The organism is uncultured Sphingomonas sp. (genome assembly GCF_964244265.1).
Taxonomy (GTDB): Bacteria; Pseudomonadota; Alphaproteobacteria; order Sphingomonadales; family Sphingomonadaceae; genus Sphingomonas.
The window spans coordinates 1-52,719 of sequence record NZ_CAXTHV010000001.1; the positions used below are offsets into that span (position 1 = coordinate 1).

Here is a 52,719-nt window from a genome sequence, read left to right on the forward strand (position 1 = left end):
CATAGCCCCTTCCTCTCAGGAGTTAGGGCCTCCGACAAACCCGGGGCGGTTCACACGGGTAGCGAGGTTGTCAGGGCCATGCCTAAGCCACGGCCAACAATTCAATGTCAGGAGTGACAAGGGCACAAAGGCAGCGCAAAAGAGCGCAGCGCTCAAGAAGGCGTGACAGCGAGTGCCGCGCACGACGGCACGCACAGGAAGGAAGTTTCATGGCCAAAGCACCCGCCACCAAATCATCAGCTCCCCGAACCGGTGGCATCCATGCCCCCGTCACGCCGTCAGCCGAACTTGGCGCCGTCGTCGGCACCAAGGCATTGCCGCGCAGCGAGGTGATCAGCAAGGTGTGGGACTATATCAAGTCACACAAGCTCCAGAATCCTGAGAACAAACGCGAAATCCTGGCCGACGACAAGCTGAAGAAGGTGTTCGGCAAGGACAAGGTCACGATGTTCGAAATGAACAAGTACATCGCCGCCCACGTCAAGGCGTGAACCTCGGCCGCGGGCGCCCGGCCAGGGCCGGCGTCCGCACCCCGGATCGAACTTGAAGCAGCACGAGGCGCCGAAATGTTGGTGCCTCACGCTGGAATACATTTAATGTACATGTGTCGCGCTTTATACTATCCTGGCGTTGCTCAAGAGCGCCGGTCGCGCCTCTCATAACCGCCACCGCCTCGAGCACACTCCTTCATGCGCCACTTGCCGTCAGCGAGCGTTGGCTAACCATTAGCCGGGAGGGTCAAACTAACACAAAGCCCCCCCATCAAAGGCGACGCAAACAGCGCCAACTTGCCGCCGCTCAATACGGCTAGTTCCTCGGCGATGGACAGTCCAAACCCGTGCCCGTCGCCGCGTTCATCCAGCCGGCGGCCCGGTACAAGCGCTTCACTGATTGCCGCCTCGGCAAGCCCTGGCCCATCATCGTCGATGGTAAGGACAATGGTCGCATCGACCTGCCGCGCCTCGACGCCGATCGCCGCTCGCGCGTGCCGCCAGGCATTATCAAGCAGGTTGCCCACCATTTCGTCGAGGTCCTGGGGATCGACCGCCACCGCAAGACCGGGCCCGATCCGGGTCGAGACGCTGACCGCACGCTCCGCGTGAATGCGTTCCAACGCATGGTTAAGGTCGGCGATTGCGGGCGCCAGCAAGGTTCGGGCTCGCTGCGCCCCACCTGGAGCCGCAGCCCGTGCCCGTCCGAGATGGTGACGAACCCGGCTGTCGATCTGCGCCACCATCCTCGCCAGGCTGCCGTCCGGATCGCGACCACTTTCCGCCAGCTTGACGCCGAGCGCAGCCAACGGGGTCTTCAGGCCATGCGCCAGGTTGGAGACGTGTCGCCGGGCATGCTCAAGCCCCGCCTCATTCTGGTCGATCAGCGCATTCAACTCGCTCGCGAGCGGAACCAGCTCGTCGGGTTGGGTAAGCGGGACGTGCCGGGCGCGGCCGGCACGGACGTCGGCAAGCGCGACGCGCAAGGTCCGCAATGGGCGTAGCCCGACCCGGAGCTGCAACAAGGTCGCGAGTGCCAGCGCGACACCCAATAGAGCAAGCGAACCGAGCAGGGGGATCATCGCTTCGCGAAGCGGCCTGAGCGCCACCCGGCGTGGGCCGGCGGCGGTCACCAGCACCGTGCCGCCCAGGGTGTGCACCGCGAACTGGCGGAAGTGGACAGGCTCGCCCGATGGCCCGCGACGGTCGCCGGGAAGCGGCCCGCCGTCGAAAGGTCCGCGAGCCCGCCCCAGCTCCAGACGTTGCAGCCTGACAGGCGGTTCGGAGAGCGTAAGTGGGTCTATGGTCCCGCGCATCCAATGTCGTCCGTTCGGACCATCGACCCGCCAGTTCCACCCTGAACCTGGGTCGTCGAATGCGGGAAGGTTGACGACGCGCGACTGATCCAGCGTGCCGTCCGCGCGAACCGCTTTTGCCAGGATGCCGATCTGGGCGTCGAGTTGCTGGTCAAGGCCGTGAATGACGAACCGTTCGAGCACATGACCGATCGAGAAGGCGGCGAACGCCAGCGCCGCGATCGTGGTCAGCGTGGCGATACCGAGAAGGCGGCCGAACAACGATCGCGGCAAGAGCCTCACGACGTCCCAGTCGTCAGCCGGTAGCCGCGGCTACGCACGGTTTCGATCATCTCGGGCCCGATCTTCCGACGTAGCCGCCCGATGATAACCTCAATCGAATTTGAATCAGGATCGGCGTCGCCCTCATAGACGCGCTCGATCAGCTCCGCACGCTCGATCACGACCTCCCGACGCAGGATCAGGGCCGACAACACCCGCCATTCCAATCCGGTTAGCTTCACCGGCAAGCCGTCCAGCTCGAAGGTGCCGAGCTGCGCATCGAAGGTCAGCGCCCCGCAAGCAATGCGCGTTGCGGCATGGCCGGCCGCTCGCCGGACCAGGGCGCGAAGCCGCATCACGACCTCCTCCATGCGGAACGGCTTGGTGAGATAGTCGTCGGCGCCGGCCTTGAACCCCGCCACCTTCTCGGACCAGCCATCGCGCGCGGTCAGGATCAGCACGGGGAGATCGCGCCCCGTCTCGCGCCACTCCCGCAACACCGACACGCCGTCGCGAACCGGCAACCCTAGGTCGAGCACGGCCGCATCGTAGCGCTCGGTTGAGCCGAGGTGCCCTCCATCCTCGCCATTGTCGGCCACATCGACGACAAAGTTCTCCGCTCGCAAGGCTCGTGCGATCCCCTCCGACAGAATGGCATCGTCTTCGACAAGCAATATCCGCAAACGCCTCATCCTCTCGGGCGTAATTATCGCCGACCTTTAAACTGAAACTGAACCGCCCGGTTCAGGGGAGCGGTGGCCGCGCCGGCTATGAGGGAGAGATTACACCAAAAAGGAGCCTTTCGATGCCTAACTCTGACAATCAAGACACTGACGATCGCCGCCCTGCCCGTGCCCGTTTCGGTCGACATGGCAAGCTCGGCCTCGCGGCTGCCGGCCTGCTCGCATTCGGCGCCGCCGCTGGCGCTGTCGTGGTCGCCGAAAGCAGGCCTTCCGTGTCGATGGCGCCGGCCACCCCAGTCGCCATCCGCTCGCTCTCATCGACGGGTATCGTGACCATCCGGGGCCGCGTCACCGAAATCTACGGTAACAAGTTCATCATGGCCGATTCATCCGGCAAGGCGCTGGTGGATCTCGGCCGCGAAGGCGATGGGCGCCAATTGGTCACCGCCGGCGAGCCGGTCACGGTGCAGGGCCGGTTCGACCGCGGCTTCATCCACGCCGCTTTCCTGGTTGGCCCCGACAACAAGGTCCTGGCGCTCGACGCGTTGGCCCGGCCGCCGCACGGCCGGCCAGGGTGCCCCGGCCCGGACGGCGCCCCCGGCGGCCCTCCGCCACCGACCGGTGCCGATCGGGGGCCCGACGCCCGATCGCCCAGGGCGACCAGCGTCGTTGCGCCGGCAGCGCCGGCCCCGGCACCCGTGCCCAACTAGAAGCATGCGGCACATGGGGAATCTCGCGCTTCCCAGGCTGGCGTATTCCACGAGGCTCACGCGCGGATCGCGGCGATGATCGGCATATTTGGTGCCCCCGGAGAGACTCGAACTCCCGACCTGCGGTTTAGGAAACCGTCGCTCTGTCCTGCTGAGCTACGGGGGCGCGCGTGCTGACTATAAGCTGGCCGGCGCGGGGTCAACGCGGCGGCATGTGACGGTCAATTGCATGCCTCGGGCGGAACCACCGGACACAGCAGCGGGGCGACGGGCACCCCGTCCTCGGCCAGCGCCCTGGCTTCGCCGATCGTCGCTTGGCCGTGGATCGGGCGCGATTCGACATCGCCGTCATGCATTTCGCGCGCGCGCCGGGCAAAGGCGGTGCCGACCCATTGCGAGCCTTCAAGCGCGCGGGCCTGTGCCGCCGCATGCGCGGCCAGCGCCGCCTTCATTGCCGCCGGCGTCCCCCAAGCCTGCCGGTTGCCCTTGGCCACGACGTTCGGTGCCATCGCCGCCTTTTCGATCGCCCCGTCATTGCAGATCGGACAGCTGACCAGTCCGCGCTCGCGCTGGTCGCGGTAATCGTCGCCCGATCCGAACCATGCCTCGAACACATGCCCTGACCCGCACTTGAGGTCGAACACGATCACGTCCGCACGACCGCGGGTATCGCACGACGATGGCGCAGCGCGGGAACGCGGGCGCGGACATCCTCCTGCCGCGCGGGATCGATCTCGGCAAAGCCCAACCCCGGCGCCTCACCCAGGTCGAGCAGGATGTCGCCCCACGGATCGATCACCAGCGAATGGCCATAGGTGGCGCGGCCATCCGCATGGACGCCGGTCTGCGCGGCGGCGACGACGAACGCCGCGCCTTCGATCGCGCGGGCGCGCAGCATGACATGCCAGTGGGCCGCGCCGGTCGGTCGGGTGAACGCCGCCGGCACCGCCAGGATCGTCGCGCCGGCATCGGTCAGCGCGCGATAAAGATCGGGGAAGCGCAGGTCGTAGCAGATCGAGGCGCCAAGCGCGCCGACGGGCGTGTCGACGACGACCGCGCCGTCGCCCGCGCGATAGCTGGTCGATTCGCGCCAGCTCTCGCCCGTCGGCAAGTCGACATCAAACAAATGGAGCTTGTCGTAACGTGCGCGGATCGCGCCCGACCCGTCGATCACGAAGCCGCGATTGGCGAGCTTGCCGCCCGCCGTGCGGATCATCAGCGATCCGACATGGACCCAGATACCGGCCTGTGCCGCCGCGCCGCGCACCGCGGCCAGCACCGCGTCCCCTTCCTCTTCCCGGGCATGGGCCGCCGCCCGATCGCGGTCCCGGTCCACCAGCCCGGACATTTCCGGCGTGAACAGCATCGCCGCGCCATCCGCCGTGGCCTCGTCGACGGCCGCCACCAGCGTGTCGGCATTCGCCGCGGGATCGATCCCGCCCGTCATCTGGAGAATGGCGATCCTCATGCCGCGAGCAGCGAATCGAGCTCCCCGCTGGCGTCGAGCGCCGCCAGATCGTCCGACCCGCCGATATGCCGGCCGTCAATGAATATCTGAGGCATGGTCATCCGGCCGCCCGATCGTTCCACCATCTCGGTCTTTTTCTTGCCGCCCATGGTCACGTCATAGTCGATCGGATCAGCCCCCTTGGACGTGAGCAGCTTCATCGCTCGCGCACAATAGGGGCACCATGCCTTGGTATAGATTTCGACCTTTGCCATCAGCCAGAGGTGGAGAGCGTGCACGGCCTTGTCAATCGGGGGTCTCTCCGATCACGCGAGCCCAGCACACGATGGTGACCCGGGCCGCGCCGGCGGCGAGCAGGACGCGGGTGCAGGCCTGCGCGGTGGCGCCGCTGGTATGGATGTCGTCGACCAGGACGACGTGACGGCGAGCCACGGCGTCCCCGTGCCGGGAATGAACCGCGAAGGCGCCGCGCACCGCCTTGCGACGCTGGCCGGGATTCATGCCCCGCAGCGGCGGCGTGCGGCGCCGGCGGGTCAGGACCAGCGGATTGCTGGCGATGCCGGTCGCGCTAGACAGTGCGTCGGCAATCAGCGCGGCCTGATTGAAACCGCGACTCCACAGCCGCCAGCGATGCAGCGGCACCGGCACGAGCAGGTCGGCGCCGGGCGGCAGGTGTCGCGCCATCAGTCGCGCCATGGTCTGGGCGAAAGCCAACCGGCCGCCATATTTCAGGCGCAGCGCGACCGTGCGGGCGACGGGACCATAGGCGACTGCGGCGCGTATGCCGGCATGGACCGGCGGATCCCGGAGGCAGGCGGCGCAGCGGGCGCCGGGACCGCGATCGACCGCAAAAGGCAGCGCGCAGCCCGCGCACCACGGCTCGCCGAGAAACTCGAGCGACTGCCAGCAATCGCCGCAGAACCGGTGATCGCCGCGTACCACCGATCCGCAGCCGGGACAGCGCGGCGGCAGGGCGATCACCGCCAGCTCCCGCGTTACCGATGCGAATCCCCTCATCGCGTCTTGTCGCCTACGCCTGACGGCGGCACAAGCGAGCGCGGTGGACACGCCCGATATCTTTGACCGCCGCGCGCGACGCACGCGGCGCGACCGCGCGGCGCGCGACTATCACCGTTTCGACTTCCTGCGCGGAGCGATGCTCGACGGCATTGCCGAACGCCTCGGCGCGGTGACGCGCGACTTCGGGGATGTCGCGGAACTCGGCTGCTTCGACGGCATCCTGCCGGTGCCGGCGGGCGGGCGCGTGTTGCGGATCGATGCCGGCGGCCGGTTCGCGGCGATGGCGGGGGGCATCCAGGCCGACGAGGACCGCCTGCCCGTCGCTGATGCCAGCGTCGACCTGGTCCTGTCGGCGGGCGTGCTCGACAGCGTCAACGACGTGCCGGGCGCGCTGGCGCTGATCCGCCGCGCGCTACGGCCCGACGGGCTGTTCCTTGGCGCATTCGTCGGGGGAGGGTCGCTGGCGACATTGCGTACCGCGCTCGCCGCCGCCGAACCCGGCCGCGCCGTGGCACGGACCCACCCGATGATCGATGTCCGCGCGGCGGGCGACCTGCTGCTCCGCGCCGGCTTTGCATTGCCCGTGGCCGACAGCGAGCCGCTGACGGTCCGCTATGGCGACCTGTTCGGGCTGTTCCGCGACTTGCGCGGCATGGCCGCGGGCAACGTCTTGGCCGACCGCGTGCCGCTGACCCGTGCCGCGATTATGGCCGTGGCAGCGGCTTTTGCCGACCGTGCCGATCCCGACGGCCGTATCGCCGAACGATTCGACCTGATCTTCATGACCGGCTGGGCCCCCGCCCCCGGCCAGCCGCAGCCCGCGCGACGCGGCAGCGCGACCGCCTCACTCGCTTCGGCGCTGCTCGGCTAATCCCGGTTCATGATCGAAAACGACTTTAGCGCGGCGACCAGCGGCCGGTCGGCCGGCGGCATCGCCAGCGTCGCCAGGTCGTCGATGGCGGCCCAGCGCAACTCGCTGGCCTCCAGCGCCTTCGGCACGCCGGTCCAGCGGGCACAGCGATACAAGAGCAGCAGCAGGTGGCGTTGGCCAATTGCCTGGCTGGCGAATGCCACGGGGGTTGCGTGTTCGATGACGATGCCGAGTTCCTCGACGAGCTCGCGGGCAAGCGCCGCCTCGGGAGTCTCGCCCGATTCGACCTTGCCGCCTGGAAATTCCCACATCCCCGCCATCGCCTTGCCGGGCGGGCGCCGCTGGACCAGTACATGGCCGTTCAGCCCGATCAGGGCGGCTGCCGCAACCAGTACGATCGCCCCGCCGGGATCGTCTTTGCCATTGGTCATTCGTTAACAGTCCCTGTCTAACTTCGTTATCGAATGCATGGGGGCGGGCGCGGGCGGATGATGATCGAGATATTCCACAGACTTAGGCGCAGTCGCAAGGCCGCGACGGCGGTCGAGTATGGCCTGATCCTCGCAGTCATCGTGATCACGATGCTCGCCTCGTTTCAGCTTGTCGCCAACACCACGGTCGGCATGTGGTCCAACGTCAACGACAAGGTTGCCGCCGCGCGGTGAACGGGTTGGTAACTACTCGTCATAGAACTTTTCTTAACCCGGCTCCGATACGAATCGATCCTGCTGATCCGGAACGTCCCGGTACAGCCGGGTGACTGAAGCTTAACCACTGGAGACCGCAGATGCAGACGATCCGCAAGATTTTCACCAACAAGAAGGGTGCCACCGCCATCGAGTACGGCCTGATCGCCGCGCTCATCGCCGTCGCCGCGATTGCCGCGATGCAGGGCCTGGGCAACCAGCTGAAGACGACCTTCACCAACGTGTCGTCGAACATGAAGGCTTCGTAAGCTCCTCTGAGCTTACTGCTGTAGAAAGGGGCGGCGAGACAGCGGTTTCGCCGCCCCTTTTGCGACAGGATCGTCTGAAAACCCCTTCACCACGTATCGTCGATCATGAAAGCCGGCTGATCGGCCGAGGAAGGAAGCGGGTGCGCCCTAGAACCGGCCCATAGCCAGGAACTTGTCGCGACGGTCGCGGCGTGTTTCATCGGGGCTGAGGCCGTTCATGCTGGCCAAAGCCGCGTCGATGGCATCGCCCAAGGCGCCGATCGCCTGGGCAGGGTCGCGGTGGGCGCCGCCTAATGGTTCGGGAATGATCGTGTCGATCACGCCCAGCCCTTTCAGATCCTGTGCGGTGATCTTCATCGCGTCGGCCGCGTCGGGCGCCCTGTCCGCAGTGCGCCAGAGGATCGACGCGGACCCCTCGGGCGAGATTACCGAATAGACGGCGTGCTCGAACATCAGCACGCGGTTGCCCGCCGCAAGCGCGATCGCCCCGCCCGATCCGCCCTCGCCCACCACGGCGGCAACCATCGGCACGCCCAGCTTCAGGCACGCCTCGGTCGATCGCGCGATCGCCTCGGCCTGGCCGCGCTCCTCGGCCTGGACACCGGGGAACGCGCCCGACGTGTCGACCAGCGTCACCACCGGCAGCGCGAAGCGGTCGGCCAGGTCCATCAGGCGGATCGCCTTGCGATACCCTTCGGGTCTGCCCATGCCGAAATTGTGGCGGAGGCGGCTGGCGGTATCATCGCCCTTCTCGTGACCGATGATCATCACGCGGCGCCCGCGAAAGGTCGCAAGACCGCCCAGGATCGCCTGATCGTCGCCGAATGCACGATCGCCCGCCAGGGGCATGAACGCCTCGCACAGCCCGGCGACATAATGGTTGAAATGCGGTCGTTCGGGATGGCGGGCGACCTGGGTCTTCTGCCATGGGGTCAGCCTTGCATAAGCGCTGCGCAGCAAGGCGTCCGATTTGGCCTGAAGGCGGGTGACTTCGGCGGTGATGTCGATCGCGCCGTCAGCGGCGGTGGCGCGCAGTTCGTCGATCCGGCCCTGAAGATCGGCGATAGGCTTTTCGAAATCGAGAAAGGTGGGCATCGCCGGGCGGTTAGGCGTCGCGTCCGAGCACGTCAACGAGCGGGTGGCGCGTGTTGACCAGCTCGACCAGCCGTTTGCTGTCGACATGCGTGTAGATTTCGGTGGTCGCGATATCGGCATGGCCGAGCATCGATTGCAGGGCGCGCAGGTCGGCGCCCCCCTCCAGCAAATGGCTGGCAAAGGCGTGGCGCAGGACGTGCGGGCTGATGCGGTCGGGCGGGATGCCGGCTTCGGCCGCCAATACCCTGACCAGCTGGTACAGCCGCACGCGCGACAGATGCCGCTTGCCGGAGGGAAACAGCCAGGCGTTGCCCAGGGCGACATGCATCCGCCACGCCGCCACGGCGGCCCGCGCCCGGTCGGATAAAGGCGCCAGCCGTTCGCGGCCGCCCTTGCCCTTCAGGATCAGATACGGCCGGTCGGGCTGGATCGCGTTGCGTGGCAGCGACACGAGCTCGGTCGCGCGCAAACCCGAGCCGTAGAGCAGCTCCACCAGCGCCGACAGGCGCAGGTCGCGCGGATCGCCCGGCAGCCGCGCCAGACGCGCCTCGATCGCTGTGAACAGCCGGTCGACATCGTGATGGGTAAGCACCTTCGGCAGCGGCCGGCGCGCACCCGGCCGGGGCAAGGCGCCCCCGGGATCATCCGGACGGTGCCCCTCCTCGGCCAGGAAAGCATAGAATCGCCGTAGCGCCGCCGCCTTGCGGGCCACCGTGGCACGCGACAGATCGGCCCATTGATCGCCCAGTCGGCGCAGCGCGGCACCATCCGCCATGGCGAGGCGCCCGCCCAGCGCGCTCGCGGCGAGGCGCAGGTCACTGCGATAGGCGGCGACGGTATTGGCCGCCGCACCCGATTGCGCGCTCATCATCTCCAGGAATCGCTCGATCAGCGCCGGGTCGTCGAGCGGCGCGGCCGGGCTCACGCGCGGGTGACCGCCTCGGCGGCGATCATCCGCGCCATGCCACCCAGCCCGACGACCCGGAGAGCGCGAACGATGTGGAACAATGCCTCGGGCGGTACGCCGCTCCAGTCGGGCGTCTGCATGCCGACGGCCGCGAGCACCAGAACCTCGCCGGGCCGGCGTTCGCGCGCCGCGGCATCGATCGCGCGCGTCCAGCTGTTGACGCCAGCCAGGTCGACGCCATAGCTGCGCGCCGCTGCTTCGGCGCCGTCGAGCTTGCCCAGGCCGGCGAGCCCGGCGAGGAACATCCGCGCCTTGCGCCCACCGGGATCGTCAAGCGCGCCGATGTCGCTTGCCGCCCACGGCCGCGCATCGTCCGGATCGGCCAGCGCGAGCAGCGCCCAACCTATGCTGCCGCGCGCCGCCTTGCCGGTCCAGCGGGTCGCGGTGCGGTCCATCCCCACGCTGACCATCGCGGCGACCAGGCGATTGACGTCGGTCACCGACGGGTCGGCAGGGATACGCGCGGCGGCCCGCGCGGTCAGGATCAGCCGGCCGTATCGCTCGGCCGGGACTTTCGGCTCCTCCCATAACTGGCGCAGCGCCTCCATCCGCGCGCCCACGGTCGGCCCGGTATAGGCGGCGCGCAGGTCGCGGGCGACCGCGCCGGGCGCGCTCGACTGGTCGGCATCGGCATCGACCGCGCCGTACAGGTCAACCAGCGCCAGATTGGACAGCACGCCCTGCGCCGCCGCGACCTCCGCCTGGCCGGCGCGGCCGGCGGGGTCGACCATCGGCGACAGGACCTGCCAATAGCGGACCTGGCGGCCCATATCGTCGAACAGGGTATCGGGTATCGTCTCACCGCTCGCGGTCGCCAGCCCGAAGCGCCAGATGCTGAGATGGTCGACCGACGCCCATTCGATGGTCGCCGCCTGGCGCCCGCCGGCACCCTGGCCCGCCAGCTTCTGCGCGAGCAGCAGGTCGACCCCGCCGGCAAATCCCGAATTGCCGGCGCGCTTGATGAGCTGGGCCGACGCCGCGCTCTCCCCGGACAGGCCGACGCAGATCGCCTTGATGAGCGTCCAGCCCCGCTCGTTCGAGGCCGCCATCGCCCCCGGCACCAATGGGCACAGCCCCGCCGGGTCGCCGCTGGCCAACGCCGCCTGCAAGGCGATCTGATAAAGCTTCGGCGTGTAATTGTCGGGATCGACCGACTGGACGACCGCCCGCGCGCCGATCGATTCACCCATCCGCACCAGCAGCCACGCGCGTTCCGCCGCAAAGTCGGCGCCGTTGACGTTGGCCGGCGTCGCCAGCGGCTGGACCAGCATCCGGCGCAGCGCGATCGACAGCCAGCGCGACGCGACCGGCGCCGCGGTCCGGCGCATCAGCTGCTCGATATAACGGCCGTCCGCCGTACCGAAGGCGTCGGGTTCAAGCATCGTTTCAGAGTGGGGAAAGATGCCGACGACCGCCAGCGAGCGGCGCGAGGCAGCGGGCAGTTCGTACCGCGCGGGCACGGATGCGCCGGGCGTGGGGCTGGCGCTCGGCGTCGGACCGGGCGGCGGCGTCGGCGCGTCGACGGGTAGCTGGCCATCGGGTGTCGGCGACGACGCGATCATACCGTCACGCGGCGCCACCGGCGTCGCCGGCGCGCGTGTCGGACTCTCGACCGGTCGGCGCGGAGGCGCCGGCACCGGCGGGCGCGCCGCCGGCGGCTGATCAAAGCCGGGCGGGAGAATCGATGTCGGCTTGTCCTGGCCGAGCGCGGGCAATCCCGCGCAGACCCCCGTGCCGATCAGCGCCGCGACCAGCGCGGCGAGACCGATCTCAGCCCTGGAGATTGGCAAGCGACACGACCTTTTCGACCCGGCTCAACGGCTTTTCATGGGCATGACGGGACAACAGGACCAGCCCGATTACCATCACCACCAGGATCACGACCAGCGAAACCGTCATGCGCGACATGCCAACAACCTTGTCAAACCGAACCACCTGGCGCGCGGTTTTGCCCGAGCGCCGGCTGCGCTGTATAGCCCCTGCGGCAATGTTGCAAAGCACCCCCTCTCCCGCGCCATGGACCGGCAAGCCGATCGTGCTGATCGGCCTGATGGGCGTGGGCAAGTCGACTGTCGGGCGACGGCTGGCGGAACGGCTGCACGTGCCGTTCGTCGACGCCGACATCGAGATCGAGGCGGCGGCGGGGATGCCGATCGCCGAGATCTTCGACCGCTTCGGCGAAGCCTATTTCCGCGACGGCGAGCGCCGGGTGATCGCCCGGCTGATCGACGACCAGCCGAAGGTCATTGCCACCGGCGGCGGCGCCTTCGTCAATGCCGAGACGCGCGCGCTGATCCTGGCGGAGGCGCTAACCATCTGGCTGGACGCGTCGATCGACGTCTTGACCGACCGCGTGCGCCGCCGCGACACGCGTCCGCTGCTGCGCGGCCGCGATCCGCATCAGGCGCTCGCCGAACTCGCCGCCGTCCGCAACCCGATCTATGCCGAGGCGCCGATCCACATCACCAGCCAGCATTCGCCGCACGATGCCGCGGTCACCGCCATCCTGAAGGCGATCGGCCGATGATCGAGATCGCCGTCGCGCTGGGCGCGCGCAGCTATCCGGTGCGGGTCGAGCGCGGCCTGCTGGCGCGTGTCGCGGAGCATCTGGCGCCGTTGTCGCGCGGACGGCCTATAGTGATCGTCAGCGATGCCAATGTCGCGGCGCATCTGGCCACCATCCAGGCGTCGCTTGCGGCGGGGGGCATTGCCGGCGAGGCGATCGTCCTGCCGCCGGGCGAGGGCAGCAAGAGCTGGGCGATGCTGGAGCGGCTGACCGACCGGCTGCTGGCGCTGGGGGTCGAGCGCGGCGACCATGTCGTGGCGCTGGGCGGCGGGGTGATCGGCGATCTGGTCGGGTTCGCCTGCGCGATCGTCAAGCGCGGCTGCGGTTTTGTCCAGGTGCCGACGACATTGCTCGCGCAGGTCGACAGCTCGGTCGGCGGCAAGACCGCGATCAACACGCTCGCGGGCAAGAACCTGGTCGGCGCGTTCCACCAGCCCGCGCTGGTGCTGATCGACCCGGACGTGCTCGACACGCTGCCGCCGCGACAGGTGCGCGCGGGCTATGCCGAAGTGGTCAAATACGGGCTGATCGACGACCCCGCCTTCTTCGCCTGGTGCGAGGCGAACGCCGCCGCCCTGCTCGCCGGCGACCCCGCGGCGCGCGACCATGCCATCGCGCATTCGGTCGCGGCCAAGGCGCGGATCGTCGCCGCCGACGAGCGGGAGACGACCGGCGCGCGCGCGCTGCTCAATCTGGGGCACACATTCGGCCATGCGCTGGAGGCGGAGGCGGATTTTTCCGACCGCCTGCTCCACGGCGAGGCGGTCGCGGCGGGGATGGCGCTGGCGTTCGGCTATTCCGCCGCGCACGGCCTGTGCACGCCCGACGAGGCCGGGCGGGTCGCGGCGCACCTCCGCTCGATCGGCCTGCCAGACGGCGTGGCGGCGGCGGGAATCGCCGCCACCGGCGCGACCCTGGTCGACCATATGCTCCACGACAAAAAGATGGACGCGGGCACCCTTCCCTTCCTCCTGGCCCGCGGGATCGGGCGGACGTTCCTCGACCGGTCGGTTAAGCTCGCGGACGTGCGAGCGTTCCTGGACGCGGCCTGATGCCGCAAGGGATCGCCAAGGCGAACCTGCCGACCAAGATCTGCCCGGTGTGCCGGCGGCCCTTCGTATGGCGCAAGAGATGGGCACGCGATTGGGAAAACGTGATATATTGCTCGCACCGGTGCCGGACCATCGGAATATAACGCCGACGGGAAGCCCCCGGGAGGCAAAGTTCACGAAAAGTCACACCCTACAGGCTATTGGTGACGCTGCGCGGAACAGCCGCTTCTCCGAATCAAGATTTCGTCTATGACGGATCGGCCGCCTGTAGGACAGAGCGATGTCCGCCGGATGTGAGCTTTCAGCAGGAGCAAACTCACCGTTCAACGGTGAAGCGGCGACAGCGATCCGGCAAGCCAGCTCAGATCTACGATCCGCAAAAGAGGTGGTCGGCGCTCTTCGGGTGGCGACCCATCTACCCCGCCCGCATCTCCGTCCAGGCCAGCCACAGCCACCCCGCGATCAGCAGCGCGCCGCCGATCGGCGTCACCGCGCCGAACCAGCGCGGGGCGCCCACCGCCATCAGGTACAAGGTCCCGCCGAAGATCGCCCCGCCGGCCACGAACAGCCACGCCGGCCCCCGTGCGTCCATCCTGAGCGCGACCAGCGCGGCGACGGCATGGACCAGCTGATAGTGCGCACCGGTCTTCAGCCATTCCGCCGCCTGGCCCTGAGCGCCGTGCGCACCGAACGCGCCCGCGCCGATCGCCAGCGCACCCGACAGCGCCGCCAGGATCACGATCCAGTTCATCCGCGTTGCTCCTGGGCGTCTTCGGCATCGTTGAGCGACACCTCATGACGCTCGTCCTGCGTGATGATGATATGCTGCGCCGCGCGGATATCGCCCGCCGCGACTTGCGCGCGAAGCCGTTCCTTATCCTTGCGGCGGTAGAGATCCTCGGTGCGGTCGATCTCCACATCGTCGACGCCGACGCTGCGCAGCGCCAGCCGCGCCATCTTCACCGCCGATTCGAGCACTTCGCGCACCACGCCGTCGACCGCGGTCTCCTTCAGCTTGATCACCGCGCGCCGGTCATAGGCGCGTACGAAGATCGAGGCCTGCGGGAATGCCTCATGCACGCCCTCGATCAAATCGGGCGAAAGCTGGTCGCCATCCATGCAGAACAGGATCAGCTCGGCCTCGCTCGCGCCTGCCTGGCGCAGCAGGTCCATCCGCGTACCGTCGCCATAATAGACCTTGGCGCCGAATTCGCGGGCGACGTCGATCATCTCGACATCGGTGTCGATCAGCGTGACCGGCACGCCCTGCGCGATCAGCATCTGCGCGACGGTCTGGCCGAACCGGCCATAGCCGACGATCAGCGCATTGGCGCCGTCGGCCTTGGGCCCGTCGCGGTGGGCCTGCTGGACCGGCTCGCGGCGGATACGCTGGGTGATCCTCATCAGGAACGGCGTGGTCGCCATCGACAGCGTGACGATCGCGCCGAACAGGCTGGCGGCCTGCGGCTCGATCAGGAATGCGTGCTGCGCCTGTGCGAACAGGACGAAGCCGAACTCGCCGCCCTGGCTGAGCAACAGCCCCAGCGCGAGCGCGGCGCGCCACTTCATCCGGAACGCCATGCCGATGCCGGTGACGATCGTCGCCTTGGTCGCGATCAGCGCGATCGCCATGCCGATGACGAACAACGGCCGCTCGGCAATGGCATGCAAATCGAGCATCATGCCGATCGCCAGGAAGAACAGCCCGAGCAGGATCGAACGGAACGGCTCGACATCGGCCTCCAGTTCGTGCCGGTACGGGCTGTCGGCCAGCATCACGCCGGCGATGAACGCGCCGAGTGCGGTCGACAGGCCCAGCGCCTCCATGAGGGCGGAGGCGGCGATGACCGTGAACAGCGCCGCGAACACGAACATCTCGCGCTCGCCCATGTTGCCGATGATGCCGAACAGCGGCCGCAGCAGGAACCGCCCCGCCAGCACCAGCCCGACGATCGCGCCGACGGTATAGAGGAACAGCAGCCAGCCGGGGGGCCCCTGCGCATCGGCCGGATTGCGCGACAGCACCGCGACCAGGGTGATGAGCGGGACGATCGACAGATCCTGGAACAGCAGGATCGAGAACGCCCGCTCGCCGAACGGGGTACGCATGCGCCCGGCCGATTGCAGCATCGGCAGCACCTGCGCGGTCGACGACAAGGCGAGCGGCAGGCCGAGCACTAGCGCCGCCGACCAGGAGAAATGCGCCGCCAGCCACACCACGCCTGTCACCGCCAGCCCGCAGGCGACGACCTGCATCGCGCCAAGCCCGAAAATCTCCTTCTTCAGCGCCCATAATCGCGTCGGGTTCAACTCCAGCCCGACGATGAACAGCAACAGCGTGATGCCGAGTTCGGCCACGCCGATTTTCGCTTCGGCATCGCCCACCAGGTGCAGCACATGCGGCCCGACCACGGCGCCCGCGACGAGATAGCCCAGCGTCGCGCCAAGCCCCAGCCGACGGAACAGGAGCACGAACACCAGCCCCGCGCCGAGCAGGATCACCCCATCGCGCAGCAGCGACCCGTCGCTGGCCCCCCCCATCAGCGGGGCGACGCCGCGGTCGCCGCGGCCGCCGCGGCGGCCTCGAACGCCAGCCGGATCGACGGATGCCGCGCGGTCGCCGCCAGCGCCGGCGCGAACAGATCCAGGCCGGGCCAGGCGGGCACCGGGCCCGCGCCCGCCAGCCACGCCGCCAGCGACTCGCGCACCTCGTCAAGCTCGCGGGGCGTCCGGCCGATCACATTGGCGGCGAGCAGCGAGGACGACGCCTGGCCCAGCGCGCAGGCGCGGACCAGCAGGCCCACCGCTCCGACGCGCCCGTCATCGTCGAGATCGACATCGACGGTCACCCGGCTGCCGCAGACCGGCGAACGCTTCTCGGCCGATCCCATCGGGTCGGAAAGCCGCTCGTGATGCGGGATCGACGTCGCCAGACGCAGGATCTGCTGGGTGTAGAGCGGCGCGGTCGTCATCCGGCCGATGTAGGGCGCGCCGACGCAAAGCGCGACCCCTGGCGGGTCAGCGCGTGTCTGCCGACGAATTGCGGCGCGCGGCATCGTCAGCAGTCGCGTCGGTCGCGACATCGTCGTCATTGCCGAGCATGTCGAATACCGGCCGGCCGCGCCGCCTTTTGTCGACGAAATCGGCGATGCTCGCGCTGGTCGCGTTGAGCAGCGGATAGGTCCGCGAACTCGTCAGCCAGGGTGGCCGCTGCGATGGCCCGGCATAGGCGGTGTCGAACACCAGCACGAGCAGCAGAAAGGCCAGGCTGGCAAGGATCAGCCCCTTGAGCGCGCCGAACCCCAGCCCCATCGCGCGGTCGAGCGGCCCGAGTATCGAATCGCGGGTGCGCGCGCCGATCGACTGCGCCAGCAGCCGCCCGCCGAACCAGGCGAGGCCGGCGATCAGCGCGAACGCCAGCACCGCCGCCCCGGTGGGCGTGCCGACCGACCCGGTCAGCGCATGGGTCAACGGGGTATGGGCGAATTTCAGCGCAAAGACGACCAGCACCCAGGCGAGCAGCGACAGCACCTCGGTAACGAACCCGCGCATCGCGCCGAACGCCGCGGTCGCCACGACAAGCAGCAGCACCAGGATATCGACGGCGGTCAGTCCCATGCCCCAATCCCACGCATTACACCGGAGCCAGCGCTAGCGGCGCGCCCCCATCGGGTCAACGCGGACGGGCCGGGACACGGCCGATCGATGGACCGACGCGCGGACTTTTTCGTCCCGCGCTGATCTCGCTTAGCCGCGCATGAAAGAATTCACGGTTGCTTTACAACGGCCGCTTTAGGTAGAGCGACGCGGGCTTCGGCCCGAGGGACTCGGGCCGGGGTTTCCCCCGACCCGAGCTTTGCGGGCTCGATTAACTCGAGCTCTCGATCTTCACTTGGTCTCGGGGGCTTGCTCTCGAGACCTTTTCTTTCGATCCGCCGGTGGACGGATCAGCCCGATAACCGCGCAAAGCGCGCGGACGCAGTCAGCGACGACCGCGATAAGCTCGTCATTCAATGTAAACACCCCCTTTCCATCAAGAGGTGACCGTTCCGCTGGGATAGGCAGGTCGACGAGTCGCTCAGTCGATCAAGTGCCCAGCTACCGAGCCTAGACACGAGTTCGGTGACAGAACAGCGAAATGATCGTTACAGTGCGGTGTCGCCTTGGCGACGTCACCATGACAATAATGCTGCCGAACGTCGCCAGTCGATTACCGCATCAATAAGTGATCGGTAAGACTGCCTAGTGTTTTGAAGCTGTCAATCGTCATCCCGCCCTCGCCGGCGGTCGCGACGGGTGCCAGCGCGCGCGCGAAGCCGAGCTTGGCGGCTTCCTTCAGGCGGAGCGCGGCATGCGCCACCGGCCGTACCTCGCCCGACAAGGCGATCTCGCCGAACACGATCGCATCCGCCGGCACGGCGCGTTCGGCCAGCGCGGAGACCAATGCCGACGCCACCGCCAGGTCGGCCGCGGGGTCCTGCACGCGATAGCCGCCGGCGATGTTGAGATAGACCTCGCAGGTCGAAAAGCTGAGGCCGCACCGCGCCTCGAGCACCGCCAGGATCATTGCCAGCCGCCCGCTGTCCCAGCCTACCACGGCGCGGCGCGGCGTCGCGCCCGACGCCAGGCGCACGACCAGCGCCTGGACCTCGACCAAAACCGGCCGCGTCCCCTCCAGCGCCGGGAACACGGTCGCCCCGGTCATGCCCTCGTCGCGATGCGTCAGGAACAGCGCCGACGGATTGGCGACCTCGCTCAGGCCGCTCGTCTCCATCGCGAACACGCCGATCTCGTCGGTGCCGCCAAAGCGGTTCTTGATCGCGCGCAGGATGCGATATTGGTGGCTGCGCTCGCCCTCGAAGCTCAGCACGGTGTCGACCATATGTTCGAGCACGCGCGGGCCCGCGATGCTGCCGTCCTTGGTGACATGGCCGACCAGCACCACCGCCGTCCCGCGCTCCTTGGCGAAACGGATCAGCTCCTGCGCCGAGGCGCGGACCTGGCTGACCGTGCCCGGCGCGCCCTCGATCAGATCCGAGTGCATCGTCTGGATTGAATCGATCACCAGCAACGCCGGCGGCGTGCCCTGCCCCAAGGTCGTCAGGATGTCGCGCGTCGAGGTCGCCGCCGCGAGCTGCACCGGGGCATTGCCCAGCCCCAGCCGCCGCGCGCGCAGCCGCACCTGGTCCGCGGCCTCTTCGCCCGAAACATAGGCGACGCTCGCCCCGGCCAGCGCCATCCGCGCCGCGGCCTGGAGCAACAGGGTCGACTTGCCGATCCCGGGGTCGCCCCCGATCAGCGTCGCCGATCCCTCGACGAACCCCCCGCCCAGCGCGCGGTCGAGCTCGGCAATGCCGGAGCCCATCCGTTCGGGCAGGGCGATCTCGGCATCCAGCCCGACCAGCTGAAACGTCCGCCCCCCGCCCTGCAGGTTGTGTTTGGCCTGAAACGGCGTGACGGTCGCGCCCGCTTCCTCGACCAGCGTATTCCACTCGCCACAGTCGGCGCACTGCCCCTGCCATCGCGTGGCGACGGAGCCGCAAGCCTGACAGACATAGCGCTTTTGTGGTTTTGCCATAGGCGAACCTGTAGCAGAAACGGAACGATAGAGGAACGTCGGTTCCCGAGGTAATCCTCGCCCCGGCGCCGGGCGGGGCGTCTCGATCGAGGCAACGTCATACGATGGATGCAGCGGCCCCGGCCGGCGCCGGGGCAACGTCTATCCGATCACGCCGGCCGCCCCGGCACCTTCAGCCCCCGCTGTACCGCCGGCCGCGCCAGGCCGCGGTCGAGCCAGGCGCCGACGTTGGTGAATTCGTCGAAGCCGACGACGTCGCGCGCTTCGTAGAAGGTGATCAGATTGTTGACCCAGCCCAATGTCGCAATGTCGGCGATCGTATATTCATCACCCGCAATCCACTCGCGGCCGTCCAGCTGGCCGTCGAGCACGCCGAGCAGGCGCACCGCCTCGTCGACATAGCGTTGCAGCGGGCGCTTGTCCTCATAGTCGCGGCCGGCGAACTTGTTGAAGAAGCCGAGCTGGCCGAACATCGGCCCCAGCCCGCCGACCTGCCAATAGACCCAGGCAAGGACATGCCACCGCCCGGCCGGGTCGGCGGGCAGGAACCTGCCGGTCTTCTCGGCGAGATATTCAAGGATCGCCCCCGATTCGAACAGGCCGAGCGGACGCCCGCCAGGACCGTCGGGATCGAGGATCGCGGGAATCTTGCCATTGGGGTTGAGCGACAGGAATTCGGGCGATTTCTGGTCGTCGGCGCCGAAATCGACCAAATGCGCCTCATAGGGCAGACCGGTTTCCTCGAGCATGATCGACACCTTGACGCCGTTGGGCGTGGGCAGGCCGTAATATTGCAGCTTGCCGGCGTCGGCGGGCGGCCATCTGGTCGTGATCGGGAAGTCGGCAAGGTCGGTCATCGTCGGCATCTCCTGTTACGGGTCTGCCCCCCAGATAGGCAAGCCGGCGCCCGGCCGCTATGGCATCCGGCATGGCGGTCAAGACAGCGGAACAGGCGGCCGTCATCATCGGAGCGAGCGGCGGGATCGGCGCGGCACTGGCGGCGGCGATCGAGGACGAGGGCGCTTATGCCGTCGTCCATCGCTTCGCGCGGTTGGTAAGCGGCGCGGGGCATCTCGACCTGGCGGACGAGGCGAGCATCGCGGCGGCGGCGCAGCGGGTCGGCGGTGGCCCGGCACCGACGCTGGTCGTCGTCGCCACCGGCCTGCTGCACGACGCCATGCATCGCCCCGAAAAAGCGCTGCGTGACCTCGACCCGGCCTGGCTTGCGCAAAGCTATGCGGTCAACGCGATCGGCCCGGCGATTGTCGCCAAGCATTTCCTGCCGCTGATGCCGCGCGATGCACGCGCGGTGTTCGCCGCCTTGTCGGCGCGGGTCGGCAGCATCGGCGACAACCGGCTGGGCGGCTGGCACGGCTATCCCGCCGCCAAGGCCGCGCTCAACCAGCTGATCCGCACGATCGCGATCGAGGATCGCCGCCGCAACGCGCGCGGCATCGTCGTCGGCCTGCACCCCGGTACGGTCGACACCGCGCTGTCAAAGCCGTTCCAGGCCAATGTCGCAGCGGGCCACCTGTTCGCGCCCGATCGTGCCGCAGTCCAGTTGCTCGACGTGATCGATGCGCTGAAGCCCGCCGACAGCGGCAAGGTGTTCGCGTGGGACGGTGCCGAGATCGTCCCGTGACGATATCATGGGCAAGCCGGCCCGGCCCGGCTATGCACGCGCCATGCAACCGGGCGATCTTCGTGTGGCGCTGTTCAGCGGCAACTATAACTATGTGCGCGATGGGCCCACCCAGGCGCTGAACCTGCTGGTCGGGCATCTGCTGGAGCGTGGCGCGGCGGTCAGGGTCTATTCGCCGACCACCGACACTCCCGCCTTTCCGCCCACGGGCGACCTGGTCGACGTGCCCGCCTTGCCGATGATCGGCGGGCGCGGCGAATACAAGGTCGCGCGCGGGCTGCCCCCCGCAGTGCGTCGCGACCTCGCCGCTTTCGCGCCGAACCTGGTGCATCTGTCCGCGCCCGACATCCTGGGGCATCGTGCGATCACCTGGGCGCGGCGGCGCGGGATCGCCCGCGTCGCGTCGCTGCACACGCGGTTCGAGACCTATCCGCGCTACTACGGCCTCGGTTTCGTCGAGCCGCTGATCGTGCGGCTGCTCACCCGCTTCTACAACCGGGTCGACCAGGTGATGACCCCCGGCCGATCGATGGCCGATCTGATCCGCGGTTGGGGAGTGACGACGCCGACCAGCATCTGGTCGCGCGGGGTCGACCATGCCCGCTTCAACCCCGATCGCCGCAGCACCGAATGGCGCCGGGGCCTGGGCATCGGCGACGGCGAGGTGGCGATCGGGTTTCTCGGCCGCGTGGTGCTGGAAAAGGGCCTGGACATCTTCGCCGACGTCAGCCGCCTGCTGACCGCGCGCGGCGTTCGCCACCGCGTGCTGGTGATCGGCGAAGGTCCCGCGCAGGCATGGCTGGCCGAACGCGTGCCCGATGCCGCGTTTGCGGGCTTTCAGCGGGGCGACGATCTGGGCCGCGCGGTCGCGAGCATGGACGTGTTCTTCAACCCGTCGGTTACCGAGACCTTCGGCAACGTCACGCTGGAGGCGATGGCCGCCGGCGTCCCGGTCGTGGCGGCGCGCGCGACCGGCGCGGTCGACCTGATCGAGGACGGGGTCAACGGCTTCCTGGTGCCGCCACGCGACGTGGCCGCTTATGCCGACGCGATCCAGCAACTGGTCGAGCACGGCACGCGGCGCACGGCTGCGGGGGCGGCCGGGCATGCCAAGGCGCAGGATTATCGGTGGGAACCGGTCAACGAGGCAGTAGTGCAGACATATCTGTCGGTAATGGCGCGGCGCGCGGGCACGTCCTGAGCACGTCGAAAGAGGGCGGCGCGTTCAGGCGTCGGTTGCCCGATCGGCGGCGCCCAGGCCGATCGCCGTCCCGACGGAATCGATGTCCGCCCCCGCCGGCACCAGCCGCCACGCCGCGGGATGCGCGGTGTCGACCAGGGTCACCGCGCCGCGCGGACAAACGCCGAGGCACTTGACCTCGATGATGCCCCTCGCCGCCTTGCGCCCCTTCTTCAGCCCGAACCGCTGGCGCAGCGCCTTGGCCAGGCTGGTCCTGCCCTTGGGTCCGAAGCCGCCGTCGAGCTTCTTCGAGCATTTTGCGCAGACCAGCACCGCGCCGGACCATCGGCTCTTGAGATCGCGCCCTAGCCCGGCTTCCACGTCCGCTCCTCCTCGGCCATGCGGAGCACGTCATAGGCGGCCTGGATCGCCTGGAAACGCTTGGCCGCATCGGCGTTGCCGGGGCGGACGTCGGGATGGCATTCCTTGGCCAGCCTGCGCCACGCGGCGCGGACCTGGTCGAAGCTCGCATCGGCCTCCAGCTCGAGCAGGTCGAGCGCGCGCATCTCGTCACGCGATCGGCTGCCGTCGCCGGGCCCGGCCCAGCCATAATGCCTGGCCTCGGCATAGCCGTTGGCGGTGTGCGTCTCGTCGGCCTCGCGCGCGGCGGCTTCCTCGGCGGTCAGGCCTTCGAAGTAATTCCAGCCGCGATTATATTCGGCGGCATGTTCCTGGCAGAAATACCAGCGGTCGGGGCTGTTGGGCGATTTGGGCGCCGGACAGTCGCCGCGTTCCTCGCAGCCATGGCGATCGCAGATCCGCACCCGCGCGGCATCGCGCGACGACCCATAGCCGCCCCAGCGGGGAAAGCCCCAATTATCGGTCCGGGTCGCGCGCGCCATCCCGGCCACTTAGGCAGGCACGGGGCGGAATGCCACCCACTCTCGTCGTCCCGATGCCCGCCGGTGTCTGACATCTGGCAGCGGCAGGCGAGTAAATCGCCTGCCGCCGGTCCTTGCGAGCCGCCAGGCGGGCCGCGCGTCGCGGGCGCCGCCGCGCACCGGCGATCGGTAAGGGCTGATCGCCTCGCGAAAGCGCCAGAGGGTCTGTAAGCCGGGTTCTGTCCACCGCGTAAACGGATGGGCGACCATTCCTCTAGGACGACGCTCGCGCGCCGCCTCCAGCAACCAACCCGGATGACGAGCGGGAACACGCCCATATGCCATCCCTATTCGGTCTTGCTCCCGGTGGGGTTTGCCATGCCGCGACCGTTGCCGGCCACGCGGTGCGCTCTTGCCGCACCCTTTCACCCTTGCCTCGTGCCGAGGCGCGAGGCGGTCTGCTCTCTGTGGCACTTTCCCTGGGGTCGCCCCCGGCGGGCGTTACCCGCCACCGTCGTTCCGCGGAGCCCGGACTTTCCTCGCGTGCTTGCGCACCCGCGGCCGCCCGACCCTCTGGCGTCGCCAACCCTAGCCCAGCGGCAACGGTTCGTCGAGCCGGTTGCTTCGGCAACCCGGCCCGTTAGATGTGACGGTGGAGATGCCGATGTTCGCCAGGCTAAAACGAATTGCCCCGAGGCGCGGTTGGCGCACCTTTATCGGCGAAGTCGGGATGATCGGCTAGCGGCGCGTCACTCGTCCCCTTGCGGTTTCGGCAGCAATAGCGCGAGCAGCAGGCTGCGGCACTCGCCGTCGACCTCGCCGTCGATCAATTCGGGGCGGAAGCGGCGCTGAAAGGCGACCACCGCAGCCAGCCTGTCGGTCACCTCATAGCCGAACCGTTCCAGGGCCAGCAGGAAACCGGCATCGGTCCATAGCGGGTCGAGCAGGTTGCGGGTCGGCCGCGGCAGCGCCAGCCGCAACCGGGCCAAGCGGCCCCACGGAAACAGCTCGCCCGGATCCTGCCTGCGGGTCGGGGCAATGTCCGAATGGCCGACGATATTGCCGCGGGTGATGCCGTGGCGATCCTTGATTTCCTGCATCAGCGGGATCAGCGAATCGATCTGTGCGGTGGTGAACGGGCGATAGCCGAGATCGTGGCCGGGATTGACGAGCTCGATCCCGATTGACGCCGAATTGACGTCGGTGATGCCGCGCCAGTGGGAGGCGCCGGCATGCCATGCGCGCTTGTCCTCGGCGACCAGCCGGTGGACAATGCCGTCCTCGTCGATCAGATAATGCGCCGACACCTCGGAGGCGGGATCGCGCAGCCGGTCCAGCGCGGCGGCGGCGCTCGCCATGCCCGTATAATGCAGGACGATCATCGTGATCGGCAGGCGCCGGTCGTTGAAGTTCGGCGAGGGCGTATCGACGATGCTCACGTCGCCGGGATGCTTTGTCCGGCGGATAAAGTAAACCTGCACCCTAGGCGGCGGCGATGCATCCGCGGGTCATGGGCTCGTACAGGCCGCGAAAGCGAGGGCTCGGGCGCAATGCGTCGGTCTGGCCGATTACCGTCTCCCCGGCGCCGAGCACCAGCACGCCGTCGGGGCGGAGCGCCTGGGCGAGCAGGCAGAGCACGCGGCGCCGCAGAGCGGGCGAGAAGTACAGAAGGACGTTGCGGCACAGGATCATGTCGAAGCGGCCGACCGGCGACGGATCGGCGACCAGGTTCATGCGCCGGAAGGATATCCGCCGCACCAGCGCGGGATCGGCCACCCAATCGCCCTCGACCTGTTCGAACCACCGCAGCACATGACCGATCGGCAGGCCGCGCTGGATCTCGAACTGGCTGTACCGTCCGGCGCGCGCGCGCTGCAGCGCGGCTTCGGAAATGTCCGTGGCGACGATTTCAGGAATGCGGCCTTCGGGCAAGGTCTCGACGAACTGCATCGCCAGCGACAATGGCTCCTGACCGGTCGAGCAACCGGCCGACCAGATCCGCGGCCGCCGGTCGGGACAGGTCGCGGCGACGACATCGGCCACCAGATCGAACGTCGCGGCATCGCGGAAGAACGAGCTTTCCTGGTTGAGCAATTCCTCGACGACCTGGATCGCCAGCGTCCCGCCGCTATCCACGCGGATCGCCATCACCACCGCGTTGAGATCGGCCCAGCCATGCTGGCGCATCAGCGGTGCCAGCGTGCTCTCGATGCGCCAGTTGCGACTGGGCGCGATCTGCTGACCGGTATGAGCCTCCAGCAGCGCGGCAAGCGCGTTGATCGCGCCGCTGGTCCCGGTGGGGAGCGCGCTCAGCATGCCGGTCGCCGCTGGCGGCCGATCAGCTGGCCGATCTTGTCGGGGGGCAGCACGGCATGCGCCGCGCCGCTGGCGGCGACGGCGCCAGGCATTCCCCATACCACCGACGATTCGCGATCCTGGACGACGACGCTGCCGCCCGCCGCCGCTATCGCCACAGCGCCGACAGCGCCGTCGCGCCCCATGCCGCTGAGCACCACCGCCAACGAGCGAGGGCCATAGACGTCCGCGACCGAGCGCAGCATCGGGTCAACCGACGGCATGCACCCGCTGGCCACAGCTTCGGTCGTCAGCCGTACCGCCCCGCCCTCGCCGATCGCGATCACCTTCATATGGGCATGTCCCGGCGCGATCAGGATCCGCCCCGGACGAATCCGCGATCGGTCCTCCGCCACTTCGCACGGCCGGTTGGCGAGCACCGCCACCTGCGCGGCGAAATACGACATGAACGACGCCGGCAGATGCTGGGTGATCAGGATGGGCTGGCTGAAATGCGCCGGCAGCGCGCGCAGCAGCTGGCTAAGGGCGTGGATGCCCCCCGTTGAGGCACCGATCGCGACAATGTCGAAGTCATGCTCCCGGGCGGGCATGGTGGTGGCACCGCGTGGCAGGACGATGTCGCTGACTTCGAACAGGCGGTCGAGCTTCTCGATCAGCAGCGCGCCGAAGCGGCCGGCAAAGGCGCCCACCTCGGGCTTTTCCAACGTATCCGCCGCCCCCAGGGCGAGCGCCTGGATCATCGCCGCGCCACCATCGGCGCAGGTCGACGAGACGACCACGATACGCGCGCCCTTGCCGGCGGCGATCAGGTCGGGAAGCGCGGTCAGCCCGTCGACCCCGGGCATCTCGACGTCCAACAGGACGAGGTCGACCTGATCGATCGCCAGGAACGCCAGCGCGGCGCGGACATCGGGCACCGAGCCGACCACGGCATAAGAGGGGGAGCCCTCGATCGCGCGGGTCAGGACCGCGCGAGCCACCACCGAATCGTCTACGATCAGGATCCGCGTCCGGGCCGCCGGGGCGGCATGGGGTGAAGGGGAGCGCGCCATCGCCGCAGCCGGTTCAGGCGACGCCGACGATCTGAAGCTTTGATTCCAGGGTCTCGCGATCGAACGGCTTCATGACATATTCGTCGGCGCCCGCCTCGATCGCGGCGCGGATATAGGCCATGCCGTTCTCGGTCGTGCAGAAAACGACCTTCGGGCGGCTGGGCAATGCCGTCTCGCGCAGCGCGCGCAGGAAATCCATGCCGCTCATCACCGGCATGTTCCAGTCGAGCAGGATGACGTCGGGCGCCGCGGCCATGCACCTGTCCAGCGCTTCGCGACCATCGGCCGCCTCGCTGACCTCGAAATCCAGGGTTTCGAGGATGTGCCGGGCGACCTTTCGGATCACCTTCGAATCATCGACGACCAGACATGTTTTCATGACACCGACACCCTGTTTTGAAGTCACTTGATAGATGTAGAGCGCAAACAATGTGCGGCCGGTTAATGCTCGATGAGGGAGGGCGCCGCTCCGCGGGTCAGCGCGGCCAGGTCGATCGCCAGGACCGGCCTGCCATCGCGCTCGATCTCTCCGCATCCGGCAGTGCGCCAGCCGGCATCGAGCCTGACGCCGGATGCCAGCGGCGTCGCGACGAAAGGCGCAACGTCCTCCAATGAATCGACGAGCACCGCATAATGATGCCCGTCAATGACGGTGATGACCGCGCGAGTCGCCGTCTCCGTCGCCGGGACCAGCCCGAGCGCGGCGTGCGTGTCGATGACGGTGACGACGCGGCTGCGCAGGGCGGCAAGCCCCCGGATATGCGGCGGCGCGCATGGCACCGGCGTCACGGTGCCGATGTCGACCACCGAATCGACCTGGGTGGAATCGATCGCCACGCCGCGCCCGGCGATATGGGCGATAAGGAACAACTGCTCGGTCATGCCCACTCCACCCGCCGTGCCACGGCCGCGAGCAGCCCCGCCCGATCATAGCGATAGACACCGTCCTCGCCGCCCTGGTCTCCCCGCTCGTTGGTCAGGCGGACGGCACGGCGATCGTCGGTGCCGCTGGCGGTCGTCAGGATCACCGCGACCTCGTGGTGGTCGTCGGCGTGGGTCGCAACGCGATAGCCCGCTGCCTCCAGCACCGGCTTGAGGAACGTCGACATCCAGCCGTCGACGTCGCCGTGGATCAGGCACAATGGCGCCACGCCCAAGCGAGATCCATCGATCTGGTCCCCCAGCAGCCATTGCGGATCGATCAGCTCGATCTGGTCATGGTCGATCGTGGCGACACCCAGGATCGGTCCGGCCATCGCGCTCGGCACGATCGTCGCGGGAATGGCAACGATGTCGATCGCTTCAGCCATGGCATAAGCGATCTCGGCATCGCCATCCTTGATCCGCAATATCGCGACCGTCTGGCGACCGGCAATCTCGCCGAGGGCGGCCAGCGGTAGGATGCGGTCGTCGACCGACAGCCGCAGGCGGCCGGCGGCGAACCGTATCTGGTGGGCAGCGACCGTCTCGACGCGATCGACGATCGCCAGCGGCACCGCGCGCCGCCGTCCGTCGAGATCGTCGAAAAGCAACGCTGCGACGCCCTCGTCCTCAGGCGTCGGCGCGGCATCGTCGTCTTGCGGCAGCGTATCGCGCGAGAAGTTCAGCCCGGCGGCAGTGGCGATCCCCGGGCAGTCGAGCAGCAGCATCGGCGACCCGCTGTCGGGCAGCGTCTGGCCGGCATAAATGCCGGTGTCCATCACCATCGGCGCCGCGGGCTTGATTACCAGTTCTTCATGATCCAGCACCGCATCGACGGCGATCGCAAAGCGACCGCCAATGACGCCGACGATCGCCAGCAGGTCGACCGCCGCCGGATCCGCTGTTCGCAGCCCCATCAACGCCCCCAGATCGACCAGCGGCATGCGGTGGTCGCGGACCGTCGCCACCGGCGTGTCGCCGAGCAGATCGATGCAGATTGAGCCCGCCCCGACATGGACGATCTCCTCGATCGCGTGACGCGTGATGGCAAACCTCTGGTCGGCGACCCCGACGACGATCGCCGGGATGATCGACAAGGTCAGCGGTACGTGGATCGCCAGCCTGAGCCCGCGACCGGGCGCGTTGATCACGTCGATCCGCCCCCCGATCTGCGCGACATTGGCGCGCACGACGTCCATCCCGACGCCGCGCCCGGAAATCGCGGTAACTTGGTCCTTGGTCGACAGGCCGGGCTCGAAGATCAGGTCGAGCCGCTCGCGTTCGCCGAGCGCGCGATAGTCGCGCCCGTCCGCCGATCCCGACGCCATCATCCTGGCGACCAGCTTGTCGGTATCGATGCCGCGCCCGTCGTCCATGACCTCGATGATGATCTGGTTGCCCGACTGGCGTGCCGATACCAGCAGCCGGCCGGTCTCGTGCTTGCCGGCCGCGCGGCGCTCGGCGGGCGTTTCGAGGCCATGATCGATCGAATTGCGGATGATGTGCACCAGCGGATCGCGCATCACCTCGATCATCTCGCGGTCGAGTTCGACATCGGCGCCCTCGATCAGCAGCTGGACCGACTTGCCGAGTTCCGCCGCAGTATCGCGCACCATCCGGGGCAGCGCGGAGAACAGCGCGTCGACCTTCTGCATGCGCGTGCGCGTGACGGTGTCGCGCATCTCGGCGACCGACATCGACAACCGGTCCAGCGACGCCTCGATCGCCGGCCCGACGCTCTCGTCGCGCAGGCGCCGGGCGAGCTCGTTGCGCGCCAGCACCATGTCGCTCATCCCGCTCATCATGCGATCCAGCAGGTCGGTCGACAGGCGCACGCTGCGCGCCGGCGCACGTTGCGCAACGGGCACGCCTGACGCCGCGACCGTGGCATCACTGCCCGTGTCGAGCGCCGCGATCAGCAGCTCCTCGCCCGAATCGTCGAGCGAGGCGCCCGCCTCGATCGCCTCGACCAGCTCGCCGATACGGTCGACGATGGCCAGGACGGCGTTGACCAGGCGCGGGTCGGGCACGCGTTCCCCGCTGCGCACCGCCGCGAGCACGTCCTCGGCGGCATGGCTCAGCCGCGCCAGCCGGGGCAGGTCGAGGAAGCCGCAGCTGCCCTTGACGGTGTGGACGAAGCGAAAAATCGCGTCCAGGCGCGCGCGATCGGCCGGATCGGCCTCCCACGCGACGATCTCGCCCGAGAGCGCCTCCAGCGTCTCGCGCGTCTCGGCGATGAATTCCTGCAGCAGGTCGTCCATGGGTCCCCGAAACGCGGTTGCCCATCGGCTATGCACCGATGCTGGTAAAGGAGGTGTTTACCCAGACCGGATGGTCGCGCCGAACAGCAGGACCGGGGCGTCGGACGCGGAGATCCGGACCGTGCCGTCGCTGTCGGACACCAGCGCGTGGACCAGATAGGCGGCCGCCCCGCGCGGCGTCACCGCGGCCTCGCCCAGGTCGCCGGTCAGCGTGGTACGCAATTCAGGGTCCAGCAGCAGCCGGGGGCCCTCGGCGCGCACCACGATCTCGACATTCGTGCCGTTGATCTCCGCGCCCACATCGAGCTGTCCGCCGCGCACCAGTGCGTCGCCGGCGATCAGCGCCAGGTTGAGGAGCACCTTGATCGCGGGCTTGGGCAGCGACGGCTCGTCGACCATCCAGCCGATGAGGATGCGCGACTGCTCGCCGAACAATCCCTCGATCGCGGCGCGCGCCTCGCGCGTGTCGACCGTCTCGCCGAAACCGCCCGCGGCCCCGAATGCCAGCCGGAAGAACTTGAGCTTGTTGGCCGACGCCCGTGCGCTTTCGTTGAGCAGTTCCATGCAGCGCGCGCGCATTTCCGGATCATGCTCCTCGGCGAGCAGCTCGAGCCCGTTGTTGAGCGCGCCGACCGGGCTGAGCAGGTCATGGCACAGCCGCGAACACAGCAGGCTGGCGAAATCGACCGGGGTGATGGTCATTGCAGGTCAAGGCTCCGGGTTGGCGCGGGGCGGTCCTTCTGGCGGGGCGCAAGGATGTGCGCAAGGCTATGCCGCCTCGACCGCGGCGATGCCGACGGCGTTCAGCCGTTTGACGGCCGCTTGATCGAACGAGACGAACGTCTTGCCGCCCAGGCATCGCCCTTCATAGGCAATCGCGCCGTCTGCAAAATCGCCGCCCATGTCGAGCAGGGCGAGTCCCGCGGCTAAGGCGGGCTGATCGGTGCGAACGCATTCCGCCCTGGTCAGGGCGCGTATGGTCGCGGCGATATCGACTGACGATATCTTGTATGACCGCGACAACACCCAGACCATCTCGCACAATGCCGTGATCGGCACGGCGACGCTATCGGCCCGGGTCAGCAGCCCGCGAGCGATCCGGCTCTGTTCCGGATCATCCTCGACGGCCACACGGACCAGAATATTGGTGTCCACGGCAATGCTCACCGGATGCCCGCCCAGCCGTCCGCAATCACCTCGTTCATTTCCTCGATGGTCAGCACCGGCTGGCCAGGGCGCTTCAACATCCCGAAAACATCGGAAATCCTGCCCTGGCCGCGTGCCGCCGCCACTTCGATCCTTCCGTCCGGAAGCTTTTCGACGCTGATCTTGTCGCCCGGCTTTACCCCGAGATGACGGAGGAACTCCTGGCGCAGCGTCACCTGCCCCTTGGCGGTTACGGTCATCGTGGCCATCATCACCTCAACCCGAAAGTAAGGCACTTCTGCCTTTATATCGGGCGAAATGCAAGACGTCAGGCGGGTGGCGGCGTACCGGCCTGCGCCGCCTTGCGGTGGATCAGCGCGCTCCATACCGCCAATACCATCACCACCCCGCCCAGGAACCCGCCCAGCGTCGCGACGATATCGGCGGGCGCCGTACAGAAGAAGAACATCCCGATGGCGATCCAGTGGCCCCGGCGGTTCCAGAACGGCCGGCGATGAAAGTCGGTCAGGTAGATCGCCGCGAGCGCGATCAGCATCGGCACGACGATCGGATGGACCTGCCACCCGGTCCCGCCGGTGCTGCCCCACAGGGTGATGCCGGTATAATAATCGGTGTCCATCTCGCGGCTGAGCATCCCGCCGCTGGTATCCGTCTTGTAGCGGAGGAATTGCGAGACGAACGACAGCGCCAGGGCGGCGATGACGATCTTGCGACTGCGCTCCAGCCCCGACCACCAGCTCGGTGCGGGCGGTGTCGGTGGTGGCTGCGTGGCCATGATCCCTCTCCCCTCGACCCGATTATGCGCCGAAATTTGCCGCAGGCAAGTCGCCTTGGCCGGCCATCTCGACCGCGACCGGGCTCAAGCTGCCCGCCGCGTCGGATCGCCAGCCGGTGATCGTGCCGCCACCGATGATCAGCCAGATCGCGCCGTCCCCCGCGGCGGCCGCAAGATCGCGCGGCGACGGGGCGGCCGCGCCCACCGGGTGCGAATGATAGTGGCCGATCATCACCGCGCCGCCGCTGCGCCCCGCGCGATGCGCGGCGATCAGCGCCGCCGGATCGATCTCGAAGCTGCTGTCGGGGTGTTCGGCGATGTTCAGGCAAGGCCGGGCATGATCGATCCGGCCATCGGCGCCGAACAGCAGGCCGCACACCTCCAGCTCGGGCGTCGATGCCGCCCGAGAGAGCAGGTCGGCCGCCAGCGATCTTGAAATGTGCACGGTCATCCCCATCTCCGCGCGACATGGACCGGGGGGTTTCCGTCTTTGCCGTACCGATCGCCGCCGGGGCTTCCGGCTGGCGGCTCGACCGGGCGCTGGCCGACGCGCTGCCCACCTTGTCGCGGGAGCGGGTGAAGGCGCTGATCTCGACCGGCCAGGTCACCGACCCCGCCGGCGCGGCGATCCGCGATCCGGCGCGTAAGGCGATTGCCGGCGCGGTGTTCACCATCGCGGTGCCGGCCCCGACCGCGCCGCACAATGCGGCGCAGGACATTCCGCTGGTCGTCGCGTTCGAGGACGAGCATCTGATCGTGATCGACAAGCCGGCGGGGCTCGTCGTCCATCCGGCGGCGGGCAATCTCGACGGGACGCTGGTCAACGCGCTGCTCCACCATTGCGGCGGATCGTTGTCGGGAATCGGCGGCGTGGCGCGGCCGGGCATCGTCCACCGCATCGACAAGGATACGTCGGGGCTGATGGTCGCGGCCAAGACCGACCGCGCGCATGAGGGACTGGCGCGGCAGTTCGCCGCGCACACCATCGACCGCCGATATCGCGCGATCACCGGCGGCGCACTTATGCCGCCCGCCGGGACGGTGGACGCGCCGCTCGCGCGCAGCCCGCAGAACCGCAAGAAGGTGGCGGTCGTCGCCGGCGGCAAGCGCGCGGTGACGCATTACCGAACGATCGCGCCACTCGCCGGCGCGGCGCTGGTCGAATGCCGGCTGGAGACCGGGCGGACGCACCAGGTGCGCGTGCACATGGCGTCGATCGGCCACCCCTTGCTGGGCGATCCGGTTTACGGGCGAACAAAGCAGGCTCATCGAAAGCTTCTGGAAACCCTGAATTTCCATCGCCAGGCATTGCACGCCGCGCGTCTGGGGTTCATCCATCCGATCACAAGTAACGCTTTGTCGTTTGAAAGCGCAATGCCTGCCGACATGCAGGAACTGTACGATATGCTCGTCAATTAACGTTTTCGTGGCATGCACGTCGCCTCTTCTGGGGCGTGCGGCCCCGCCAAGGGAGAAGTCATCATGGCAAATCGCAGCAACGTCCCGGCGACGATTCCTGCTCTGGGCGGCGAGGCGAGCCTCAACCGCTATCTGGCGGAGATCAAGAAATTCCCGATCCTCACCCCGGAACAGGAATATATGCTGGCCAAGCGCTTTTCCGAACATGGCGATACCGAAGCGGCGGCGCAGCTCGTCACCAGCCACCTGCGGCTCGTTGCCAAGATTGCGATGGGCTATCGTGGCTATGGCCTGCCGGTCAGCGAATTGATCAGCGAGGGCAATATCGGCCTGATGCAGGGCGTGAAGAAGTTCGAGCCCGATCGCGGCTTTCGCCTGGCGACCTATGCGATGTGGTGGATCCGCGCCTCGATCCAGGAATTCATCCTGCGCTCGTGGAGCCTGGTGAAAATGGGCACGACGGCCGCGCAGAAGAAGCTGTTCTTCAACCTGCGCCGGATGAAGTCGAAGCTCGACGCGTTCGAGGACGGCGACCTGAGCCCCGAGCATCTCGCCAAGATCGCCACCGATCTGGGTGTCACGGAACAGGAAGTGACGAGCATGAACCGCCGCATGGCGATGGGCGGCGATACGTCGCTCAACGTCTCGATGCGCGAGGATGGCGAGGGTCAGTGGCAGGACTGGCTGGCCGATGACGGTCCGTTGCAGGACACCGTGGTCGCCGAGACGCAGGAAGCCGATGTCCGCCACGATTTGCTGATGAACGCGATGGACGACCTCAACGAGCGCGAGCGGCACATCCTGACCGAGCGCCGCCTGACCGACGATCCCAAGACGCTGGAGGAACTGAGCCAGGTCTATGGCGTCAGCCGCGAGCGCGTCCGCCAGATCGAGGTCCGCGCCTTTGAAAAGCTGCAGAAGGTGATGATGCGGCTGGCCGGTGAGAAGCGTCTGCTCGCCGCTGTGTAGGGGCGATACCCGGAGCGCCGGGTCGCGGCGGTTGCCGTGACGCCCACGCCGGGCCAAGGTGCGCCGATGTGGCGCTGTGTCCGTATATCCAAGGCGATCGCGCTGATCGCGTTCCTGCTGCCGTGGCTGACCGTATCGTGTTCCGGCCGGCCGATCGTCAAGGCGTCCGGCTGGGACCTGATGACCGGTCGGCTGGCGATGACCGACCCGCTCAGCGACCGTATCGACGTGCATGCCGGGGCGACCGACTGGTGGCTGGTGCTCGCGGTCGTGCTGATCGTCGTCGGGCTGGTCATCGCCTTCCGCCGCACGCCGGCGCCTCGCACCGTCCTCGCAACATCGCTCGGTGCCGTCGCCCTCGTCGTCCAGGGCACGCACGGCATCGACGCGCCCGCCGTGGCGCGGCTGGCGTCGCGGGAGGATGCGCGGTTTGATGCAGCGATGGCCGCGCTGATCCGGATCGACTGGCAATATGGCTATTGGTTGACGCTGGGCGCTCTGGCGCTGGCCGCCCTCTGCGCGGCGCTCCTGCTCGGCGGCCGATCGATGGCGCTGGTCTCGGGCGAACCGCCGGGCGGGCGATGAGCGGCAGCGACGCGGTCGTCATCGGCGGCGGCGCGGCAGGGATCGCCGCCACGCGCCGGCTGCACGATGCCGGCTGCGACGTTCTGCTGGTCGAGGCCGGCGACCGGCTCGGCGGGCGGGCGCACAGCGTCAACATCGACGGGCTGATGCTCGACCTGGGTTGCGCCTGGCTCCATTCCGCCGACCGCAATCCGTGGGTCGGGATCGCCGCCGCTGCCGGCGCGGTCATCGATCGCAGCCCGGCGCATTGGCGCGAGCAATGGCATGATCTGGGCTTTCCGCCCGACGACCAGCGCGCCTTCCATGCCGCCTGGGCGCAATGGGAGGAACGCGCGCGCGCCTATCGCGACGGCGCCGACCGTCCGCTGTCGGACTTCATCGCCGCCGCCGATCCATGGCGCCCGTTGATCGACGCGATTTCCGGCTTTGCCAACGGTGCGCCGCTTGACCGCGTGTCGCTGCATGACTGGCTAGCTTATGAGGATGCCGCTACCGACGCCAATTGGCGGCTGCGCGCCGGCTATGGCGCGCTGGTCGCGGCTTATGCCGGCGGGCTGCCCGTACGCCTGGCGTCGCCGGTCACGCGGATCGACCATCGCGGCCGGCGCATCGTCCTGACCGTCGCCGGCGGGACGATCGAGACCGACCGCGTGCTTGTCACCGTGCCCACGCCGATCCTGGCCGAGGGCGACCTGGTGTTCGATCCGCCGCTCGCCGCCAAGCGCGACGCCGCCGCCGCGCTGCCGCTGGGGTTGGCCGACAAGGTCTTCCTGGCGATCGAGGGCGACCATCCGGTGAACGCGCACCTGATCGGCGATCCGCGCACCAGCCGGACCGCGAGCTATCAGGTGGGGTGGCTCGGCCAGCCTGTGGTCGAGGCGTTCTTCGGCGGCGATTGCGCCGAGGCGATCGAGGCGGCAAGCGATGCCGCCGCGGCCGATTTTGCAATTCGCCAGCTGGCGGGATTGCTGGGCAATGACTGGCGCCTGCGGCTCAGGCCGGTCGCGCGGTCGCGGTGGCGCGGCGAACGCTTCATTCGGGGCAGCTATTCGCATGCCCGCATCGGCGCCGCCGGCCAGCGCGCGGTGCTCGCGGAACCGGTCGACGGGCGCCTCTTCTTTGCCGGAGAGGCGTGTTCGACGACCGACTTCTCGACCGCGCACGGTGCCCATGCGACGGGCGTGGCCGCCGCCCGGGCGCTGCTGGCCGCGATGCGCCAGCCCCGCGCCGCGCCCGTGTTGATGCTTGCCAGCGCGGCGCCGACACTCGAAAAGGTGGCCGAGGAGGACCCGCTTGACATGCCGAGATCCCGCCGCACCCGAACCCGCCGTCCGCTCTTCCGCCGGGTGATCGGCTGGATCACGAAAACCGTGCTCGGCGCCGTGCTGGTCAGCATGCTGTGGGTCGGTCTATACCGGTTCGTCGCGCCACCGATCACGCTGACGATGCTGGGCGACATGGTTGCCGGGCATCAGGTGAGCAGGAAATGGCTGCCGCTCGCGGCCATGGACCCGAACATGGCGCGCGCCGCGATTGCCGGGGAAGACGGCCATTTCTGTTCGCACCACGGCTTCGACTATGGCGCGATCGCCAAGGCCTGGTTCCGCAATCGCGACGGCGGGCGCATCCGCGGCGGATCGACGATCAGCCAGCAGACCGCCAAGAACGTGTTCCTGTTCCAGGGCGGCGGGTATGTGCGCAAAACGGTCGAGGCCTGGTTCACTTTCCTCATCGAAACCCTGTGGGGCAAGAAACGCATCATGGAAGTATATCTGAACGTAGCCGAAACCGGCCTCGCCACCTACGGCGCCAATGCGGGGGCGCTGCGCTATTTCGGCCATGACGCGACGTCGCTTACGCCGACCGAGGCCGGGCGTCTGGCGGCGGTCCTCCCGCTTCCGAAAAAGCGTGCGGCGATTGCGCCGCACGGCTTCGTCCGCCGCCATGGCGACACGCTGGCGCGCTATGTCGCCATTGTCGGACGCGACGGGCTCGACGCCTGCCTGCGTTGAGTTGCGGCTGCAGGTGAGCCGGACACATAGGGGCTATTTAGCCTTGTCGACGGCCTTGGAAGCCGAGTCGCCGACCTTGGCGGCGCTGTCGCCGACTTTACCGGCAGCGGTGGTGACCGCATTGGTCTTCAGATCGTCGTTCTTGCTCTGTTTGAGCAGGAAATAGCCGCCGATAACGACTGCGATGAGCAGAACAACCGCGATGAGTATTGTACCGCCGCTGCCACTGCGCTCGATAACCGTGGTATTGGTGGGCGTGCCGTCGGTCCTGGTTGCGCGTTCGTCCGCCATTTCTTCCTCCATTTTATATGTAGTCAGAACGCGGGCGAAACGGCATGGTTCCGCGATCAGATCAGTTCAGAACGGCAGCTTGAATCCCGGTGGCACCGGCAGACCCTGCGAGATCTTCGACATCTCGGTATTGGATGCCGTATCGGCCTTGGCGCGGGCATCGTTGAATGCGGCAACCACCAGATCCTCCAGCATTTGCTTTTCCGACGCTTGGAGCAGCGACGGATCGATCTCGATGCCGATCACGCGGCCCTTGGCCGACGCCGTGATCCGCACCAGTCCGCCACCCGACGCCCCCTCGACCTCGATCGTGTCGAGATTCGCCTGCGCCTTGGTTAGTTCGGCCTGAACGTTCTGCGCCATTGCCATGATGTCGTCGAGGCTCTTCATCCTTCTGCTCCCTTGGTCCATCGTTCCAGCACCGTGCCCGGAAACGCCTCCAACGCCGCGGCGGCGACCGGGGTTGCCAGGATCGCGGCGCGTTCGGCATCCTCCTGCGCCTTGCGTGCCTCGGCGACGGTCGGTGCACCTGGCGCATCCTCGACGCTCACGCGCCACGGCACGCCGGTAATCTCCCGCAGCCGCTGCGCCATGTCACGCGGCAGGTCGGCGGACATCGGACGTGTCGCGCTGAGCACCAGATCGGGGGCGGCGAACCGCACTACGCTGCCGCCATGGCGCAGCTGCGCCGCCAATATCCGCGCGCCATGTTCGTCGAGCAGCGCCACCGTTGCGGCCAAATCGCGCGGCAGGGCCGGCTTGGCGGGAGCGCCAGGCGGCGGTCCCGCGGCAGTCGCCGGGGCGGCCGCCGCAAGCTGGCGCGCAAGATCGCCCGGATCGGGCAGGCTGGAGGCATGGACGACGCGCAACAGCGCCATCTCCCCCGCCTCGATCGGCAGGGCGGCCCGGCCGACCTCGTCATGGCCCTTCAGCAGCAACTGCCACAAGCGGTGGAGGGCCGGAAACGACAAGGCCACCGCCCAACCGCCCAGCATCACGCGTTCCTCGGCCGATTGCGCGGGATCGGCCTCGCCGCCCAGCTTGGCGAGCGTCACCGCGTGCGTCGTCTCAAGCAGCGCGCGCAGTACCGAATGCGGGTCGACCCCCAGATCATATTGATCGCGCAGCGCCGCCAGCGCGCCCGGCGCGTCACCGTCCACCAGCAGGCGGAACAGGTCGCGGATCGCGGCCCGATCGCTCAGTCCCAGCATCGCGCGCAGCGCCGACGCGGTCACTGCCCCGCCCTCGAGTCCGGCATGGGCGATCGCCTGGTCGAGGATCGACAGCCCGTCGCGCGCCGATCCGTCTGCAGCGCGCGCGACCAGCGCCAGCGCCTCGGGTTCGGCGACCACCCCCTCCCGCTCCGCGACATGCGCAAAATGCGCGCCCAATTTGTCCGCCGGGATGCGCCGAAGGTCGAACCGCTGGCATCGCGACAGGACGGTGACGGGCACCTTCTGGACCTCGGTCGTGGCGAGCAGGAACTTCACGTTCTCGGGCGGCTCCTCCAACGTCTTGAGCAACGCGTTGAAGGCGTTCTTGGACAGCATGTGGACTTCGTCGATGATGTAGATCTTGTATCGCGCACCGAACGCCGCCAGCCGCGCGGCGTCGATTACCGCGCGCATGTCGTCGACGCCCGTATGGCTGGCGGCGTCCATCTCGATGACGTCGATGTTGCGGCCCTCGGCAATCGACACGCACGCGTCGCATATGCCGCAAGGGTCGATCGTGGCTCCCCCCTGCCCGTCGGGGCCGATGCAGTTGAGCGCCTTGGCGATCAGCCGCGCGGTCGATGTCTTGCCGACCCCGCGCACCCCGGTCAGCAGAAAGGCATGCGCCAGCCGCCCGCGCCGGATCGCATTGGCCAGCGTCTGGACCATTGAATCCTGGCCGATCAGCTCGCTGAAATTCTGCGGCCGGTATTTGCGCGCCAGAACGCGATATACGGCGTCCCTGGGAGGCGGCGGCACACCTAGATCGAAGGAGTCGCTCATCGCGACCTGATTAGACTCCTGCGCGGCGAATGTCGAAGCCGGCGATCACCTGGACGGCGTCATGCGGGCATCCGGGACGACGACCAACGTGCCGGTCGACCTCAGGACCGTATGCGAAAGCAGCGACGCGGACCACGACCATAGCGGCGGCAAACCGTGCGATAACCATAGGCGCGATACGGTCGGCGATACCCATAGCCGCGACGAGAGCCATAGCCACGACGCGCATAGCCATCGCCGCGCCGGCGATACTGATCCACAACGGGTGCGACCGGCATAGCGCCGGACAGCACGACGAATGGGGCGATCGCGACGATCGTCCGCGTCTCCGCCTCAGCCGGGACGATAACCGAGGCGCCAAACAACGCGAACAGGACGGCGAACAGATGGGTCAAACGCATACCGGTCTCCTAACTCATGTTGGTCAGAGGGCGCTTGAGTAATGAATAACGGCTGAAATGGTTCCTGCCGTCGCTGTCGGCATGTTGGCGGTCGGCAACCGATACGAACGCGCAGGTGGGAGCCGGAACGACCCGCAACGAAATCGTTACGGCTGCTTCCTTCCGGACCTGACCGGGTTGGCGACGATTGCGTCCGCCCGACTCCCGCCCCCTTTATGGCGGTGTCGGGCGGCACGATCAAGCGCCCGGCGCCGCGATCAATAGCGGACCCGGACGCGATTGCAGGTGCGGACCCGGCGATTGCCGCGATTGCGCACCTTGCACACCGTCTTGTAGCGCCAGCGGGGACCATCGTAGCGCCGATCGGTGCGGGTGGTGACGGTGCGCCTCGAGACCGTGGTCTGGCCCGGCGCCGCGTCGGCAACGGCCGGAACCGTGGCGGCACCCAGCGTCAACGCGGCGATGAACGTGGCAATAATCATGGCAATCCCTCACTATACGACCCACCCGGTAATCCACGAAACGCACCATGCGGCAGCTCGTTCCGCAATCGAAATGTACCGATCGGATAGTGCCTTACCGCCCCCGCATGTTGCGGGCTTCGTGGGGAATGCGGACTGTCAGGTCGCCCAGCGTGGCATCGAGCGTGATCTGGCAGGCGAGCCGGCTGGTCCGCGTCGCGCCGGCGGCAAGGTCGAGCATGTCCTCTTCCTCATGGCCGGCGCGCGGCAGCCTGGCGAAATCGTCCGCCTCGACGATGACGTGGCAGGTCGAGCACGCCATCTGCCCCTCGCACGTGCCCTCCAGCGGTTCGCCCGCCGCCTGCGCCACGTCGAGCAGGCAGTCGCCGGCAGTTGCGCTGACCGTCGTTCGTTCGCCGTCGCGGCCGACGAACGTGACCTTCATGCCGCCACGCGCTGGCCGGCTGTCGCCGCCGCGATGCGCTCGACCGCCGCTGCCAGCTCGGCCTCGGTCGTATAGCGCCCGAAACCCAGCCGGATGCTGGAGCGCGCCTGCGTTTCGGTAAGGCCGATGGCGTGCAGCACATGGCTGGCGCGCCCGGAGCCGCTGGCGCATGCCGAGCCGGCGGAAAACGCGATGTCGCGCAAGTCCGACATCAGCCGCGCGACGTCGAGCCCGTCGCGACGGATGTTGAGATTGCCCCGATAACGGTGCTCGGTCGAGCCGTTGATCGTCCATTCCGGGCCGAGACGATCGGTGGCGAGCGTCCACAGGCGATCGACGTGCGCCGCATCCTCGTCGCGTCGCTCCGCCATCAGCGCGGCGGCACGCCCGAAGCCGGCACAGAGCGCGGGCGACAGCGTGCCCGACCGCCCCCCTTCCTGGTCGCCGCCGTGGAGCAGCGGATCGAGCGTCACGCCGTCGCGAATCCACAACGCCCCGACGCCCTTCGGTCCATGAATCTTGTGCGCGGAGACCGCGACCAGATCGCAGTCGTGGGGAATGGCGACCCGGCCATAGCCCTGCACCGCATCGCAGAGGAACAACGCGCCCGCATCATGCACGATGCCGGCAAGGGCGGCGATCGGCTGGATCACGCCAATCTCGTTGTTGACGAGCATCGCCGCGACCAGGCCGGTGTGGGGCTCGACGGCACGCCGGGCATCGGACAGGTCGATCAAGCCGGAACCGGAGACCGGCGTGATCGTCCGGTTTCGCCCTTCCCGCGCTTCCGCCGCCACCGTGTCGAGCACGGCGGCATGCTCGGTGGCGATCGTGACGATGTCGGCGGTTGTTCCCTTGATCGCCCAGTTCAGCGCCTCGGTCGCGCCGCTCGTGAATACCACGCGCCCGCCGGACGGGAGCAAGGCGGCGACCTGCCCCCGCGCCACTTCGACCGCCGCCTTTGCCTTGCGCCCCGCCGCATGCGGCGAATGCGGATTGGCGTGCTGGTCGCGCAGCCAGGGCAGCATCGCATCGAGCGCCTCGGGCGCGAGCGGGGTCGTTGCCTGGTAATCGAGGTAGATCATGCCGCATACGCCCGTGCCGATCGCGCGATGCTGCGCCATTCGGCGATGAAGCGGTCGATGTCGGCCTCCCCGGTAGTGCGCCCGAAGCTGACGCGCACCACCTCGCGCGAGGCCTCGATGCTCCAGCCCATCGCGTCGAGCACGTGACTCGGCTTCATGCTGCCCGACGAGCACGCACTGCCGGCCGACACCGCGATGCCCGCCATGTCGAAGCGGATCAGTTGCGTCGCGGCAGCCAGGCCGGGCATCCGGTAGGATCCGATCGCGGCATGGCGCGGGGATCCCGCCACGACCTCACCACCGGCGGCGGCAATCGCGGCGTCGAGCCGCGCGCGCAGCGCCTGCATCGCGGCAACGTCCTCGGGCTGGGCCAGCGCGGCGGCAAAACCGAGCGCGCCCGGCAGGTTCTCGGTCCCCGGCCGATAGCCGCGCTCCTGCCCCCCCGTCGGATCGAGCATCGCGAGGTCGCGCACCAGCAGCGCGCCGACCCCGACCGGGCCGCCGCGCTTGTGCGCCGACAGCGCGACCATATCGGCATGGTCGGCGACCGCGCGATCCGCTCCGGCCGGCATCTGCGCGGCGTCGACCAGCAGCAGATGGCCGGCGGCGTGGATTTGCGCGGCGAGGGCGGCGATCGACTGGCGCACGCCGGTCTCGCTATTGGCCCATTGGATCGCGACCACCGCCCGCCCCTCGCCGGCCAGCGCGATGCCGAGCGCCTCGGCATCGACCAGCCCGTCCTTGCCGACCGGCACGATCGCAATGTCATAGGCGGCGCGGAACACCGCATCATGCTCGACCGCGCTGGCCAGCCGCCGGTCCGCCGCGGCGCGGCCCAGCCCGATCGCCAGCGACTCGCTCGCCCCGCTGGTCAGCAGCGTTTCGCCGCGCCAGCCATAGGCGGAGGCGATCGCCGCCCGCGCCTCTTCCAGCGCGGCACGCGCCGCCCGCCCCTCGGCATGCGGCGACGACGGATTTGCCCAGCGCGCCACCCCCTCGGCCATGGCCATCGCCGCCGCTGGCAGCAAATGCGTGGTCGCGGCATGGTCAAGGTAAAGACGCGAGGCCAAGGTCCGATTCGTTCCAATTGCGCCGCAGGGCGTCCTGCATATATAGCGCGCAACTTTCGCGCCACATCGCGCGCATCCTTCTATCGTCAGGATTCCATGCCCGAAGTCATTTTCCCCGGCCCCGAAGGCCGTCTTGAAGGGCGTTTCGCGCCCGCCCCTAAGCCTCGCGCGCCGGTGGCGATGATTCTTCATCCCCACCCGATGTCGGGCGGCACGATGAACAACCACATCGTCATGGAGCTCTACAAGACCTTCCAGCGCCGCGGCTTTGCGACCCTGCGCTTCAACTTTCGCGGCGTGGGCAAGAGCCAGGGCGTGTTCGACAACGGCATCGGCGAACTGTCCGACGCCGCCTCCGCGCTCGATTGGGTGCAGAGCTTCCATGTCGAGGCGCAGACCACCTGGGTGGCGGGGTTCGGCTTCGGCGCGTGGATCGGCATGCAGCTACTGATGCGGCGGCCGGAGATACGCGGCTTCATCTCGGTCGCCCCGCCGGCCAATATGTTCGACTTCACCTTCCTTGCCCCGTGCCCGGCCAGCGGCATCATCATCCAGGGCGAGAATGACGAGGTGGTTACGCCGATCGCGGTGCAGAAGCTGGTCGACAAGTTGCGCACGCAAAAGCACATCACGATCCACCACGACACGATCCCCCGGGCGAACCACTTCTTCGAGCACGAAATGCCCGATTTGATGAAGTCCGTGGACAAGTATCTGGACATGCGGCTCGATCCGAACTCACCGATCCGGTAGGATAAGCGCAAGGCCGGGCACGTGCGGTACAAGCTCCAGCTTGGCCGCGGCCAAGCGAAGCTGTCTTGCCTTTGTCGGGACGCGGGATGATCCCCCGGACAGGCAATTTCAGGAGCCCGTAGATGTTTCGTGTCCTCCTCCTGGCCGGTCTGGCCATGATCGCCACCGCGGCCGATGCACGCGTGAAGGCGCCGCGTTTGTCCGCCACGTCGTTCGAGCAACTCGGCAAGCCGCTGCCGCTCCCCTATGACGAGGCCGCAGCCGCCGACGCCAGGGTTGCCGCCGCCCGCGCCGCGGCGATCCGGTCCCACAAGCGGCTGCTGATCGACCTCGGCGGCAATTGGTGCCTCGATTGTCGCCTGCTCGCCGGCGTCATGGCCTTGCCGGAAATGCGCGGCTTCATCGCGCGACATTTCGAGGTGGTCACCGTCGATGTCGGCCGCTTTGACAAGAACCTCCAGATTCCGGCGCGGTACGGGATCACCGGCCGGCTGAAGGGTGTTCCCGCGATATTGATCGTCGATCCGCGCACTGATCGACTGGTCAATGCCGGCCGCGAGACCGCGCTGTCGGATGCCCGTTCGCTGACGCCACAGGCACTGGCCGACTGGTTGGCGAGCTGGGCCGCCTGATCGGCCGGCCACGCCGTCCTGCCGTCCGCTACATCGTCCAGACGACGACGTTACCGATCAGCACCGCCGCCGCCATCATCATCAGCACGCCTTTCGTCCGCGTGTCCCGCCCGACGCTCAGGCGCACGCCGGACCATGCCAGCACCATCGCGGCGATCATGGCCAGCGCAGGGGCGGCGGCGTCCAGGCCGGTCACGCCCCGCTGTCGCTGAGTGCCGGGAAGGCCGGGGCCTCGGCCGTTTCCGGCGCGATCGCTTTGGCATAGGCCTCGACATCGACATTGCCGCCCGACAGGATCACCAGCATCCCCGGCTCTGCCGCGACCTTGCCCGCGAGCAGCGCTGCCAGCGCCACCGCACCGCCGGGCTCGACGACCAGCCGCAGCTTCACCGCTGCCCAGCGCTGCGCCGCCCGCACCTCGGCCTCGCTGACCGCCACCCCTTTCGCGTCGCGCCGGGCAAGTACTTCAAAGGTCAGCGGCGAGACGCGCATCGTCTGGAGCGCGTCGCACGCGGTCGGCGGCGGATTTGGACCTACGGGCTCGATCCATGACGCCTCCAGGCTGCGGCGCATGTCGTCCCAGCCCTCGGGCTCGACCACGGTGATCCGCGCCTCCGGCAGGGCGAGCGCGATCCCCGCGGCCAGCCCGCCGCCGCCACACGGCACGACGACATGCATCGGGCCGCCCAGCCCCGAAAGCTCCATCTGCCGGGCCGATTCGGCACCGACGCTCCCCTGCCCCTCGATGATCCAGGGATCGTCGAAGCTGGGCACCAGCGTCGCGCCCCGCGCTTCCGCCAGCCGGGCGGCGATGACGGTGCGATCTTCGGTCATGCGGTCATAGGAAACCACCTCTGCGCCCAGCGCCAGGGTGGCGTCGCGCTTCACCCGCGGCGCGTCGGCGGGCATCACGATCGTCGCGGGCATGTCCAGCCGCTTCGCCGCCCAGGCGACGCCCTGCGCGTGATTGCCCGACGAAAAGGCGACAACGCCCCTGGTCCGCTGCGCTTCGTCGAGCGCGGTCAGCCGATGCCATGCGCCGCGCAACTTGAACGCCCCCACCGGCTGGAGCGACTCGGCCTTGAAGGCGACGGGCATGCCCTGCACCGGCGCGACGAACAGCGGGCTCGACGGCAGGATCGCGGCGATCTTGGCGGCGGCATCGCGCACCCCCGCCCGGGTCGGCTGTCTGACAATCGCCACATTCGCTCTCCGATGCGCCAAACCGTTGGTTCGGGTATTTACTTGGCAACCTATGGACCCTAAGTCGCCCTTCCGCTGCCCCATGGGACTTCCAACCGCAAGGCAGCTTTTAACAATATGGCGCAAGCCACTTGGAGGTCCCTTGAATTGCACAAGCATCATAGCGCGCTGGGGCTAGCTACCGCCCGATCGATTGCCGCCGCTCCTTTTCCGGGATGTGGTATCGACATTGCCGCCCGGCGCCCGGTTCAGCCGGTCACGCTGATTCGCCCGCACGCTGCCCGGCGTGCCGCCCGATTCTTTGTCGAGAAGTTTCCGGGCCGGCCATTATATGCGGTGAAGGCGAACCCCTCGCCCGATCTGCTGCGGGTATTGTGGGACGGCGGCATCACCCATTACGACGTCGCCTCCATCGCCGAGGTGCGGCTGGTCGCGCATACCCTGCCCGAAGCGACCTTGTGCTTCATGCACCCGGTCAAGGCCGAGGAAGCCATTGCCGAGGCGTATTTCACGCATGGCTGCCGCACGTTCAGCCTCGATTCGATCGAGGAGCTGGACAAGATCGTGCGCGCGACGCGCGGTGCCGAGGACCTGACGCTGTGCGTCCGCCTGCGCGTGTCGTCGGAGCATGCCAAGCTGAGCCTCGCGTCGAAGTTCGGCGCGGCGCCCGGCGAGACCAGGGAATTGCTGTTCCGCACGCGCCAGGTCGCCGATGCGCTGGGCATCTGCTTCCATGTCGGCAGCCAGGCGATGACGCCCCAGGCCTATGCCGAGGCGATGGAGCGCGTCCGCGCGGCGATCGTCGACGCCGCGGTAACGGTCGACGTGATCGATGTCGGCGGCGGTTTCCCCTCCGTCTATCCCGGCATGGAGCCGCCCCCGCTCGAACGCTATTTCGAGACGATCCATCGCGCGTTCGAGAGCCTGCCGATATCCTATTCGGCCGAGCTCTGGGCCGAGCCCGGCCGGGCATTGTGCGCGGAATACAGCTCGATCATCGTCCGGGTCGAACGGCGCCGTGGCGACGAGCTGTACATCAATGACGGGGCCTATGGCGCGCTGTTCGACGCGGCGCATATCGGCTGGCGGTTCCCGGTGACGGTGCTGCGCGAGCCCGAAGGCCGCGCCCGTGATGTGGCGTTCAGCTTCTACGGCCCGACCTGCGACGACCTCGACCACATGGCCGGCCCGTTCATGCTGCCGGCGGACGTTGGCGCGGGCGATTATCTGGAGATCGGCATGGTCGGCGCGTACGGCTCCGCAATGCGCACCGCGTTCAACGGCTTTGGATCGGACGAGACGGTGATCGTCGAGGACGAACCGATGGCCTCGCTGTACGTCGAACCGGACCTCAAGGTCGCCTCGAACGTCGTCACGCTGTAACGAAACGCTACCACAATTCCCGTCACCCCGGGCTTGATCCGGGGTCCCGCTTTCCCGTCCGTCGGCAGAAGCGGGACCGCGGCTCAAAGCCGGGGTGACGGGAGTTTGCCTAGGATTTGAAGAGATGGACGACCTCACCAACCGCAAGGCCGAGCTGCTCTCGACCATGGTCGAGCATATCGACATCACCAGCTTCGACGCGCGACCGATCGTCGATGCGATGAAGAAGATGAGCTTCACCAGTCGCGACCTCGGCCGGGCGACGGACATCTACAACCAGATGCTGGCCGATCCGGACTGCACGATCTTCCTGGTGATTGCGGGGTCGACGTCGGCCGGCGGCTGCATGGACCTCTATGCCGAGCTCGTCCGCTCCAACATGGTCGATGTGATCGTCGCCACCGGCGCCACGATCGTCGACATGGATTTCTTCGAAGGGCTTGGCCACAAGCATTACCAGGCACTTGAAGTTCCCGACGATGACACGCTGCGTTCGCTCTATATCGACCGCATCTACGACACCTATATCGACGAGGAACAGCTCCAGGATTGCGACCACACGATCCTCGAAATCGCCAACGGTCTCGATCCCGGGCCGTATTCGTCGCGCGCCTTCATCCGCGCGATGGGCAAGTATCTCGTCGCGCACGGCAAGAAGGACAACAGCCTGGTCAAGCTTGCCTATGAGCATGACGTGCCGATCTTCTGTCCGGCATTCGTCGATTCCTCGGCGGGGTTCGGCCTCGTCAAGCATCAGGTCGACCGCGCCAGGGCGGGCGAGCCGTACATGGTGCTCGACGCGATCGCCGATTTCCGCGAGTTGACCGACATCAAGATCAAGGCCGGCACCACTGGCCTGCTGATGATCGGCGGCGGCGTGCCCAAGAACTTCGTTCAGGATACCGTGGTGTGCGCCGAGATCCTGGGCCATGAGGATGTCCAGGTGCATAAATATGCGGTGCAGATCACCGTCGCCGACGTGCGCGACGGCGCCTGTTCCTCCTCGACGCTGCAGGAGGCGGCGAGTTGGGGCAAGGTCAATACCGGCATCGAGCAGATGGTGTTTGCCGAAGCCGGATCGGTGATGCCGCTGCTGGCCAGCGATGCGTACCATCGCGGCCTGTGGAAGGACCGCGCCAAGCGCCGCTGGGCGACTTTGTTCGATTGAGTGGCTGGGGCCAGTCTTGTTCAGGCGGCACCGCACCGGCACTCGCTCTCCCGCGAGTTTCCAACAACCCTAAAGCGGCTCGAGCGCGATGAAATCCGCCCCCGCGCGCACGTCGCGGGGTGGAGGCGATATCTCGCGAATCAGCGCGACGCCGACCAGCCCGATCACCAACGCGGCGGTCATGTACCAGGCTGGAGCTATGGCGATTCCCGTCCAGTCGATCAGCTGGTGCTCGACGAGCTGCGCGCTTCCCCCGAACAGCCCGACCGCCGTCGCATAGACCAGCCCGATCGACCCGGCGCGGACCCTGACCGGCAACGCCTCGGTAAACAGCACCAGCGCCGGCACCGCCGCCGCCGACAGTAAGAGCGACAGCACCGCGCTCATCGACAGCAACGCCGTCGCCGACCGGAAATGATCCATCAGCAGGAACGCCGGCATGCCGAGGAGGATCAACGCCACCCACGGCACCAGCAGCACCCGCTTGCGGCCGAACCGATCGCACAATCTGCCAGTGGCAAGGTCCGCCACCACCCCGCCCAGCCCGATCATCACCGTCGCGCCGAAGGCGGTGTTGACCTCCATCTTCAGCGTCGTCTGGGCATAGGTCGTGAGATAGTCGAGCGTGTAATTGGCGATGGTGGTCGCCGCGATCAGCATCAGGCCGGCCACGATCACCCTGGCATATCCCGTTGTCCCGCCCGCCTCCGGCGCATGGTCGGGCAACGTCTCGGCCAGCGACCGCCGCACCGCCAGCGTGAACGGCACGATCAGCGCCCCCAGCAGGAACGCGATCCGCCACCCCCAGGCGTCGAGCTGTGGCCCGGTCAGCATCGACGACAGAGCGACGCCGACCAGCCCCGACAGCAGCACCGCGCCATCCTGCGTCGCATATTGGAACGACACGAACAGCCCGCGCTTGCCGGGCGGCGCCGATTCGAGCAGGAACGCGGTGTTCGGCCCGACCTCACCGCCCAGCGCGAACCCCTGGATCATCCGGAACAGCACCGCGAGCACCGGCGCCGCCATCCCGATCGTCGCATAGCCGGGCGTCAGCGCCAGCCCGACGAGCGCGAACCCCATGCCGCCGAACGAGAGCAGCATCGCGGGCTTGCGCCCTCGCCGGTCGGCGATCCGCCCGATGATCAGCCCGCCCAGCGGCCGGGTGACGAAGCCCACCCCGAACGTCGCCAGGCTGAGCAGCAGTCCATAACCGCCGCCTTGCGGAAAAAGCGCGCGACCGATCTGCGCGGCGAAGAACGAATAGGTGACGAAATCGTAGAATTCGAGGCCGTTGCCGGCAACGACCGCCGCCACCTGGCGCCGTGTCAGGACGGGCCGTATACTTCCATCGCGCATGCCGTTCCCCCGCTTGCCGCCGGATGCTGTCATGCAACGCGGCGCCCGGCAAGCGGCTTGACCGGACGCGCCGCATGGCCCACCAGCGCGGCAATGTCCGACGGCAAGTTCGAGCGCCACCGCCAGCCCTGGACCCAGGACGAGATCCAGAAGCTCCATGCGCTGGCGAAGAAGGGCATGGCGCTGAAGGCGATCGCCAGGGCGCTGACCCGCAGCGAGGAATCGGTCAAGGATCGCGCCAAGGCCGACGGCCTGTCGATCGTCAAACTGCGCTAAGAGTCCGTTTGAAACTCGCGAAAAGCGAGTTTCAATGCGGTGCCAAAACGTGCGCTCAGCAGGTTTCAAACAGACTCCGAGCGGAATGTACCTACCCGAACAGGCGCGCGAGGCTGCGGTCGAGCATCACCAGCTGCCACAAGGTCCGGCCATGCTCGGCGCGGCCGGTACGGTGATCTTCCGCCAAGGCCGCGATGGCGTGTGCGTCAAAGCGTTCGAGCAGCCGCGGCGACCTCGCCAGCGCGCCTGCCTCGCCGGCCAGGGGTCCGCGGAACCACGCGCCGATCGGGGTGACGAACCCCATCTTGGGCCGATAGAGGATGTCGCGCGGCAGATACCGCTCCATCGCCTTCTTCATCAGCCATTTGCCGTGTCCGCGCCGGATACGCATCGCCACCGGGAGGGTCGCGGCGAATTCGAGCAGCTTATAGTCGAGCAACGGCTCGCGCGCCTCCAGGCCGACCGCCATGCTGGTGCGATCGACCTTGGTCAGGATGTCCCCCGGCAGCCAATGCCGGAGATCGGCATATTGCGCGCGGTCGAGCGCGTCGCGCGCGGGGGCGTCGCGCATCGTGGCGACATAGCGATGCTCGGCCCGGTGGCCGTCGAGCGCGGCCCATGCGGCGGGCGTGAACAGGCGCGCGCGCACCGCCGGCGTGGTGACGCCGACCGATCGCGCATAAGCGGTCGCGCCATCGTCAGCGAGGGCCAGCAGCGTGGTCTTGGCGCGCAGCGCACGCGGCGCCCAGTCGGCCTTGGGATAAAGGCGGCCCGCCGCCCCGAACACGCGCGGCGCAAGACTGCCGGGCAGCATGGAGCGTACCCGTTCCTCGGTTGCCTGGAAGCGATAGCGGCGATAGCCGGCAAACGCCTCGTCCGCCCCGTCCCCCGACAGGGCGACCGTCACCGTCTCGCGCGCCAGTTCGCACACGCGGAACGTCGCCAGCGCGGAGGCATCGGCAAAGGGCTCGTCGAACGCCGCGGTCAGCCGGTCGATCAGTGCGAAATCGTCGGCCGCGACGGTCCGCTCGCGGTGATCGGTGTGGTAGCGCCGGGCGATTGCGGCGGCATAAGCGCGCTCGTCATGCCCGGCTTCCTCAAAGCCGATGGTAGAGGTCCGGACCGCGCCCGACGACGCCTCGGCCATCAGCGCGACCACCGCCGAGCTGTCGACCCCGCCCGACAGGAACGCGCCGAGCGGGACGTCCGACACCATCCTGAGCCGGACCGCGCGGCGCAGGCGATCGACCAGCTCGGCCCCGAGGTCCGCCGCCGATCCGCGTGCGCGGCGGGTGAAGTCCAGGTCCCACCAGCGACGCGGCGGCGGCACCGGCCGTCCGCGTTCGAGCAGCAGGAAGTGCGCGGCGGGCAGCTTCCTGACGCCCGCGACCAGGCAGGTGTCGTCGGGCACATAGCCCAGCCCCATGAAATCCTCGATCGCGCGCGCATCGGGCGAGCGCCGCAACAGCGGGTGCGCGAGCAGCCCCTTCAGTTCGGAGGCGAAGGCGACCGACCCGTCGGACAATTCGACATAATGAAGCGGTTTCACCCCCAGCCGGTCGCGCGCGAGGAACAGGCATTGCCGCCCGGCATCGTGCAGCGCAAAGGCGAACATGCCGTTCAACCGGTCGAGCATGGCCGGCCCCCAGGCGCGCCAGCCGTGGAGCAGCACCTCGGTATCGCCGTCGGTCGCGAACCGCGCGCCCAGCGCCTGCAAGTCGGCGCGGACCTCGGCAAAGTTGTAGATCTCGCCGTTATAGGTGACGGTCAGGTCGCCGTTGTGCATCGGCTGCGGACTGCCGGCGACGTCGATGATCGCGAGGCGGCGGTGGCCGAGGCCGACGCCCGGCGCGGTCCATACGCCCGCTCCGTCGGGGCCGCGATGCGCCAGCGCGTCGGCCATGGCGAGCACGCGTAAGCGCTCGACGGGCTTGGGCGTGCCCGGGTGGAACAGCCCGGCAATGCCGCACATCCTAGTAAGCCATGCCGGCTAGTAAGCCATGCCGGTCAGTCCGCCATGCCCGCGCTGCGGTCGGCCAGGCGGTCGATCGAGCCCAACGCCGCGACGAACCGCGCCATCGCCATGCGTGGATCGCGCCCGGGTAGTGCCTCGGCCGAAACGTGCACGGCGACCGCGCGCTGGGGCCCGCCGAACAGGCGCGCCTTCAACGTCTCGATCTTCACCATCCGGGGGTCGGCGGTCGTCATGTCGGCGATGCGATACCATGTCGCGACCTGGCGCTCCACCGGGCCGGCGGCGGTGATCCGGACGATTCCGGCGCCGAAAAGGGCGGGCCGGTCGTCGACCTTTACCCAGCGATCGTCCTCGCGCACCACGCCGATGCCGAAGCCGACCAGCTCACGCCCCTCGCGCTGGTCGCCATAGACCGCGACCGACAGGTCGACCGCATCGCCGGCGGCGTCGACATAGCGGCCCAGCAGGTAATGATCGGCGCCGGGATAATAAGGCGCCCATGGTGCGCGCGTGCTGATCGGCGCGCGGGTCCAGCCGGCGATTTGCGGCAGGTCGATCCGCGCGGGCAATTGCTGCGTCCGGCCGGCGATGCCGGCGGACCAGGCCGAAAAGAGCGCGGCCAGCGCCAGCGCCAGCGCGCCCGCGACGATCGGATCGAGCCGCCACCGGATCGGGCGGCGCAATCGTTCGGGATCGAACGCCGGCGCATCGGGCGCGCGGTCGAACCAGCGCCAGCCGATCGCCATCACCCCGGCCATCACCAGCCCGAAGAACACCCAGCCATAAACGACATGGTCGAGGCCCGTCGCCTGCTCGACGCTGGTCAGCCACGCCGCCCAGATCGTCCCGAACGCGCGCAGGCCGTTGGCGATGACCGGCACGACCAGCGCCATCGCCAGGAACGCCACGCGGCGCGGCCATGTGCGATAGCAGACATTGGCGACGAGAACGCCGTAAGCGAACATCGCGATCACGAACTTGGCACCCGAACAGGCCTCGGCGACCTCGAAATACATCGGGCCCGCCGTGATCAGCACGCCGTCGACCGTCGCCGGCACGCCGACCAGGTGAAGCAGGTGCATCGCGATCCACACCGTCGCGTCCTGCAGCGGCGGCTCCAGCCCCTCGCCGAACGGTATCAGGAAGAATGCATATCCCAGCGGAAACAGCAGTCCGCGGGCGACATTGGGACCGAGCAGTGTAACCACGATGCCCTGGAGCATCATCACCAGCCCGAAATGCCGCGCCAGCGCCACCCCAGCGGCGTCCCCGACCAGCCAGCCAGAGCCGCCAATGGCGACGATCGCCAGACCCGGCGCCCAGCCCTGCGGCGTCAATCGCGCCAGCTCGCGCCGCCGCTGCCACACCAGCCAGCCGATCACCGGTGCGACGAACAGGCAATGGCCAAAGGTCGTGCTGGTCCAGTAAATCTGCGACAGCGCCGCGCTGTCGCGCGCGAACAGCAGCAGGATGAGGACAGCGACCACCGCCAGTGTCGCCAGCGGCCGGCGCCATGCCGGGACGATCGTCCAGCCCTCCCGCGTGGCGGCCGTGGCGACGGACGGCGTCATGCCGCCGACCGTGCCGGACAGGCAACGCCGTGCCCGAGGAGCGCGTCGAGCGGGGCGAGCCGCGCGTTCCAGCCATAACGGGCGACTACCTGCCGCCGCGCCGCCGCGCCCATTCCGGCCGAGCCCGCCGGGTCGGCGAGCACGCGATTGACCGCGTCGGCCAGCCCGGCGGCATCGGCACCGACCAGGATCGTGCCGTCATGGTCGATGCCCTCGGCCGCGGCCCTGCTGGCGACCACCGGTCGCGCCATCGCCATCGCCTCCAGCACCTTGTTCTGGACGCCGCGCGCGACCTTCAGCGGAGCCACCACGCATGCCGCCGCCGCCAGCCAGCCGCGCACATCGGCCACCTCGCCGGTCACCTCGATCCCCGGTCGCGTGCCCAGCGCGCGCACCGCCGCGCCGGGGTTGCGGCCGACGATCGCGAACCGCGCCG

Annotated in this window: 64 protein-coding genes, 1 tRNA gene, 2 other RNA genes and 1 pseudogene (1 of these 68 only partly in view); 21 read left to right on the forward strand and 47 right to left on the reverse strand. The window is 68.3% G+C overall.

Annotated features, from left to right (window positions below):
* Window positions 1-209: 209 nt before the first annotated feature.
* Window positions 210-491: an SWIB/MDM2 domain-containing protein gene (locus ACFE7K_RS00005; protein WP_375396099.1), complete on the forward strand. Its 282-nt coding sequence runs from the start codon at window positions 210-212 to the stop codon at window positions 489-491.
* A gap of 227 nt (window positions 492-718) precedes the next feature.
* On the opposite strand, the gene ACFE7K_RS00010 is transcribed toward ACFE7K_RS00005, so the two are convergent.
* Together ACFE7K_RS00010 and ACFE7K_RS00015 are read right to left on the reverse strand one after the other, a co-directional pair.
* Complete coding sequence (locus ACFE7K_RS00010) at window positions 719-1,990, reverse strand: sensor histidine kinase (protein WP_375396100.1); 1,272 nt, start codon at window positions 1,988-1,990, stop codon at window positions 719-721.
* Between the two features lie 95 nt (window positions 1,991-2,085).
* Window positions 2,086-2,751: a response regulator gene (locus ACFE7K_RS00015; RefSeq protein ID WP_375396101.1), complete on the reverse strand. Its 666-nt coding sequence runs from the start codon at window positions 2,749-2,751 to the stop codon at window positions 2,086-2,088.
* A 122-nt stretch (window positions 2,752-2,873) separates the two neighbouring features.
* Between ACFE7K_RS00015 and ACFE7K_RS00020 the strand changes: the two genes are divergently transcribed.
* Window positions 2,874-3,461: a hypothetical protein gene (locus ACFE7K_RS00020; RefSeq protein WP_375396102.1), complete on the forward strand. Its 588-nt coding sequence runs from the start codon at window positions 2,874-2,876 to the stop codon at window positions 3,459-3,461.
* A gap of 89 nt (window positions 3,462-3,550) precedes the next feature.
* Here the strand turns inward: ACFE7K_RS00020 and ACFE7K_RS00025 are convergent.
* From ACFE7K_RS00025 to ACFE7K_RS00045, 5 genes are all read right to left on the reverse strand, one after another.
* A tRNA-Arg gene (locus ACFE7K_RS00025) sits at window positions 3,551-3,627 on the reverse strand.
* Window positions 3,628-3,682: 55 nt separating this feature from the next.
* Window positions 3,683-4,111 (reverse strand): DUF1178 family protein, encoded by a 429-nt coding sequence (locus ACFE7K_RS00030; RefSeq protein WP_375396103.1) that lies wholly within the window; start codon window positions 4,109-4,111, stop codon window positions 3,683-3,685.
* Window positions 4,108-4,929, reverse strand: a complete 822-nt coding sequence (locus ACFE7K_RS00035) for a carbon-nitrogen hydrolase family protein (protein WP_375396104.1) — start codon at window positions 4,927-4,929, stop codon at window positions 4,108-4,110. The genes ACFE7K_RS00030 and ACFE7K_RS00035 overlap by 4 nt, the downstream gene beginning before the upstream one ends.
* A complete protein-coding gene (gene grxC, locus ACFE7K_RS00040) occupies window positions 4,926-5,183 on the reverse strand; it encodes a glutaredoxin 3 (RefSeq protein ID WP_375396105.1) in 258 nt (85 codons plus the stop codon). Before grxC ends, ACFE7K_RS00035 begins: the two co-directional genes overlap by 4 nt.
* A gap of 31 nt (window positions 5,184-5,214) precedes the next feature.
* Window positions 5,215-5,946, reverse strand: a complete 732-nt coding sequence (locus ACFE7K_RS00045; protein WP_375396106.1) for a double zinc ribbon domain-containing protein — start codon at window positions 5,944-5,946, stop codon at window positions 5,215-5,217.
* 43 nt (window positions 5,947-5,989) lie between these two features.
* Between ACFE7K_RS00045 and ACFE7K_RS00050 the strand changes: the two genes are divergently transcribed.
* Window positions 5,990-6,820 carry a methyltransferase domain-containing protein gene (locus ACFE7K_RS00050; protein ID WP_375396107.1) on the forward strand — a complete coding sequence of 277 codons (831 nt, stop codon included), beginning with the start codon at window positions 5,990-5,992 and terminating at the stop codon, window positions 6,818-6,820.
* Here ACFE7K_RS00050 and ACFE7K_RS00055 read toward each other — a convergent pair.
* Entirely contained in the window at window positions 6,817-7,251 is a 435-nt protein-coding gene (locus tag ACFE7K_RS00055; RefSeq protein WP_375396108.1) for a (deoxy)nucleoside triphosphate pyrophosphohydrolase, read from the reverse strand. The two genes, ACFE7K_RS00050 and ACFE7K_RS00055, sit on opposite strands and share 4 nt — an antisense overlap.
* A gap of 57 nt (window positions 7,252-7,308) precedes the next feature.
* Here ACFE7K_RS00055 and ACFE7K_RS00060 point away from each other — a divergent pair, with 57 nt between their 5' ends.
* Entirely contained in the window at window positions 7,309-7,485 is a 177-nt protein-coding gene (locus ACFE7K_RS00060; RefSeq protein WP_375396109.1) for a Flp family type IVb pilin, read from the forward strand.
* Between the two features lie 122 nt (window positions 7,486-7,607).
* Window positions 7,608-7,775, forward strand: a complete 168-nt coding sequence (locus tag ACFE7K_RS00065; RefSeq protein WP_375396110.1) for a Flp family type IVb pilin — start codon at window positions 7,608-7,610, stop codon at window positions 7,773-7,775.
* A 147-nt stretch (window positions 7,776-7,922) separates the two neighbouring features.
* On the opposite strand, the gene ACFE7K_RS00070 is transcribed toward ACFE7K_RS00065, so the two are convergent.
* From ACFE7K_RS00070 to ACFE7K_RS00080, 3 genes are read right to left on the reverse strand one after another with little or no spacing between them, the layout of a single operon-like run.
* On the reverse strand, window positions 7,923-8,870 hold the full coding sequence (locus tag ACFE7K_RS00070; RefSeq protein WP_375396111.1) for an acetyl-CoA carboxylase carboxyltransferase subunit alpha: 948 nt from the start codon (window positions 8,868-8,870) through the stop codon (window positions 7,923-7,925).
* 10 nt (window positions 8,871-8,880) lie between these two features.
* A complete protein-coding gene (locus ACFE7K_RS00075; RefSeq protein ID WP_375396112.1) occupies window positions 8,881-9,795 on the reverse strand; it encodes a tyrosine-type recombinase/integrase in 915 nt (304 codons plus the stop codon).
* On the reverse strand, window positions 9,792-11,219 hold the full coding sequence (locus ACFE7K_RS00080) for a hypothetical protein (protein ID WP_375396113.1): 1,428 nt from the start codon (window positions 11,217-11,219) through the stop codon (window positions 9,792-9,794). The genes ACFE7K_RS00075 and ACFE7K_RS00080 overlap by 4 nt, the downstream gene beginning before the upstream one ends.
* A 19-nt stretch (window positions 11,220-11,238) precedes the next feature.
* On the opposite strand from ACFE7K_RS00080, the gene ACFE7K_RS00085 reads away from it, so the two are divergent.
* Entirely contained in the window at window positions 11,239-11,499 is a 261-nt protein-coding gene (locus tag ACFE7K_RS00085) for a hypothetical protein (RefSeq protein WP_375396114.1), read from the forward strand.
* A gap of 108 nt (window positions 11,500-11,607) precedes the next feature.
* On the opposite strand, the gene ACFE7K_RS00090 is transcribed toward ACFE7K_RS00085, so the two are convergent.
* Entirely contained in the window at window positions 11,608-11,745 is a 138-nt protein-coding gene (locus ACFE7K_RS00090; RefSeq protein WP_375396115.1) for a hypothetical protein, read from the reverse strand.
* A gap of 79 nt (window positions 11,746-11,824) precedes the next feature.
* On the opposite strand from ACFE7K_RS00090, the gene ACFE7K_RS00095 reads away from it, so the two are divergent.
* Genes ACFE7K_RS00095 through ACFE7K_RS00105 form a run of 3 tightly spaced genes read left to right on the forward strand, consistent with a single transcriptional unit; the run spans window position 11,825 to window position 13,598 of the window.
* Window positions 11,825-12,364 carry a shikimate kinase gene (locus ACFE7K_RS00095; protein ID WP_375396116.1) on the forward strand — a complete coding sequence of 180 codons (540 nt, stop codon included), beginning with the start codon at window positions 11,825-11,827 and terminating at the stop codon, window positions 12,362-12,364.
* Window positions 12,361-13,455, forward strand: a complete 1,095-nt coding sequence (gene aroB / locus ACFE7K_RS00100; protein ID WP_375396117.1) for a 3-dehydroquinate synthase — start codon at window positions 12,361-12,363, stop codon at window positions 13,453-13,455. Before ACFE7K_RS00095 ends, aroB begins: the two co-directional genes overlap by 4 nt.
* Window positions 13,455-13,598, forward strand: a complete 144-nt coding sequence (locus ACFE7K_RS00105) for a DUF2256 domain-containing protein (protein ID WP_375396118.1) — start codon at window positions 13,455-13,457, stop codon at window positions 13,596-13,598. The genes aroB and ACFE7K_RS00105 overlap by 1 nt, the downstream gene beginning before the upstream one ends.
* A 272-nt stretch (window positions 13,599-13,870) precedes the next feature.
* Here ACFE7K_RS00105 and ACFE7K_RS00110 read toward each other — a convergent pair whose 3' ends face one another.
* The 6 genes from ACFE7K_RS00110 to ACFE7K_RS00135 all read right to left on the reverse strand — a co-directional run bounded on the left by ACFE7K_RS00110 (window position 13,871) and on the right by ACFE7K_RS00135 (window position 19,890).
* On the reverse strand, window positions 13,871-14,206 hold the full coding sequence (locus ACFE7K_RS00110) for a DUF423 domain-containing protein (RefSeq protein ID WP_375396119.1): 336 nt from the start codon (window positions 14,204-14,206) through the stop codon (window positions 13,871-13,873).
* The gene (locus tag ACFE7K_RS00115; RefSeq protein ID WP_375396120.1) at window positions 14,203-15,996 is read right to left on the reverse strand and encodes a cation:proton antiporter; all 1,794 of its coding nucleotides are present in this window, start codon (window positions 15,994-15,996) and stop codon (window positions 14,203-14,205) included. The genes ACFE7K_RS00110 and ACFE7K_RS00115 overlap by 4 nt, the downstream gene beginning before the upstream one ends.
* A complete protein-coding gene (locus ACFE7K_RS00120; protein ID WP_375396121.1) occupies window positions 15,996-16,427 on the reverse strand; it encodes an iron-sulfur cluster assembly scaffold protein in 432 nt (143 codons plus the stop codon). Before ACFE7K_RS00120 ends, ACFE7K_RS00115 begins: the two co-directional genes overlap by 1 nt.
* Before the next feature lie 46 nt (window positions 16,428-16,473).
* Window positions 16,474-17,073: a CvpA family protein gene (locus ACFE7K_RS00125; protein ID WP_375396122.1), complete on the reverse strand. Its 600-nt coding sequence runs from the start codon at window positions 17,071-17,073 to the stop codon at window positions 16,474-16,476.
* 592 nt (window positions 17,074-17,665) lie between these two features.
* Window positions 17,666-19,033: a DNA repair protein RadA gene (radA, locus tag ACFE7K_RS00130; protein ID WP_375396123.1), complete on the reverse strand. Its 1,368-nt coding sequence runs from the start codon at window positions 19,031-19,033 to the stop codon at window positions 17,666-17,668.
* 149 nt (window positions 19,034-19,182) lie between these two features.
* Window positions 19,183-19,890: a glutathione S-transferase N-terminal domain-containing protein gene (locus ACFE7K_RS00135; RefSeq protein WP_375396124.1), complete on the reverse strand. Its 708-nt coding sequence runs from the start codon at window positions 19,888-19,890 to the stop codon at window positions 19,183-19,185.
* A 71-nt stretch (window positions 19,891-19,961) separates the two neighbouring features.
* Between ACFE7K_RS00135 and ACFE7K_RS00140 the strand changes: the two genes are divergently transcribed.
* Together ACFE7K_RS00140 and ACFE7K_RS00145 are read left to right on the forward strand one after the other, a co-directional pair.
* A complete protein-coding gene (locus ACFE7K_RS00140) occupies window positions 19,962-20,675 on the forward strand; it encodes an SDR family NAD(P)-dependent oxidoreductase (RefSeq protein ID WP_375396125.1) in 714 nt (237 codons plus the stop codon).
* Between the two features lie 43 nt (window positions 20,676-20,718).
* Window positions 20,719-21,876: a glycosyltransferase family 4 protein gene (locus tag ACFE7K_RS00145; RefSeq protein ID WP_375396275.1), complete on the forward strand. Its 1,158-nt coding sequence runs from the start codon at window positions 20,719-20,721 to the stop codon at window positions 21,874-21,876.
* A gap of 24 nt (window positions 21,877-21,900) precedes the next feature.
* Here ACFE7K_RS00145 and ACFE7K_RS00150 read toward each other — a convergent pair whose 3' ends face one another.
* From ACFE7K_RS00150 to ACFE7K_RS00215, 14 genes are all read right to left on the reverse strand, one after another.
* A complete protein-coding gene (locus ACFE7K_RS00150; RefSeq protein ID WP_375396126.1) occupies window positions 21,901-22,236 on the reverse strand; it encodes a (2Fe-2S) ferredoxin domain-containing protein in 336 nt (111 codons plus the stop codon).
* A complete protein-coding gene (locus tag ACFE7K_RS00155; RefSeq protein WP_375396127.1) occupies window positions 22,221-22,757 on the reverse strand; it encodes a J domain-containing protein in 537 nt (178 codons plus the stop codon). Before ACFE7K_RS00155 ends, ACFE7K_RS00150 begins: the two co-directional genes overlap by 16 nt.
* 191 nt (window positions 22,758-22,948) lie before the next feature.
* An RNA gene (rnpB, locus tag ACFE7K_RS00160) (RNase P RNA component class A) lies at window positions 22,949-23,313 on the reverse strand.
* A 172-nt stretch (window positions 23,314-23,485) separates the two neighbouring features.
* The gene (locus ACFE7K_RS00165) at window positions 23,486-24,175 is read right to left on the reverse strand and encodes an N-acetylmuramoyl-L-alanine amidase (RefSeq protein ID WP_375396128.1); all 690 of its coding nucleotides are present in this window, start codon (window positions 24,173-24,175) and stop codon (window positions 23,486-23,488) included.
* A gap of 43 nt (window positions 24,176-24,218) precedes the next feature.
* A complete protein-coding gene (locus tag ACFE7K_RS00170; RefSeq protein WP_375396129.1) occupies window positions 24,219-25,052 on the reverse strand; it encodes a CheR family methyltransferase in 834 nt (277 codons plus the stop codon).
* Window positions 25,046-26,104: a chemotaxis protein CheB gene (locus tag ACFE7K_RS00175; RefSeq protein WP_375396130.1), complete on the reverse strand. Its 1,059-nt coding sequence runs from the start codon at window positions 26,102-26,104 to the stop codon at window positions 25,046-25,048. Before ACFE7K_RS00175 ends, ACFE7K_RS00170 begins: the two co-directional genes overlap by 7 nt.
* A 13-nt stretch (window positions 26,105-26,117) precedes the next feature.
* Window positions 26,118-26,483 carry a response regulator gene (locus tag ACFE7K_RS00180; RefSeq protein WP_375396131.1) on the reverse strand — a complete coding sequence of 122 codons (366 nt, stop codon included), beginning with the start codon at window positions 26,481-26,483 and terminating at the stop codon, window positions 26,118-26,120.
* 62 nt (window positions 26,484-26,545) lie between these two features.
* Entirely contained in the window at window positions 26,546-26,986 is a 441-nt protein-coding gene (locus ACFE7K_RS00185) for a chemotaxis protein CheW (RefSeq protein WP_375396132.1), read from the reverse strand.
* The gene (locus ACFE7K_RS00190; protein WP_375396133.1) at window positions 26,983-29,286 is read right to left on the reverse strand and encodes a chemotaxis protein CheA; all 2,304 of its coding nucleotides are present in this window, start codon (window positions 29,284-29,286) and stop codon (window positions 26,983-26,985) included. The genes ACFE7K_RS00185 and ACFE7K_RS00190 overlap by 4 nt, the downstream gene beginning before the upstream one ends.
* Window positions 29,287-29,343: 57 nt before the next feature.
* The gene (locus ACFE7K_RS00195) at window positions 29,344-29,988 is read right to left on the reverse strand and encodes a histidine phosphotransferase family protein (RefSeq protein ID WP_375396134.1); all 645 of its coding nucleotides are present in this window, start codon (window positions 29,986-29,988) and stop codon (window positions 29,344-29,346) included.
* A 66-nt stretch (window positions 29,989-30,054) separates the two neighbouring features.
* Complete coding sequence (locus tag ACFE7K_RS00200) at window positions 30,055-30,453, reverse strand: type II toxin-antitoxin system VapC family toxin (RefSeq protein WP_375396135.1); 399 nt, start codon at window positions 30,451-30,453, stop codon at window positions 30,055-30,057.
* Window positions 30,450-30,701 carry an AbrB/MazE/SpoVT family DNA-binding domain-containing protein gene (locus ACFE7K_RS00205; RefSeq protein WP_375396136.1) on the reverse strand — a complete coding sequence of 84 codons (252 nt, stop codon included), beginning with the start codon at window positions 30,699-30,701 and terminating at the stop codon, window positions 30,450-30,452. The genes ACFE7K_RS00200 and ACFE7K_RS00205 overlap by 4 nt, the downstream gene beginning before the upstream one ends.
* Window positions 30,702-30,760: 59 nt before the next feature.
* Entirely contained in the window at window positions 30,761-31,228 is a 468-nt protein-coding gene (locus ACFE7K_RS00210; protein ID WP_375396137.1) for a hypothetical protein, read from the reverse strand.
* Window positions 31,229-31,250: 22 nt separating this feature from the next.
* Window positions 31,251-31,679, reverse strand: a complete 429-nt coding sequence (locus ACFE7K_RS00215; RefSeq protein WP_375396138.1) for a Mov34/MPN/PAD-1 family protein — start codon at window positions 31,677-31,679, stop codon at window positions 31,251-31,253.
* 17 nt (window positions 31,680-31,696) lie between these two features.
* Between ACFE7K_RS00215 and ACFE7K_RS00220 the strand changes: the two genes are divergently transcribed.
* The 5 genes and pseudogenes from ACFE7K_RS00220 (at window position 31,697) to mtgA (ending at window position 36,213) form a co-directional block, all read left to right on the forward strand.
* On the forward strand, window positions 31,697-32,647 hold the full coding sequence (locus tag ACFE7K_RS00220) for an RluA family pseudouridine synthase (RefSeq protein WP_375396139.1): 951 nt from the start codon (window positions 31,697-31,699) through the stop codon (window positions 32,645-32,647).
* Between the two features lie 63 nt (window positions 32,648-32,710).
* Window positions 32,711-33,616 carry an RNA polymerase sigma factor RpoH gene (rpoH, locus tag ACFE7K_RS00225; protein ID WP_375396140.1) on the forward strand — a complete coding sequence of 302 codons (906 nt, stop codon included), beginning with the start codon at window positions 32,711-32,713 and terminating at the stop codon, window positions 33,614-33,616.
* Window positions 33,617-33,682: 66 nt separating this feature from the next.
* Window positions 33,683-34,201, forward strand: coding sequence for a hypothetical protein (locus ACFE7K_RS00230; RefSeq protein ID WP_375396141.1), 519 nt, complete (start codon window positions 33,683-33,685; stop codon window positions 34,199-34,201).
* Window positions 34,198-35,394, forward strand: a pseudogene (locus ACFE7K_RS00235) (flavin monoamine oxidase family protein); the annotation flags it as partial. The gene ACFE7K_RS00230 and the pseudogene ACFE7K_RS00235, both read left to right, overlap by 4 nt.
* A gap of 105 nt (window positions 35,395-35,499) precedes the next feature.
* Window positions 35,500-36,213: a monofunctional biosynthetic peptidoglycan transglycosylase gene (gene mtgA, locus ACFE7K_RS00240; protein WP_375396276.1), complete on the forward strand. Its 714-nt coding sequence runs from the start codon at window positions 35,500-35,502 to the stop codon at window positions 36,211-36,213.
* Between the two features lie 33 nt (window positions 36,214-36,246).
* Here mtgA and ACFE7K_RS00245 read toward each other — a convergent pair whose 3' ends face one another.
* The 9 genes from ACFE7K_RS00245 to ACFE7K_RS00285 all read right to left on the reverse strand — a co-directional run bounded on the left by ACFE7K_RS00245 (window position 36,247) and on the right by ACFE7K_RS00285 (window position 41,903).
* Window positions 36,247-36,516: a hypothetical protein gene (locus ACFE7K_RS00245; protein WP_375396142.1), complete on the reverse strand. Its 270-nt coding sequence runs from the start codon at window positions 36,514-36,516 to the stop codon at window positions 36,247-36,249.
* 54 nt (window positions 36,517-36,570) lie between these two features.
* On the reverse strand, window positions 36,571-36,894 hold the full coding sequence (locus ACFE7K_RS00250) for a YbaB/EbfC family nucleoid-associated protein (RefSeq protein WP_375396143.1): 324 nt from the start codon (window positions 36,892-36,894) through the stop codon (window positions 36,571-36,573).
* Entirely contained in the window at window positions 36,891-38,501 is a 1,611-nt protein-coding gene (locus tag ACFE7K_RS00255) for a DNA polymerase III subunit gamma/tau (RefSeq protein ID WP_375396144.1), read from the reverse strand. The genes ACFE7K_RS00250 and ACFE7K_RS00255 overlap by 4 nt, the downstream gene beginning before the upstream one ends.
* A gap of 101 nt (window positions 38,502-38,602) precedes the next feature.
* Entirely contained in the window at window positions 38,603-38,902 is a 300-nt protein-coding gene (locus ACFE7K_RS00260) for a hypothetical protein (protein ID WP_375396145.1), read from the reverse strand.
* Window positions 38,903-39,013: 111 nt separating this feature from the next.
* An RNA gene (ffs, locus tag ACFE7K_RS00265) (signal recognition particle sRNA small type) lies at window positions 39,014-39,111 on the reverse strand.
* Between the two features lie 48 nt (window positions 39,112-39,159).
* A complete protein-coding gene (locus tag ACFE7K_RS00270) occupies window positions 39,160-39,384 on the reverse strand; it encodes a hypothetical protein (protein WP_375396146.1) in 225 nt (74 codons plus the stop codon).
* A gap of 94 nt (window positions 39,385-39,478) precedes the next feature.
* Window positions 39,479-39,808, reverse strand: coding sequence for a 2Fe-2S iron-sulfur cluster-binding protein (locus ACFE7K_RS00275; RefSeq protein WP_375396147.1), 330 nt, complete (start codon window positions 39,806-39,808; stop codon window positions 39,479-39,481).
* Complete coding sequence (locus ACFE7K_RS00280) at window positions 39,805-40,893, reverse strand: cysteine desulfurase family protein (RefSeq protein ID WP_375396148.1); 1,089 nt, start codon at window positions 40,891-40,893, stop codon at window positions 39,805-39,807. The genes ACFE7K_RS00275 and ACFE7K_RS00280 overlap by 4 nt, the downstream gene beginning before the upstream one ends.
* The gene (locus ACFE7K_RS00285; protein WP_375396149.1) at window positions 40,890-41,903 is read right to left on the reverse strand and encodes an aminotransferase class V-fold PLP-dependent enzyme; all 1,014 of its coding nucleotides are present in this window, start codon (window positions 41,901-41,903) and stop codon (window positions 40,890-40,892) included. The genes ACFE7K_RS00280 and ACFE7K_RS00285 overlap by 4 nt, the downstream gene beginning before the upstream one ends.
* A 156-nt stretch (window positions 41,904-42,059) precedes the next feature.
* Here ACFE7K_RS00285 and ACFE7K_RS00290 point away from each other — a divergent pair, with 156 nt between their 5' ends.
* Window positions 42,060-42,716 (forward strand): alpha/beta hydrolase, encoded by a 657-nt coding sequence (locus ACFE7K_RS00290; RefSeq protein ID WP_375396277.1) that lies wholly within the window; start codon window positions 42,060-42,062, stop codon window positions 42,714-42,716.
* Between the two features lie 122 nt (window positions 42,717-42,838).
* Window positions 42,839-43,348 (forward strand): thioredoxin family protein, encoded by a 510-nt coding sequence (locus ACFE7K_RS00295; protein ID WP_375396150.1) that lies wholly within the window; start codon window positions 42,839-42,841, stop codon window positions 43,346-43,348.
* A gap of 28 nt (window positions 43,349-43,376) precedes the next feature.
* Here the strand turns inward: ACFE7K_RS00295 and ACFE7K_RS00300 are convergent, their stop codons facing one another.
* On the reverse strand, window positions 43,377-43,544 hold the full coding sequence (locus ACFE7K_RS00300; RefSeq protein WP_375396151.1) for a hypothetical protein: 168 nt from the start codon (window positions 43,542-43,544) through the stop codon (window positions 43,377-43,379).
* A complete protein-coding gene (locus ACFE7K_RS00305) occupies window positions 43,541-44,551 on the reverse strand; it encodes a threonine/serine dehydratase (RefSeq protein ID WP_375396152.1) in 1,011 nt (336 codons plus the stop codon). Before ACFE7K_RS00305 ends, ACFE7K_RS00300 begins: the two co-directional genes overlap by 4 nt.
* A 147-nt stretch (window positions 44,552-44,698) precedes the next feature.
* Here ACFE7K_RS00305 and ACFE7K_RS00310 point away from each other — a divergent pair, with 147 nt between their 5' ends.
* Window positions 44,699-45,934, forward strand: coding sequence for a type III PLP-dependent enzyme (locus ACFE7K_RS00310; protein ID WP_375396153.1), 1,236 nt, complete (start codon window positions 44,699-44,701; stop codon window positions 45,932-45,934).
* 124 nt (window positions 45,935-46,058) lie between these two features.
* On the forward strand, window positions 46,059-47,102 hold the full coding sequence (locus ACFE7K_RS00315) for a deoxyhypusine synthase (protein ID WP_375396154.1): 1,044 nt from the start codon (window positions 46,059-46,061) through the stop codon (window positions 47,100-47,102).
* Window positions 47,103-47,171: 69 nt separating this feature from the next.
* Here ACFE7K_RS00315 and ACFE7K_RS00320 read toward each other — a convergent pair whose 3' ends face one another.
* The gene (locus tag ACFE7K_RS00320) at window positions 47,172-48,461 is read right to left on the reverse strand and encodes an MFS transporter (RefSeq protein ID WP_375396155.1); all 1,290 of its coding nucleotides are present in this window, start codon (window positions 48,459-48,461) and stop codon (window positions 47,172-47,174) included.
* Between the two features lie 93 nt (window positions 48,462-48,554).
* Here ACFE7K_RS00320 and ACFE7K_RS00325 point away from each other — a divergent pair, with 93 nt between their 5' ends.
* Complete coding sequence (locus ACFE7K_RS00325) at window positions 48,555-48,737, forward strand: hypothetical protein (RefSeq protein ID WP_375396156.1); 183 nt, start codon at window positions 48,555-48,557, stop codon at window positions 48,735-48,737.
* Window positions 48,738-48,828: 91 nt separating this feature from the next.
* On the opposite strand, the gene ACFE7K_RS00330 is transcribed toward ACFE7K_RS00325, so the two are convergent.
* The 3 genes in view from ACFE7K_RS00330 to ACFE7K_RS00340 are tightly spaced (at most 35 nt apart) and all read right to left on the reverse strand, a layout consistent with a single transcriptional unit that may run on beyond the window.
* A complete protein-coding gene (locus ACFE7K_RS00330) occupies window positions 48,829-50,709 on the reverse strand; it encodes an XrtA/PEP-CTERM system amidotransferase (protein ID WP_375396157.1) in 1,881 nt (626 codons plus the stop codon).
* Window positions 50,710-50,744: 35 nt separating this feature from the next.
* Complete coding sequence (gene xrtA / locus ACFE7K_RS00335) at window positions 50,745-52,283, reverse strand: exosortase A (RefSeq protein ID WP_375396158.1); 1,539 nt, start codon at window positions 52,281-52,283, stop codon at window positions 50,745-50,747.
* Window positions 52,280-52,719, reverse strand: the 3' portion of a protein-coding gene (locus ACFE7K_RS00340; protein ID WP_375396159.1) for a TIGR03087 family PEP-CTERM/XrtA system glycosyltransferase. It continues 766 nt past the right edge of the window; only the last 440 of its 1,206 coding nucleotides appear in the window; its start codon lies beyond the right edge, outside the window; its stop codon occupies window positions 52,280-52,282. Before ACFE7K_RS00340 ends, xrtA begins: the two co-directional genes overlap by 4 nt.

Coding starts and splice junctions, on each gene's coding strand:
- ACFE7K_RS00005 (WP_375396099.1), top strand. CDS start 210: ATGGCCAAAGCACCCGCCACCAAATCATCAGCTCCCCGAACCGGTGGC.
- ACFE7K_RS00020 (WP_375396102.1), top strand. CDS start 2,874: ATGCCTAACTCTGACAATCAAGACACTGACGATCGCCGCCCTGCCCGT.
- ACFE7K_RS00035 (WP_375396104.1), bottom strand. CDS start 4,929: ATGAGGATCGCCATTCTCCAGATGACGGGCGGGATCGATCCCGCGGCG.
- grxC (WP_375396105.1), bottom strand. CDS start 5,183: ATGGCAAAGGTCGAAATCTATACCAAGGCATGGTGCCCCTATTGTGCG.
- ACFE7K_RS00045 (WP_375396106.1), bottom strand. CDS start 5,946: ATGAGGGGATTCGCATCGGTAACGCGGGAGCTGGCGGTGATCGCCCTG.
- ACFE7K_RS00055 (WP_375396108.1), bottom strand. CDS start 7,251: ATGACCAATGGCAAAGACGATCCCGGCGGGGCGATCGTACTGGTTGCG.
- ACFE7K_RS00060 (WP_375396109.1), top strand. CDS start 7,309: ATGATGATCGAGATATTCCACAGACTTAGGCGCAGTCGCAAGGCCGCG.
- ACFE7K_RS00065 (WP_375396110.1), top strand. CDS start 7,608: ATGCAGACGATCCGCAAGATTTTCACCAACAAGAAGGGTGCCACCGCC.
- ACFE7K_RS00070 (WP_375396111.1), bottom strand. CDS start 8,870: ATGCCCACCTTTCTCGATTTCGAAAAGCCTATCGCCGATCTTCAGGGC.
- ACFE7K_RS00080 (WP_375396113.1), bottom strand. CDS start 11,219: ATGCTTGAACCCGACGCCTTCGGTACGGCGGACGGCCGTTATATCGAG.
- ACFE7K_RS00085 (WP_375396114.1), top strand. CDS start 11,239: ATGCCGACGACCGCCAGCGAGCGGCGCGAGGCAGCGGGCAGTTCGTAC.
- ACFE7K_RS00090 (WP_375396115.1), bottom strand. CDS start 11,745: ATGTCGCGCATGACGGTTTCGCTGGTCGTGATCCTGGTGGTGATGGTA.
- ACFE7K_RS00095 (WP_375396116.1), top strand. CDS start 11,825: ATGTTGCAAAGCACCCCCTCTCCCGCGCCATGGACCGGCAAGCCGATC.
- aroB (WP_375396117.1), top strand. CDS start 12,361: ATGATCGAGATCGCCGTCGCGCTGGGCGCGCGCAGCTATCCGGTGCGG.
- ACFE7K_RS00105 (WP_375396118.1), top strand. CDS start 13,455: ATGCCGCAAGGGATCGCCAAGGCGAACCTGCCGACCAAGATCTGCCCG.
- ACFE7K_RS00110 (WP_375396119.1), bottom strand. CDS start 14,206: ATGAACTGGATCGTGATCCTGGCGGCGCTGTCGGGTGCGCTGGCGATC.
- ACFE7K_RS00115 (WP_375396120.1), bottom strand. CDS start 15,996: ATGGGGGGGGCCAGCGACGGGTCGCTGCTGCGCGATGGGGTGATCCTG.
- ACFE7K_RS00120 (WP_375396121.1), bottom strand. CDS start 16,427: ATGACGACCGCGCCGCTCTACACCCAGCAGATCCTGCGTCTGGCGACG.
- ACFE7K_RS00125 (WP_375396122.1), bottom strand. CDS start 17,073: ATGGGACTGACCGCCGTCGATATCCTGGTGCTGCTGCTTGTCGTGGCG.
- radA (WP_375396123.1), bottom strand. CDS start 19,033: ATGGCAAAACCACAAAAGCGCTATGTCTGTCAGGCTTGCGGCTCCGTC.
- ACFE7K_RS00135 (WP_375396124.1), bottom strand. CDS start 19,890: ATGACCGACCTTGCCGACTTCCCGATCACGACCAGATGGCCGCCCGCC.
- ACFE7K_RS00140 (WP_375396125.1), top strand. CDS start 19,962: ATGGCGGTCAAGACAGCGGAACAGGCGGCCGTCATCATCGGAGCGAGC.
- ACFE7K_RS00145 (WP_375396275.1), top strand. CDS start 20,719: ATGCAACCGGGCGATCTTCGTGTGGCGCTGTTCAGCGGCAACTATAAC.
- ACFE7K_RS00155 (WP_375396127.1), bottom strand. CDS start 22,757: ATGGCGCGCGCGACCCGGACCGATAATTGGGGCTTTCCCCGCTGGGGC.
- ACFE7K_RS00170 (WP_375396129.1), bottom strand. CDS start 25,052: ATGCTGAGCGCGCTCCCCACCGGGACCAGCGGCGCGATCAACGCGCTT.
- ACFE7K_RS00175 (WP_375396130.1), bottom strand. CDS start 26,104: ATGGCGCGCTCCCCTTCACCCCATGCCGCCCCGGCGGCCCGGACGCGG.
- ACFE7K_RS00180 (WP_375396131.1), bottom strand. CDS start 26,483: ATGAAAACATGTCTGGTCGTCGATGATTCGAAGGTGATCCGAAAGGTC.
- ACFE7K_RS00185 (WP_375396132.1), bottom strand. CDS start 26,986: ATGACCGAGCAGTTGTTCCTTATCGCCCATATCGCCGGGCGCGGCGTG.
- ACFE7K_RS00190 (WP_375396133.1), bottom strand. CDS start 29,286: ATGGACGACCTGCTGCAGGAATTCATCGCCGAGACGCGCGAGACGCTG.
- ACFE7K_RS00195 (WP_375396134.1), bottom strand. CDS start 29,988: ATGACCATCACCCCGGTCGATTTCGCCAGCCTGCTGTGTTCGCGGCTG.
- ACFE7K_RS00205 (WP_375396136.1), bottom strand. CDS start 30,701: ATGGCCACGATGACCGTAACCGCCAAGGGGCAGGTGACGCTGCGCCAG.
- ACFE7K_RS00210 (WP_375396137.1), bottom strand. CDS start 31,228: ATGGCCACGCAGCCACCACCGACACCGCCCGCACCGAGCTGGTGGTCG.
- ACFE7K_RS00215 (WP_375396138.1), bottom strand. CDS start 31,679: ATGACCGTGCACATTTCAAGATCGCTGGCGGCCGACCTGCTCTCTCGG.
- ACFE7K_RS00220 (WP_375396139.1), top strand. CDS start 31,697: ATGGACCGGGGGGTTTCCGTCTTTGCCGTACCGATCGCCGCCGGGGCT.
- rpoH (WP_375396140.1), top strand. CDS start 32,711: ATGGCAAATCGCAGCAACGTCCCGGCGACGATTCCTGCTCTGGGCGGC.
- ACFE7K_RS00230 (WP_375396141.1), top strand. CDS start 33,683: ATGTGGCGCTGTGTCCGTATATCCAAGGCGATCGCGCTGATCGCGTTC.
- mtgA (WP_375396276.1), top strand. CDS start 35,500: ATGCCGAGATCCCGCCGCACCCGAACCCGCCGTCCGCTCTTCCGCCGG.
- ACFE7K_RS00245 (WP_375396142.1), bottom strand. CDS start 36,516: ATGGAGGAAGAAATGGCGGACGAACGCGCAACCAGGACCGACGGCACG.
- ACFE7K_RS00250 (WP_375396143.1), bottom strand. CDS start 36,894: ATGAAGAGCCTCGACGACATCATGGCAATGGCGCAGAACGTTCAGGCC.
- ACFE7K_RS00255 (WP_375396144.1), bottom strand. CDS start 38,501: ATGAGCGACTCCTTCGATCTAGGTGTGCCGCCGCCTCCCAGGGACGCC.
- ACFE7K_RS00260 (WP_375396145.1), bottom strand. CDS start 38,902: ATGCGTTTGACCCATCTGTTCGCCGTCCTGTTCGCGTTGTTTGGCGCC.
- ACFE7K_RS00270 (WP_375396146.1), bottom strand. CDS start 39,384: ATGATTATTGCCACGTTCATCGCCGCGTTGACGCTGGGTGCCGCCACG.
- ACFE7K_RS00275 (WP_375396147.1), bottom strand. CDS start 39,808: ATGAAGGTCACGTTCGTCGGCCGCGACGGCGAACGAACGACGGTCAGC.
- ACFE7K_RS00280 (WP_375396148.1), bottom strand. CDS start 40,893: ATGATCTACCTCGATTACCAGGCAACGACCCCGCTCGCGCCCGAGGCG.
- ACFE7K_RS00285 (WP_375396149.1), bottom strand. CDS start 41,903: ATGGCCATGGCCGAGGGGGTGGCGCGCTGGGCAAATCCGTCGTCGCCG.
- ACFE7K_RS00290 (WP_375396277.1), top strand. CDS start 42,060: ATGCCCGAAGTCATTTTCCCCGGCCCCGAAGGCCGTCTTGAAGGGCGT.
- ACFE7K_RS00295 (WP_375396150.1), top strand. CDS start 42,839: ATGTTTCGTGTCCTCCTCCTGGCCGGTCTGGCCATGATCGCCACCGCG.
- ACFE7K_RS00315 (WP_375396154.1), top strand. CDS start 46,059: ATGGACGACCTCACCAACCGCAAGGCCGAGCTGCTCTCGACCATGGTC.
- ACFE7K_RS00320 (WP_375396155.1), bottom strand. CDS start 48,461: ATGCGCGATGGAAGTATACGGCCCGTCCTGACACGGCGCCAGGTGGCG.
- ACFE7K_RS00325 (WP_375396156.1), top strand. CDS start 48,555: ATGTCCGACGGCAAGTTCGAGCGCCACCGCCAGCCCTGGACCCAGGAC.
- ACFE7K_RS00330 (WP_375396157.1), bottom strand. CDS start 50,709: ATGTGCGGCATTGCCGGGCTGTTCCACCCGGGCACGCCCAAGCCCGTC.
- xrtA (WP_375396158.1), bottom strand. CDS start 52,283: ATGACGCCGTCCGTCGCCACGGCCGCCACGCGGGAGGGCTGGACGATC.